The organism is Nannocystis bainbridge (genome assembly GCF_028368995.1).
Classification (GTDB): domain Bacteria; phylum Myxococcota_A; class Polyangia; order Nannocystales; family Nannocystaceae; genus Nannocystis; species Nannocystis bainbridge.
The window spans coordinates 2875000-2931658 of record NZ_JAQNDL010000001.1 but is presented as its reverse complement, the minus strand read 5'-3'; the positions used below and the strand labels follow the sequence as shown (position 1 = coordinate 2931658).

At 71.0% G+C, this 56659-nt stretch carries 51 protein-coding genes (1 of these 51 cut by a window edge); 26 read left to right on the top strand and 25 right to left on the bottom strand.

What is annotated here, in order from left to right:
• Positions 1–595 precede the first annotated feature (595 nt).
• A complete protein-coding gene (locus POL25_RS11435) occupies positions 596–2125 on the top strand; it encodes a cytochrome-c peroxidase (protein ID WP_272085997.1) in 1530 nt (509 codons plus the stop codon).
• Between the two features lie 184 nt (positions 2126–2309).
• Here the strand turns inward: POL25_RS11435 and POL25_RS11430 are convergent, their stop codons facing one another.
• Both POL25_RS11430 and POL25_RS11425 read right to left on the bottom strand, forming a co-directional pair.
• On the bottom strand, positions 2310–3176 hold the full coding sequence (locus POL25_RS11430) for a hypothetical protein (protein ID WP_272085996.1): 867 nt from the start codon (positions 3174–3176) through the stop codon (positions 2310–2312).
• A gap of 246 nt (positions 3177–3422) precedes the next feature.
• Positions 3423–4103 carry a hypothetical protein gene (locus POL25_RS11425; protein ID WP_272085995.1) on the bottom strand — a complete coding sequence of 227 codons (681 nt, stop codon included), beginning with the start codon at positions 4101–4103 and terminating at the stop codon, positions 3423–3425.
• Positions 4104–4676: 573 nt separating this feature from the next.
• Here POL25_RS11425 and POL25_RS11420 point away from each other — a divergent pair.
• The 7 genes from POL25_RS11420 (at position 4677) to POL25_RS11390 (ending at position 12616) form a co-directional block, all read left to right on the top strand.
• Positions 4677–5309, top strand: a complete 633-nt coding sequence (locus POL25_RS11420) for an RNA polymerase sigma factor (RefSeq protein ID WP_272085994.1) — start codon at positions 4677–4679, stop codon at positions 5307–5309.
• Positions 5309–6304: a hypothetical protein gene (locus POL25_RS11415; protein ID WP_272085993.1), complete on the top strand. Its 996-nt coding sequence runs from the start codon at positions 5309–5311 to the stop codon at positions 6302–6304. The genes POL25_RS11420 and POL25_RS11415 overlap by 1 nt, the downstream gene beginning before the upstream one ends.
• A 77-nt stretch (positions 6305–6381) precedes the next feature.
• The gene (locus POL25_RS11410; RefSeq protein ID WP_272085992.1) at positions 6382–6897 is read left to right on the top strand and encodes a hypothetical protein; all 516 of its coding nucleotides are present in this window, start codon (positions 6382–6384) and stop codon (positions 6895–6897) included.
• Positions 6898–6914: 17 nt separating this feature from the next.
• Positions 6915–8558, top strand: a complete 1644-nt coding sequence (locus POL25_RS11405; RefSeq protein WP_272085991.1) for a hypothetical protein — start codon at positions 6915–6917, stop codon at positions 8556–8558.
• Positions 8555–9322: a hypothetical protein gene (locus POL25_RS11400; RefSeq protein ID WP_272085990.1), complete on the top strand. Its 768-nt coding sequence runs from the start codon at positions 8555–8557 to the stop codon at positions 9320–9322. Before POL25_RS11405 ends, POL25_RS11400 begins: the two co-directional genes overlap by 4 nt.
• 538 nt (positions 9323–9860) lie before the next feature.
• On the top strand, positions 9861–10847 hold the full coding sequence (locus POL25_RS11395; protein ID WP_272085989.1) for a cyclic GMP-AMP synthase DncV-like nucleotidyltransferase: 987 nt from the start codon (positions 9861–9863) through the stop codon (positions 10845–10847).
• Positions 10844–12616, top strand: coding sequence for a ThiF family adenylyltransferase (locus POL25_RS11390; RefSeq protein ID WP_272085988.1), 1773 nt, complete (start codon positions 10844–10846; stop codon positions 12614–12616). The genes POL25_RS11395 and POL25_RS11390 overlap by 4 nt, the downstream gene beginning before the upstream one ends.
• Here POL25_RS11390 and POL25_RS11385 read toward each other — a convergent pair.
• The 7 genes from POL25_RS11385 to POL25_RS11355 form a co-directional block, all read right to left on the bottom strand.
• The gene (locus POL25_RS11385) at positions 12585–13685 is read right to left on the bottom strand and encodes an SAVED domain-containing protein (protein ID WP_272085987.1); all 1101 of its coding nucleotides are present in this window, start codon (positions 13683–13685) and stop codon (positions 12585–12587) included. The two genes, POL25_RS11390 and POL25_RS11385, sit on opposite strands and share 32 nt — an antisense overlap.
• Positions 13686–13947: 262 nt before the next feature.
• Entirely contained in the window at positions 13948–14358 is a 411-nt protein-coding gene (locus tag POL25_RS11380; protein WP_272085986.1) for an SBBP repeat-containing protein, read from the bottom strand.
• A 186-nt stretch (positions 14359–14544) separates the two neighbouring features.
• Positions 14545–15159, bottom strand: coding sequence for a hypothetical protein (locus tag POL25_RS11375; protein WP_272085985.1), 615 nt, complete (start codon positions 15157–15159; stop codon positions 14545–14547).
• 80 nt (positions 15160–15239) lie between these two features.
• On the bottom strand, positions 15240–16637 hold the full coding sequence (locus tag POL25_RS11370) for a COG3014 family protein (protein WP_272085984.1): 1398 nt from the start codon (positions 16635–16637) through the stop codon (positions 15240–15242).
• Between the two features lie 6 nt (positions 16638–16643).
• Positions 16644–17267 (bottom strand): LpoB-related protein, encoded by a 624-nt coding sequence (locus tag POL25_RS11365; protein WP_272085983.1) that lies wholly within the window; start codon positions 17265–17267, stop codon positions 16644–16646.
• An 87-nt stretch (positions 17268–17354) separates the two neighbouring features.
• Entirely contained in the window at positions 17355–17666 is a 312-nt protein-coding gene (locus tag POL25_RS11360; protein WP_272085982.1) for a DUF493 family protein, read from the bottom strand.
• A gap of 37 nt (positions 17667–17703) precedes the next feature.
• The gene (locus POL25_RS11355) at positions 17704–18954 is read right to left on the bottom strand and encodes an RNA polymerase sigma factor (protein WP_272085981.1); all 1251 of its coding nucleotides are present in this window, start codon (positions 18952–18954) and stop codon (positions 17704–17706) included.
• 221 nt (positions 18955–19175) lie between these two features.
• Here POL25_RS11355 and POL25_RS11350 point away from each other — a divergent pair, with 221 nt between their 5' ends.
• Positions 19176–19616, top strand: a complete 441-nt coding sequence (locus POL25_RS11350; protein ID WP_272085980.1) for an RNA-binding S4 domain-containing protein — start codon at positions 19176–19178, stop codon at positions 19614–19616.
• 692 nt (positions 19617–20308) lie between these two features.
• Here the strand turns inward: POL25_RS11350 and POL25_RS11345 are convergent.
• Positions 20309–20815 carry a hypothetical protein gene (locus tag POL25_RS11345; RefSeq protein WP_272085979.1) on the bottom strand — a complete coding sequence of 169 codons (507 nt, stop codon included), beginning with the start codon at positions 20813–20815 and terminating at the stop codon, positions 20309–20311.
• Positions 20816–21004: 189 nt separating this feature from the next.
• On the opposite strand from POL25_RS11345, the gene POL25_RS11340 reads away from it, so the two are divergent.
• The 5 genes from POL25_RS11340 to POL25_RS11320 all read left to right on the top strand — a co-directional run bounded on the left by POL25_RS11340 (position 21005) and on the right by POL25_RS11320 (position 27009).
• A complete protein-coding gene (locus POL25_RS11340) occupies positions 21005–22369 on the top strand; it encodes an Ig domain-containing protein (protein WP_272085978.1) in 1365 nt (454 codons plus the stop codon).
• A gap of 3 nt (positions 22370–22372) precedes the next feature.
• Complete coding sequence (locus tag POL25_RS11335; RefSeq protein WP_272085977.1) at positions 22373–23863, top strand: serine/threonine-protein kinase; 1491 nt, start codon at positions 22373–22375, stop codon at positions 23861–23863.
• Positions 23864–24533: 670 nt separating this feature from the next.
• Complete coding sequence (locus tag POL25_RS11330) at positions 24534–25181, top strand: hypothetical protein (protein WP_272085976.1); 648 nt, start codon at positions 24534–24536, stop codon at positions 25179–25181.
• A gap of 56 nt (positions 25182–25237) precedes the next feature.
• The gene (locus POL25_RS11325; RefSeq protein ID WP_272085975.1) at positions 25238–26365 is read left to right on the top strand and encodes an RNA ligase RtcB family protein; all 1128 of its coding nucleotides are present in this window, start codon (positions 25238–25240) and stop codon (positions 26363–26365) included.
• Positions 26362–27009: a peptide chain release factor-like protein gene (locus POL25_RS11320; protein ID WP_272085974.1), complete on the top strand. Its 648-nt coding sequence runs from the start codon at positions 26362–26364 to the stop codon at positions 27007–27009. Before POL25_RS11325 ends, POL25_RS11320 begins: the two co-directional genes overlap by 4 nt.
• Before the next feature lie 12 nt (positions 27010–27021).
• On the opposite strand, the gene POL25_RS11315 is transcribed toward POL25_RS11320, so the two are convergent.
• On the bottom strand, positions 27022–27975 hold the full coding sequence (locus POL25_RS11315; RefSeq protein WP_272085973.1) for a hypothetical protein: 954 nt from the start codon (positions 27973–27975) through the stop codon (positions 27022–27024).
• A 206-nt stretch (positions 27976–28181) separates the two neighbouring features.
• Here POL25_RS11315 and POL25_RS11310 point away from each other — a divergent pair, with 206 nt between their 5' ends.
• Positions 28182–29111 carry a hypothetical protein gene (locus tag POL25_RS11310; RefSeq protein WP_272085972.1) on the top strand — a complete coding sequence of 310 codons (930 nt, stop codon included), beginning with the start codon at positions 28182–28184 and terminating at the stop codon, positions 29109–29111.
• The gene (locus POL25_RS11305; protein ID WP_272085971.1) at positions 29108–30817 is read left to right on the top strand and encodes an Hsp70 family protein; all 1710 of its coding nucleotides are present in this window, start codon (positions 29108–29110) and stop codon (positions 30815–30817) included. The genes POL25_RS11310 and POL25_RS11305 overlap by 4 nt, the downstream gene beginning before the upstream one ends.
• Positions 30818–30879: 62 nt before the next feature.
• Here POL25_RS11305 and POL25_RS11300 read toward each other — a convergent pair whose 3' ends face one another.
• From POL25_RS11300 to POL25_RS11280, 5 genes are all read right to left on the bottom strand, one after another.
• Complete coding sequence (locus tag POL25_RS11300) at positions 30880–31566, bottom strand: hypothetical protein (protein WP_272085970.1); 687 nt, start codon at positions 31564–31566, stop codon at positions 30880–30882.
• A 115-nt stretch (positions 31567–31681) separates the two neighbouring features.
• Complete coding sequence (locus tag POL25_RS11295; RefSeq protein ID WP_272085969.1) at positions 31682–33109, bottom strand: thioredoxin domain-containing protein; 1428 nt, start codon at positions 33107–33109, stop codon at positions 31682–31684.
• Positions 33110–33360: 251 nt separating this feature from the next.
• Complete coding sequence (locus POL25_RS11290) at positions 33361–35199, bottom strand: DUF2079 domain-containing protein (protein WP_272085968.1); 1839 nt, start codon at positions 35197–35199, stop codon at positions 33361–33363.
• A 119-nt stretch (positions 35200–35318) separates the two neighbouring features.
• Entirely contained in the window at positions 35319–35930 is a 612-nt protein-coding gene (locus tag POL25_RS11285) for a hypothetical protein (RefSeq protein WP_272085967.1), read from the bottom strand.
• A gap of 5 nt (positions 35931–35935) precedes the next feature.
• Positions 35936–36736, bottom strand: a complete 801-nt coding sequence (locus POL25_RS11280) for a DUF4349 domain-containing protein (RefSeq protein ID WP_272085966.1) — start codon at positions 36734–36736, stop codon at positions 35936–35938.
• A 195-nt stretch (positions 36737–36931) separates the two neighbouring features.
• Between POL25_RS11280 and POL25_RS11275 the strand changes: the two genes are divergently transcribed.
• Positions 36932–37444, top strand: coding sequence for a hypothetical protein (locus POL25_RS11275; protein ID WP_272085965.1), 513 nt, complete (start codon positions 36932–36934; stop codon positions 37442–37444).
• Complete coding sequence (locus POL25_RS11270; RefSeq protein WP_272085964.1) at positions 37444–37644, top strand: hypothetical protein; 201 nt, start codon at positions 37444–37446, stop codon at positions 37642–37644. The genes POL25_RS11275 and POL25_RS11270 overlap by 1 nt, the downstream gene beginning before the upstream one ends.
• Before the next feature lie 70 nt (positions 37645–37714).
• Here POL25_RS11270 and POL25_RS11265 read toward each other — a convergent pair whose 3' ends face one another.
• The gene (locus POL25_RS11265) at positions 37715–38455 is read right to left on the bottom strand and encodes a fatty acid desaturase family protein (RefSeq protein WP_272085963.1); all 741 of its coding nucleotides are present in this window, start codon (positions 38453–38455) and stop codon (positions 37715–37717) included.
• A 172-nt stretch (positions 38456–38627) separates the two neighbouring features.
• Positions 38628–39980, bottom strand: a complete 1353-nt coding sequence (locus POL25_RS11260; protein ID WP_272085962.1) for an NAD(P)/FAD-dependent oxidoreductase — start codon at positions 39978–39980, stop codon at positions 38628–38630.
• A 151-nt stretch (positions 39981–40131) separates the two neighbouring features.
• Here POL25_RS11260 and POL25_RS11255 point away from each other — a divergent pair, with 151 nt between their 5' ends.
• Positions 40132–40797, top strand: coding sequence for a glutathione S-transferase family protein (locus tag POL25_RS11255; protein ID WP_272085961.1), 666 nt, complete (start codon positions 40132–40134; stop codon positions 40795–40797).
• The gene (locus tag POL25_RS11250) at positions 40794–41114 is read left to right on the top strand and encodes a hypothetical protein (protein WP_272085960.1); all 321 of its coding nucleotides are present in this window, start codon (positions 40794–40796) and stop codon (positions 41112–41114) included. Before POL25_RS11255 ends, POL25_RS11250 begins: the two co-directional genes overlap by 4 nt.
• A gap of 37 nt (positions 41115–41151) precedes the next feature.
• Here the strand turns inward: POL25_RS11250 and POL25_RS11245 are convergent, their stop codons facing one another.
• The gene (locus POL25_RS11245; RefSeq protein WP_272085959.1) at positions 41152–42297 is read right to left on the bottom strand and encodes a TolB family protein; all 1146 of its coding nucleotides are present in this window, start codon (positions 42295–42297) and stop codon (positions 41152–41154) included.
• A gap of 136 nt (positions 42298–42433) precedes the next feature.
• Between POL25_RS11245 and POL25_RS11240 the strand changes: the two genes are divergently transcribed.
• The 3 genes from POL25_RS11240 (at position 42434) to POL25_RS11230 (ending at position 45674) form a co-directional block, all read left to right on the top strand.
• Positions 42434–43525 carry a hypothetical protein gene (locus tag POL25_RS11240; protein WP_272085958.1) on the top strand — a complete coding sequence of 364 codons (1092 nt, stop codon included), beginning with the start codon at positions 42434–42436 and terminating at the stop codon, positions 43523–43525.
• Positions 43526–43560: 35 nt separating this feature from the next.
• On the top strand, positions 43561–44283 hold the full coding sequence (locus POL25_RS11235; RefSeq protein ID WP_272085957.1) for an enoyl-CoA hydratase/isomerase family protein: 723 nt from the start codon (positions 43561–43563) through the stop codon (positions 44281–44283).
• A gap of 242 nt (positions 44284–44525) precedes the next feature.
• On the top strand, positions 44526–45674 hold the full coding sequence (locus POL25_RS11230; RefSeq protein WP_272085956.1) for an amidohydrolase family protein: 1149 nt from the start codon (positions 44526–44528) through the stop codon (positions 45672–45674).
• Between the two features lie 114 nt (positions 45675–45788).
• Here the strand turns inward: POL25_RS11230 and POL25_RS11225 are convergent, their stop codons facing one another.
• The 4 genes from POL25_RS11225 to POL25_RS11210 all read right to left on the bottom strand — a co-directional run bounded on the left by POL25_RS11225 (position 45789) and on the right by POL25_RS11210 (position 50531).
• Positions 45789–47738 (bottom strand): NAD(P)H-binding protein, encoded by a 1950-nt coding sequence (locus POL25_RS11225; RefSeq protein WP_272085955.1) that lies wholly within the window; start codon positions 47736–47738, stop codon positions 45789–45791.
• 154 nt (positions 47739–47892) lie between these two features.
• Positions 47893–48525, bottom strand: a complete 633-nt coding sequence (locus tag POL25_RS11220; RefSeq protein ID WP_272085954.1) for a YqaA family protein — start codon at positions 48523–48525, stop codon at positions 47893–47895.
• Positions 48526–48716: 191 nt separating this feature from the next.
• Positions 48717–49394, bottom strand: coding sequence for a molybdenum cofactor guanylyltransferase (gene mobA / locus POL25_RS11215; protein WP_272085953.1), 678 nt, complete (start codon positions 49392–49394; stop codon positions 48717–48719).
• Between the two features lie 249 nt (positions 49395–49643).
• On the bottom strand, positions 49644–50531 hold the full coding sequence (locus tag POL25_RS11210; protein ID WP_272085952.1) for a DUF6910 family protein: 888 nt from the start codon (positions 50529–50531) through the stop codon (positions 49644–49646).
• Between the two features lie 285 nt (positions 50532–50816).
• On the opposite strand from POL25_RS11210, the gene POL25_RS11205 reads away from it, so the two are divergent.
• From POL25_RS11205 to POL25_RS11195, 3 genes are all read left to right on the top strand, one after another.
• Positions 50817–51803, top strand: a complete 987-nt coding sequence (locus POL25_RS11205) for a coiled-coil domain-containing protein (protein ID WP_272085951.1) — start codon at positions 50817–50819, stop codon at positions 51801–51803.
• 10 nt (positions 51804–51813) lie between these two features.
• Positions 51814–52884 carry a coiled-coil domain-containing protein gene (locus POL25_RS11200; protein ID WP_272085950.1) on the top strand — a complete coding sequence of 357 codons (1071 nt, stop codon included), beginning with the start codon at positions 51814–51816 and terminating at the stop codon, positions 52882–52884.
• 184 nt (positions 52885–53068) lie between these two features.
• The gene (locus tag POL25_RS11195; protein WP_272085949.1) at positions 53069–53896 is read left to right on the top strand and encodes a hypothetical protein; all 828 of its coding nucleotides are present in this window, start codon (positions 53069–53071) and stop codon (positions 53894–53896) included.
• Between the two features lie 65 nt (positions 53897–53961).
• On the opposite strand, the gene POL25_RS11190 is transcribed toward POL25_RS11195, so the two are convergent.
• Positions 53962–55629 carry a golvesin C-terminal-like domain-containing protein gene (locus POL25_RS11190; RefSeq protein WP_272085948.1) on the bottom strand — a complete coding sequence of 556 codons (1668 nt, stop codon included), beginning with the start codon at positions 55627–55629 and terminating at the stop codon, positions 53962–53964.
• 506 nt (positions 55630–56135) lie between these two features.
• Positions 56136–56659 carry the end of a DUF3616 domain-containing protein gene (locus POL25_RS11185; protein WP_272085947.1) on the bottom strand. The gene runs 1174 nt beyond the window's last position, so 524 of the gene's 1698 nt are visible here — the last part of the coding sequence; its start codon lies off the right edge, out of view — the gene reads right to left on this strand; its stop codon occupies positions 56136–56138.

Below are 56659 nucleotides of genomic sequence, written 5' to 3'. Positions count from 1 at the left end.
CGGTCACGCCACCGAGAGCGCCCTGAACCGGTGGAGCTCTGGCCGCGGCCCGAAGTGAGGCTGGACGCACCACGGCGCGAGCGTGGGCGCTGCGCGCCAGCGTGCGAGTGCCCGCGCGGCGCCGCCCCGGACCATCCACGGCCCCGAGCGAGCGCAGCCCGCTGCTCCAGGGCTCGCACGTGCGCTGCCGGCAATCGTGCCTGGCCGCTCGGCGTGGTTGTCGCGATATACCCAATCCGCAATTGAGAGTCGGACGCTACGAGCGGATGGTGCTCGCGTCGTGTCCATGCGGCTCCGGATCTTGTGACGCACGCATGACCGCACGAACGCCGATTCGGCGATCGGAGCCCTGGCAGAGCGCGTTGCCCATGCGATCGTGACAGGACGCGACCGCGTCGGCGCACAGTTTTGCGACGGCCGCGATCGGTCGGGCAATGGGGCGGAGCGAACGAGGTCCTGCGGCGATTCTTGCCGCCGGGGGGTGGCTGTACGGGTGATAGCCAGCACCTCCACGGCTTGCCAGGCAGGTGGATTCCCCACATCGTCGGGGTAGCCGGTAGATCGGGCCAGAGTTGTACGGAGGGTAGTTCCGAGTATGTCCATTCATATGCACGGGATCGTGATCGGCTCGCTATTGGCGAGCCCGCTCGCAGGTTTTTTACAGTGTGACAGCGTCCAGCCGGAGGACGAGCCGGAGCTCGTCACCGAAACCGGCGTCAGCGCCGAGTTCGCGGCCGACGAAACGCCGGAGGTGCCGCTCGAGCTGCTGTTCGACGGCGAGGTCCCGACCGCTCGCTCCTTGAACTTGCGGGAGCTGAGCCTGAAGCAGCTCGGCAAGTTCGTCTTCTTCGACAAGATCTCGGTGCCGGCGAAGAAGCAAGGCTGCATCAGCTGCCATGACCCGGCCGCCGGCTGGACCTTCCCCGACACCAAGATCAACAAGGCGCAAGTGGCGGCCCCGGGCGCGGCCAAGGGCGCGGTGGGCACCATCAGGCCGCCCAGCAACGCCTACGCGCGCAACATCCCGCTGCAGCCCGGGTGTGGTCCGCTCGCCTTGCCCTGCGGCGGCCTCTTCTGGGACGGCCGCGCCGAGGGCAACGTGGGGCCGCTGTTCGGCGGGGCGACGACCCATATCGGCGCCGAGGTGTTCAAGAACAGCGCCCCCCTCGAGGACCTGTTCGCGGACTTCCTGGGTCCGGTGGCCGATCAGGCGCTGCAGCCGTTCCCGAACCCGCTCGAGCAGAACATCAGCCAGAAGGCGGTGTGCACCCACGTCTCGAAGTCGGTGTACGCATTGCTGTACCGGGTGGCCTGGGGCGAGAAGATCGACTGCACCAACGCCGGCTTCGCGCTCAGCTTCAAGCGGATCGCGGTGGCGCTCGCGGCCTGGCAAGCCTCGGACGAGGTCAACCAGTTCAGCTCGAAGCGGGACAAGGCCCTCGCGGCCGAGGTCAAGCTGGAAGGCGTGAATGTGGCGTTCCCGCTCAAGGGCCTGACGGCCCAGGAGAACCTCGGGCACGAGCTGTTCTACGGCAGGGCCGGCTGCGCGGTCTGTCACAGCAACGAGCCGTTGGCCGTCTTCCCCGATCCCAACCGGGCCGGCCTCGATCCGGACGAGCTCTACACCGACGCCGTCTTCCACAACATCGGCGTGCCGCGCAATGCCAAGATCCCGGGCCCGGACGGCAGCCCGGGCCTCGGCGCTCGCCCCCTGGTGATCGTCGACCCGGACGACGATCCGACCGTGAGGCTCGGGCAGCACAAGACCCCGACCCTGCGCAACGTCGACAAGCGCCCGTCCAAGAGCTTCGTCAAGGCCTACACCCACAACGGATGGTTCAAGAGCCTCGAGAGCCTCGTCCACTTCTACAACACCGCGGACGTCGACGGTACCACCGCGGCCGCCTTCGGGGTCACGCGGTGCGACCCGGCCAAGACGGACTGGACCGAAGCGGAGGCGCTGGCGGCGAAATGCTGGCCCGAGCCGGAGGAGCAGGGCACGCTCGCCATCGGCTTCGTGATCGGCGACCTCGGCCTGACGCTCACGGAGGAGGCCGCGATCGTCGCGTACCTCAAGACGCTGACGGACACCAAGACGGTCAAGCCGCCGCCGCTGCTCCAGTGATGTTGTCGGTAGCGAGCGAGAGCACGAGTCACGGCCGGGCCGCGCCTGGCACCGTGCTCTCGGTTCGCGGGGAGCCGTCGCTCGCGGGGCTGCGCCTCCGCGACGGCCAGCCGATGGCGCGGCGACTCAGCTCCCCGCTTGCGGGGAGCGGCTGCTCGCGGGGCTGCGCACCCGCGACGGGGCGTCAGGGGCAGTCGCGATCGATGAGGATCGTCCCGCGCCTGAAATGAGCCGCCCTTCGCAGCGCGGCCAGGCCAGCGCAAGTGATCTGGCTGTTCTGGCGCAGGTCGAGCGTAGCGAGGCGATCGAGCGCGGTCGCGGCGATCAGCCGCGGGAGATGGTCGTCCCGGAGCTGACATTGCCGGAGCGAGAGCTGCTCCAGCCGATGCGCGACCGCAGGATGAGCGTCGACGCCGTCCATGAAGCGATCGAAGTCGAGCGGCTGAACGTGGAGGCTGGCGAACACCGGCGCGTGCTCGAGCAGCGCCCACAGACGCTCCGACGAACAGCTCTCGGCCGAAGCGCCAGCGATCTGGAGGAACTGCAGCGTGGCGAGGCCAGGCCAGCGCTCGAGCGCTTCCCACGGTGCATCGCCCGCGACCGCGCCGTTGAGGACGAGCGCGCCGAGCTGCGCGGCACCCGGTCCACGCGCCAGCTCTTCGAACGAGATCGGCGTGCCGCTGACGTGGAGCATCGAGAGCTCGCGTGCGTGCGGGCTGCGCAGAATCGCCGACAGCGGCGGCGCGCTGTCGTCGTCGTCGTATCGCCGCACCCGCAGCGAACGAACCAATCCGAGCGTGTCACGCACGCTCCTGGCTGCCTCGTCGTAGACGAGGCTCTCGCCGGCCAATGCGTGCGCTTCGCGAAAGAGATGGGACCACCGATGCAGCTCGCGCCGGGCCTCCGCGAACGCCTCGTCCCGGTCGGGCCCGGCCCGCCATTCGTTGAAGAGCCGAAGGATCTGATGAAAGCAGCCCTGCCGCTCCACGATGTTGCGAGAGCCTTCGCAGGCGAGGTGGGCGCGGAGCCGTGACAGCCGATCGGAGGGCATGAGAGCGCTCGGTGGAAGGGTCTGGCTCGGCGTGAACGGGACAGAGGAGGGGCGAGGAACGGAGCGTTTGCGCGTGATGCGGGCGGCGGGCGCGGCACCTCGTGCGCTCGAGTCTACCCCAGTGTTGCTCGTCTTAGTGTCCTCCCGGTCGGGCGCCCGGCATCGCCCTCGCAGCAGTGACACTGATGGGCGTCGAGCGCGCCATCGAAGTCGAGCCCCCCGGATCGCCGGTGCCGAGGATTCGCCTCACCCGAACGGGCAGCACTGCTCCTGCTTGAGGATCACGTCGCCGTCGATGCAGACGTTGTCGGCCGCGCACTGGCCGACCTCCATGTCACCCACGAGGCACCTGCAGACATCGGCGTCGCACACGAACGACTGCGTCGGAGCGTCGGGGCACTCGAGGTTCACCGAGCAACCTGGATCCTCCCAATCGATGCTCCCGAGGCAGTCCGGGTCGACGGGCGTCTCGCCGAAGCAGATGTCCGTGGCCACCGCCAGGTCGTGGCAAGGGGTGTCCTCGAGAGAGCCGTGAGAATCCTGGCAGCTCAGGCCGTTCACGCAGAGGATCGTGCTCGCCAACGTATCGATGCAATCGCCGGTCAGGTCTTCAAAGTTCGCGGCGCACTCGGCGACGCACTCCGATAATTCGAGATCCACCCCGCACTCGATCTCGTGCTCGCAGCTCGCCTGGCACAGGCCAGCGATGTCGGGATCGGCCGCGCCCGTGGTCTCGGTCTCGCTCGGCTCGCCGCCGGTAGGGTCCTCCGTCGTCGCGCCGCTCGTCGGCTGCTCACCGCCGGTCGAGGTCGTGGTGTCCGAGTCGGAGGCGCTGGCGGAGTCGCTCTCCGTCCCGCCTTTTTCGTCGCAGGCGCCGAGGGAGAACAGCAGGAAGGAAAGGGTCAGTTTGTAAGTCTTGGAACGCATAAAAAAGCCTTCTATGGCGAAGCGAGGCAGCCCGTCGGCCATCGTCGCGTCGCTCGGTCGTGGAGTCGCCGGCGCGGACCAAGAAATTGCGGGGCGACGCTCTATCTCGGACCGTTCGCTGCATTGCATCGCGCGGCTCACGCTGCGGCGAACATGCGTCGGGATGGGCGCTCATCGCCACCCGACCGAGCGCGCGCTCGCGCCGAAGCGATCGAGGCCCGCGAGGGCTTCCGAGAGCGGGGTGCACCCAAGGGCAGCGACCTGGCCGACGTTGAAGCCTGGCTGGCCGTGACCCGCCCTGACGTTCCGCCGGGCGTGGTGGTCCTCGACTTGCGCGACCGGGCGGTGAGACGTGGATGGTCAGCGCCTCGGCCCAGTCGGTGTTGCTGACATTGCGACGCGACGACTTGCAATCCATCGTCCCGGTTTCGTCGCTCCAGCTTCCCCGCGACGCGGGCAGAACTTGACGGCCGGCGCAGGCGCCGGCCCCGCAGGCGCGGGGAGCACGCGAAGATGCCGCTGGCAACTTCTCGATGTAATGACCGGGCCGTCTCGCGTTACGGAGGGGACGCGATGGCCGCGAGCTCCCTGTCCCCTGCGTCGCGTGTCCCGGAAGCCGCGCGTGCGCCGGCCGGCGAGGGCGTCGGCGAACTCGTCGAGCTCGTCCGCGGCGGCGACATGCGCGCGTGGTCGGATCTGTATCACCGCCACTACGAGCGGATCTTCAAGCGGCTGTGCTTCTACCTCGGCGAGGCGTCGGTGGCCGAGGATCTCACGCAGGAGACCTTCGCCCGTGCGGTGGTAGTGCTGCCGAGCTTCGACGGGCGCGCGGCGTTCTCGACGTGGCTCTTCGGCATCGCGCTGAATGTGGCGCGCAACTTCATCCGCGAGCGCCAGACGCAGAGACGCGCCGAGCGGCGTTTGGCGGACATCGAGGCGCTGCGCGTCGGACCCGACGTGGCGCTCGTGCACCTGCAGCAGGCGCGCAAGCAGGCGCTGTACGCCGCGCTCACCGAGCTGAGCGAGCCGATGCGCGAAGCGTTCGTGCTGCGCGAGCTCGAGGAGCTGTCGATGGTCGAGGCGGCCGCGCGCGCCGGAGTGACGGCGAACACCATGGCCGTGCGGGTGTTCCGCGCGCGAGAGAAGGTCCGCGAGGCGTTGACCCGCGGCGGATGGTTGACGGCGAAGACGGAGGAGGCAGGCTGATGCACCTGGAAGATCCGCTCGACGAGCTTGTCGGCGACGCGCGTGAAGCGGTGCGCGCGGAGGCGGACCGCGGCGGCCGCAAGCGCGACTTCGCGGCGATGATCGCCCGGGCGCACGCGATCGACCCGACGAACCTGTCCCGTGAGGCAGTCGCCGAGGCGGCGAGATTCGCCCCGGTGGTCGCGCTGCCGCGGCCACGGCGGGCCCCTGCGCTCGCCAACGACGACGTCCGGACCGCGGCGCCCGCGACGACGCCGCGGCGACGGTTCGGCTGGCTGATGGCGGCCGCGGCGGGCCTGCTGCTCGTGGGCGCGTTCGCGGGCGCGGCGACGCAGGCCCGCAGGACCGAGGGCTCGGCGACGGCGATCGCTGCGCCGCTGGTCGCGCCCTCGCCGACCTCGACCAGCCCGACCGCCGGGCCGGCGCCTGGTTCATCGAGACATGTCTCGAAGGACATGCCCGTCAAGACGGACGGCGAGGTTGCGGCGCCGGTGCCCGCCGAAGCGCCCGCGGCGGCGACGCTCGCGGACGATGAACGCCCGGTCGAGGCCGGAGAGCCAACTCGACGCCGCGAAGCGACGCCGCGTCGGTGCGTCGAGCCACGGCCGACCGAGACCACGACGGACGAGGCCGCGTGGGTCGCCCTCGATCGAGCGGCGCGCGAGGCGTGGCGGCGCGGCGACACGGAGGAGGCGCGCGCGTTGCTGTCGGCGCTCGTCCGCAGCGACGCAACGGCGGCGACGATCGAGCTGGCCTACGGCGACCTGTTCGTGCTGGCGCGCCAGGCCGACGATCTGCGGGCGCTGACGCGGCTGTGGCAGCGCTACCTCGACCGCTTCCCGCGCGGGCTCTACGCCGAGGACGCGCGGGTCGGTCTGTGCCGTCGCGCGCCGAAGGGCGAGGCGAGCGCGTGCTGGGACCTGTACCTCGGGACATGGCCCGAAGGCGCACACGCGGGCGAAGCTCGCGGCCCTCGCGGAGGCGAAGAACTTTGAAGGCGCCTGTAATGCCGACGCCGGCGTCCGGTACTCAAGGACGAGCCGCCGAGAACGCGGCCAGGAGTAGGACAGCAATGTTGAATTCGTTCTTTCGCGCCCTCGCGGCGCTGGTAGTAGCGCACGGTCTTGTCGCTTGCGATGTGATCAACATCCACATCTCCGACGGCGATGACGACGACGATTCGGTGAGCGAGAGCGACTCCGAAGGCGGCTCGGGGACCAGCGGACAGCCGGATGTCTCGAGCACGACCTCGGGCAGCGGGTGGGAGGGCACCACCACCCTCGTCAGCACCGGCGAGGAGTCCGGCACCACCACCCTCGTCACCACCGTCGACGAGTCCGGCACCACCCTCATCGGCGAGGAGAGCGGCGGCCAGGGTACGACGACCTCCGGCACCAGCGGCGAGGAGTCCGGCACCACCCTCATCGGCGAGGAGAGCGGCGGCCAGGGTATGACGACCACGAGCACCACCGGCATCGACGAGGAGACCGACGGCGAGGGTCCGTCGACCACCACCGGCATCGTCGAAGAGACCTACGGCGAGACCTCCTCCGGCGCGGAGACCGGCGGGACCTCCTGGGGCGGCTGACCGGAAGGACAGGCACGGTGCGCGTGCGCCTCGCTGTACATGCCTCGATCGTGTGCCTCGCGGGCTTGCTCGCGGGGACGCACGCGCGCGCGTCGACGAGGAGAGAGGTCGCCGAGGAGCTCGTCGTGCGTGCGGGCGCCGGGCTCGACACCGGCGCACTGCACGAGGCGATCGCACTGCGCATCTCGGGGGTGCGGCTGATCGTCGACACCGAGGGCGAGCTGTCCTGCGGGCCAGGTTGCACGCTCGCCCGCATCGAGCGCGCGGCCGAAGAGGGCCTGCGGATCTCGGTGCGGCTCGGCGACGGGCGGGTGTTCATGCGGACCCTGTCGGCGACCGCCGCGGAGCCCGAGCGCGCCGCGGCGACCTCGCTTTCGCACCTGCTGGCGGCGATCGCCGACGGCACCGCCGAACCGGAGCCGCCCCCCGAACCGAAGCTCGTGGCGGCGGAATCGCCGGCCCCGACGAGCACGCCGCAGGTGTGCCCGCCTCCTCCTCCGCCGGTCGTCGCGCGTCCCGTGGCGGAGCGAAGCGAGCCGGCATCGCCGCGGTTCGAGCTCGGGCCGACCGTCGGGCTCGTGACGGCCTTCGGGGTCGGTCGACCGGCCGCGCTCGCGGGGTCGGTCGGCAACGGTGGCTTCGTCGGCGTCGAGATGCGCCACCGCAACGGCTTGCTCGTCGGCTTCGAGGCTCGCGGGCTCGGGGCGCGCGCGGATGGGCTGCGACTCGGGCGCGTGCGCCTGTCCGTCGCGCTCGGTCACAGCCTCCGGCGCGGGCGCTTCGAGCTGCGCACGCGCGCGGCGTTCCTCGTCGAGCCGTGGTGGGTCGGCGCGCGGACCGAGGCGGCGCGCCTGCAGAGCGGCTCGCCGCTGCTGGGCGCCGCGCTGTCGCTGACGCCGGGGCTGTCGCTTGCGCTCGCGCCCGACCTGCGCGTCGACATCGGACTGCGCGTGGAGGCGGCGATGAGCGTGCACGCGAGCGACGGCGCCGTCGTGCAACTGATCGCTCCTTCAGGCGCGCCGGTGTTCCGGCTCGGCGGCTTCGAGCTGGCAGCGGCCGCCGAGATCGGCGTGCGCTGGGGCCAGGCCGCGCCGTCGCCGCTGAGCCGCGCCGTCGCGTGGTCGGAGCCGGCACGGACCAGGGTCTTCGTGAAGCTCGCTACCGTGTTATTTTCGCTCGTGTCGATCGGCTTCACGATCCTCTGCACGCAGTCCCCCGAGCGTTTCCTGCGCAAGCGGACCCAGTGGCTCAAGTGGGAGGCCCGGCGCCGGTCGGGCACCTTCGGTGGCATGTCGCTGTGGTGGGCCGAGCTCGATGCCGACGATCCACTGCCCGAACCCGAGTGGGCGGAGCGGGTCATCGCGGTGATCCACGCCAATGGCCGGCTGAGCGACGACACATATGATGAATTCGATAGTTGGACGGAGGCGCTCGCCGACGCGACCCACGGAGCGGTGTACAGCCACCCGACCGGCAGCTTCACTCACATCTGGGCCGACGCCGACCCGAAACGCACCGCCACACGCACGCGCGAGCTGCTCGATGTCGGCGACTTCGCCGGGCTTGCCGCGTGGATCCGCGAGCTGGTGGCGGCGCAGCGGCGGGCGGTCAACGCCGCGGGGTCGCAACTGCACTGGATCGGCAGGTTGCGATTCCGGTGATCGAGCGGCGAGTCGCCGCAGGGGACGCCGCCCCGGCGCCGGCGATCGTCGCCCTGCATGACGTCCTGGGCGACCGACCCGACCCCGGACAGATCGACGTGCTGGTGCTCGCCGCCGCCGCGCTGCCGGAGCTCGCGGACGCCAGGGCGGTGCAGGTGAAGGCCGCCGCGCTACAGGCTCGGCGGCTGCGGGCCGAGGCCGAGGCAGCCCCAATGCCCGCCGATCTCCCCGCGCTCCAGCGACTCCTCGATGACGCGCTGCGTGGAGATCCGGCCGCCCTCGCACGGCTCGACCGCTTCACCGGTTACGAGCTCGACGACACGGACAGTCGGCAGCAGCTCGTGATCGAGCTGGCGAAGTCCGGCCGCGAGCTGCCGGTCCTGCTGAGCTGCCGGCTGATCGAGCACATCAACTACGTGCCTGAGCTGCAGAGCCCGGCGAAGCGCGAGTCGTTCGCCGCCCACGGTTCACTGGCGCGTCAGATCGCCGAGCGTCTCGTCGAACACGAGCGTCGCACGCCAGACGACCGCCGCGCGCGGACCCGACAGATCGCCGAACGCACGGCCGAGTACGACGCGCTCTACGGCCGCGACCGTGACCGCCCACGCATGCCGGACGACCTCGTCGCGCTGATCCGCCAGGGCCATCTGGCCGAGGCGCTTGCCGCCTACCGCGAGCGCTTCCCGACGCTCACAGCTCAGGCCGCGCAGGCAATCGACGATGCTCGTGCCTACTTCGCGCCGAACACTGCGCCGCTGGCATGAAACGGTGTGAGACGCGGAGCCCGTGGTCGACTCGCCATTGGCGATCTTCAGCGTCGTCGAACCGGCCCATTCGTTGAGCGGGATGGCCGGCTCTTTACCGGCACAGCCGGGACACAAGCCCTTTTCCTTGTAGAACTTCAGCGGGATAGTGAGGTTGGCACCGGCATCCTGTCGACCCTCTGCTCGGCGCTCGGTTGAGATCTCGAGCAGGTCGCTGAAAAACGCGCCGAAGCCTCGTCAAGCCACCCGGTCGTCTTCGATAAGTGCCGCACGTGGCCGAATTTGACCATGTTCTGTCCGAAGAGACATGCCGATCTCGGCCGCCCAGGACTTTTTCAGCAACCTGCTAGTGCAACAAGATGCTCGAGCGAGGGGGCGACGGGCTCGTCGGCCGGCCGGAGGGTCGTGAGCCGAATTTCGCGGCGACAGGACTACGGTCGAGCCGCCAGCTCGACCCATCTTGGCCCGCGACGACGCGGGCTTCCCGCGGTGATCGATCGGCGGCGCGACTGACACACAACTGTTCCCACTACGGCATATGACCAACATCAATCCATACCTGGCGACCTTCGACGAGACGATCAAGCTCGACTGGGACCGTACCGGCGTCCTCCGCGAGCGACGTAATGTCATCCTCGAGCACCTCCGCGCGCGGCTCGACGGCCCGAGCTTTGACCCCTGCAATCAGGGCAGCTACGACCTGCGCACGGGCGTCCACCCGCTGAGCGGCGACTACGACATCGACGTCGCCCTACGTTTCAACACCACGATCGACGAATGGCCCGACCCCGTCGCCCTCAAGCAGCGAGTGCTCGCGGGTCTCGAAGACCTCGGCAGCTCGGTTCGGCTCCGCCGCCCGTGCGTCACCGTGTTTTACCGGCGCGGAGACGAACCACTGTATCACGTCGACCTCGCGGTCTACGCCCGCGACGCACACGAGCGCCTCCACATCGCGTGCGGCAAGCCCGGCGATCGGCCAGACATGAGGATCTGGCAGCCCTCGGATCCGCAGGCGCTCGGCGCCTTCATCGACGGGCGCTTCAAAGATCAAGACAGGGTGCAATTCCGTCGGGTGGTACGTGTCCTGAAGCGCTGGAAGGACGAGCGCTTCTCCAGCGAAGGAGAGGCGGCGCCCAGGGGCATCGCGCTCACGGCCGCAGCGCTGAAGTGGTTTCGCGTCGAGCGTCGCCAGGATCCCGTCGACATGCGGTTTCACTACGACGATGCGGCGGCGCTCCTGGCAATGGTGAAGGCCATGCATGAGTATCCCGAGCGGCGGCTGAAAGCGAAGCTCCCGGTCGCTCCCGGCAATGACCCGTTCGAACGCATGACCGAGCGCCAGATGGAAATCTTCCGTGAGGAGCTCGAGCGCCTCGAGCGAGCGCTGACGACCGCGCTGGGGAGCCCAGATCGCGACGGGGCGTGCGACGTCCTGCGCCGCGTGTTCGGCGACGACTTCCCCGGTCCGGAAGGCAAACCCACGCGCAAGCGTTCGGCGATCGTCGCCTCTGGGTCGGCGGCATGACGCGACCCATCCTGACCGAATTGCTCGCCGAGCTGTGCGCCGCGGGCATCCTCGAGGACGCGGCGCCCGCTGGGCCCGAGCTCCTCGCTCAGAGCTGGGCGAATGGGCTCGCGGGCGCGTTCACGGGCCGAGCCCGCGTCGAGGGCCGCGAGCTCCGCGTGCGGATCGGCATCCCGCGGCGCTTTCCCAACGTCCTGCCGCGGATCTATGTCCTCGACCTCGACTCGCGGCTGCCTCACGTCCACAAGCACGGGTATGTCTGCTACTCGGAGCACGACGGCGTGCTGCTCGATCGCAGGGACGCCGTCGCGGTCGTCGCCGACGCGCTGCGCATGGCGCTGGAGCTCGTCGCCAGCGGGCTACGCGGCGACAACTCGGCCGCGTTCATCGAGGAGCTGGCGCTGTACTGGCCCGGCCAAGCGCTCGCGCTGTCGATGGTGTCGCCAGGCGAGGAGATCCGGTGGGTTTGCGGCGTCCGCATGTCCCAGTGGTGGCACCTGTTCGACAATCGCGCACAGGCGAACCGCGTGTTGCCCGGGTTGCCCGCCGAGCAGGTGCTCTACGTCCCGCTCCACGAGGTGACGCGGCCGATCGACTCGACTCCGTCGGAGTGGGGAACCACGGAGATCACCCGTTTCATCAAGCAGAACCTGACCGACGCGCAGCGCAAGTCGCTGCACATGCAACTGCGCGGCAAGCCCCGCACGAGCAGCTTCGTCGTCGTCCGCGTCCCGTTGCCGCGCGGCGGGCAGTGCCTGATCGGCGTGGAGTACCTCGGTATCGAGGGCGAGCATCCGCTGACGAGGCGTCCGGGCACCGCAGGAGCGCAGGCGATCACCGTCTTCCGACAAGACCTCGACTACCTGGTCGCCCGCGGCGGTGGGCTCGCGGCGGTACGGCGCTCCAGGGCGCTGCTGATCGGCTGCGGCGCCGTCGGCGGTCACGTCGCCGGCGAGCTCGCGCGCGCCGGCGTCCAAGCGCTCACCCTCGTGGACCCCGACGAGCTCCGTCCCGAGAACGCCTACCGCCACGTGCTCGGTCAACCGCTAGCGAGCGACGTCCTGCGGGCGTTCCTCAAGTCGCCCGCGAAGGTCCACCTGCTGAATTTCGAGCTGAAAACGCACTATCCCGCGCTCACGGTCGAGCCGGTCGCCGCGGCCATCGAACAGGCGATCGAGGCCGGCACGATCCGTCTCGCAGACTTCGACATCGTCGTCGCCGCCACCGGCGATCCCAACGTCGACCGCTGGCTCAACGAGATCGCGCTCGACGCCGCCGAGGCGCCGCCGATCGTCTACACCTGGCTCGAGCCGCTCGGGCTCGGTGGCCACGCGGCGCTGATCGCCGGGCACGGACCGAAGCAGCCGCGTCCGGCGGGCTGCCTCGATTGCCTGTTCACCCCCGCACAAGAGGAGCGCGCCCCGGCCCTGTGCAATCGCGCCGCGTTCGCGGCCCCTGGCCAGGCGGTGACGCGCGAGCTGGCCGCGTGCGGCAACGCTTTCACTCCGTTCGGCTCGCTCGACGCCACGCGCACCGCCGAGCTGGCGGTGCGCCTCGCCTTGCAAGCGATGACCGGCGAGCACAGGGGCGCCTTGCTGCGCTCGTGGAAGGGCGACCCCGCCGCGTTCCGCACGGCCGGCTACCGGACCTCGCCGCGCTTCGAGGAGCCCGTCGAGCGGCTCGAGCACGCCGGTGAAGTCTTCTCGCAGCCGCACTGTCCCGTGTGCGCCCCGCCGTTCATGTCTCGTAGAGCGGCAGCGCCTGGCTGAACCCCTCCCGCGCCGAATAGTCATGGAGGTGGACCTGTCGGGCGACGCGGTGGGGCAGCGCTCGCCCGAGCGCGAGCAGGACCGGCGCCGGCGCAGCCGCGAACACGTGAATCGGCCGATCGCGCGTATGACCCGAGAAGATCCGGTAGAACAACGTTCGCGCGTGTTCGGCGAATTCTCTCAGTTGCGCCTCGGTGCGGATCGCGTCAGGCCGCGGACGCTCGAGCGATACCTCGAACAGCGCCCGCCCGGGTCTCGGTAGCACGGCGTCGACCTCTTTGCGGGAGATGCGAGCGCTGATCGAGAGGAGCAGCGCGACGCTCGTGACCTTCGTGGTCGGGCCGCGCCGTTCGACCCGGAGCGCCGTCTCCGATTCAGGGGACGACTGCCAGTGCCAGCCCTCGGGCTCGCGCAGCCGCCCGTAGATTCGGACCGGAATCGCATCTCCGAGGCGATCTCCGAGTGCGATCAACCACGGAGTCGGCCCGAGCGCAAATACCGATACGCTGCCCTCGGTCGAAGGGCGCACCTTGGCATCGATGAACTGCCCCACGCGTTCATGCAGCGACCGGAGGCCGGCGCGCCAGGCGGTGAGGTCCCGTGCGTCGAGCGGGGGCCAGTCGAGCCACTCTGGTTCGTCGATCGGCTGGATCGGGCGGAGAGCGTCCCGGATCTCTTTGAGCGAGATCAGCGTCGGCTGTTGCGGGAACTGACCGCGAAACACCAGGACGTGCGTCCGCCCGGCCTCACCTGGCGAGGAATTTTCACCCGAGATCCGCTGGCGTATCGCCCGGATCTCGTCTCCACGCAGCGGCCTCCGGGCGATCAAGCGCTCGAAGAAGCCTGGTTCGCTCAACCTGCCGTGCGACAGCAAGAGTGTCACGCTCGCATGCACCAGCGCGCTCATCGAGGCACTCGGACCGGGTAGCTCTGTGACGAGGCTGGAGGCCTGCGGCTCGTAGCTCAGGTGCTGTCGCAACTCGCCGGTGTTGTCGCCGAAGAGCGAGCAGAGGATCGACTCGAATTCTTGTCTGAGCGGGCCATCGAGCTCCGTGACGGTCGCAGCCATGTCGTGTGTCCTTTGGTCTCTTGCCCGAACTTATCCGAACTCGGCCCGATGTGCGGCGATGTTAGTCGTCAGCCAAGCAGCTCGCGGATGCTCCCGACGACCCACGACCGCGTCCCCGATGCCGTCGAGGGGCGCCGGTTGGCAGGTCCGAGTCGAGGCCCCGCGATCCTCTACAGTTCATCCGCGACCTCCAGGTGACGGAGCAGCTCGCGGCGCTGGCTGCCGACGCCGGCGTGATCGAGTTCGATGTCGGCGCAGCACCTCACTGCCCGCACAGCATGGCCTCGACCCATTCGTTGCTGCCGAGGTTCGGCGTTCCGAACGAGCCGTCGGTTTGCCCGGCGATCACTGGCGTGCCGAACGAGGTCACCGCGATGTCGCTCGAGTAGTCGGATTTGCTCGTGCCGCGTTGACGGCTCCACAGCTTGGTCCCGCCCTTCGAGAACAGGGTGACGAAGTAATCATTCATCCCGGCGTTGTTGCCGCCCAGGTTGCCCGACGTGTACCCGACCACATAGATGTTGTTCGACGCGTCGGTGGCGACGCCCTTGGGTTCGTCGCCCCCGCCCGTGCCGAACATGCGGCTCCACACCTTCTCATCGCTCGAGGACAGCTTGATGACGAGCACGTCGCCACCGCCCAGGTAAGTGTCGGCTGGGCCGGTGCCGTCCACGAGGGTTCGGTCCCGGGGCGCTTCGCGCGGAACCGAGGCCTGTCACAGAAAGTCCTGGGACAGGCTCGGGGACGATTGCTGATTATCCGGGACCGCTCCCGACGAGCGCCTTGGCCTCTAACCCTGCGCGCAAAAAGGAATTCGAGGGCTGCGCTGAACTTGGCGCGGGCCTGGCCGATGCGGGCGTCAGTACCAGGCGAAGCGCAAGCCGACGTACGGCGTGTGACGCAGGCCGTCGCCCGGGACCGCGCGGAGGTCGTAGAGCAGGGCCACGCCGAGGGCTGCGCTGGCGTTGAGCCAGAACTCGTAGCCGAGGCCGACCACGCCGCCGGCGCCCATGCGGACGCGGCGGCCGTCGCCCTGCGGCACGCCGCCGATGCCGAGGCCGGTGCGGACGAAGAAGCCGCGGATGATGAAGATGTTGGCCTCGACGTCGCCGCCGAAGAACACCTTGGGGCCGAAGCGGCTCGACATGTAAGTGCCGAGGTGGAGGTTGACGCCGAGCGTGAGGCGCTTGCCGACGCCGCCGCCGAGGGCCAGCTCGATGCGGCCGCCGGGGATGAAGGCGGTCGCCTCGTTGAAGGTGCGGGCGAACAGCGGGCTGTCGAAGTACGTCGCGCCGAAGCCGATGCCGGGCCCGATGAAGAAGCCGCGGCGGTCCTGCGGGCCCTCGATCTCGATGCCGCGGCGGCCGAGCACGCTGGCCTCGGCGACCGGCGCGACGGCGCACAATCCGAGGTACACGCCGACGACCGAGAGGAAGGAGTGCAGGGCGCGGAGACGAAGGCGACGACGGATCATGGGAACACCTCGAAGGGCGAGCGGGCTGCGTATGGAGAGAGACGGAGCGCGAGGCGGATGACGAGCAGCGTAAGCGAGGGTCAGCGCAGGGTGGTGACGTCGAGCACAACGTAGCCGCCGGCGGCCACGTCGAGCGAATAGTTGCGGGTCTCGCTGCCGCCGCGGCCGGAGGCGATCACGCTGACGGCGTGCGGGCCGGGCAGGACGGGGACGCGCGCGACCAGGACGAGGCCGGGCAGGAGCGTCCAGGAGCGGGTGTCAGGGCGATCGGCCGCCAGCAGGGCGCCTTCGGCCGCGAGCGCGGCGAACAGGCCGATGATCGCGCCGCCCTTCTCCGCGCTGTTGCCGGCCGCGCGCGCGCCCTCGGCCACCGCGGCGCGCACGATCAGGCGCGAGATCGCGGCGCCGATGATCTTCGGCTTCATCTCCTCGTACTCGGTGATGACCTCGGTCTGGATGTCGCTGGCGATCTCGAGCCCGACCGCCTGGCCGTCGACGCGCAGCTCGGCGGTCTCGAACGCGCTGCCCGACGGCACCAGCTCGGGGTAGACGACCATCTTCAGCGCGCTGCGCTCGAGCACGCGGCTGTCGCCGGTGACGTAGGCGTGGGCCAGGCCGATGGCGGCGCCGATCGGCATGTGGCGCGCCTCCTTGAGCGGGGCCCGGCCGACGCTGACGACCACCACGACCTCGGCCGGCGCCTGGGCTGCCTCATAGGACATGCCCCCGAGGACAGCATCGATGTGGGGCGAGCGGTAGCCGGCCAGCGCCGACAGCCGCTGGACCGGGCCGACCAGGCTGGCGAACGGGCGCGCCTGCAGGGCCTCGTCGTAGTAGCGCAGCGCCGACTCGTGCTCGCCGAGGCGCTCGAACACGAAGCCGGCCAGCCAGCTGCCGAACGCGCCGTGGGGCAGCGCCGGGGCCTCGCCGCCCGCGCCGTCGCCCCGCGGGCGGCCGCGCTGGTCGTAGCTGGTGAGGTACTCGTGCATCACGGTGAAGCGCTTGGCCTCGACGCGCGCGCCCGAGAGGTCGCCCTGCAACAGGTAGTTGAGGAGGTTGTAGGCGTTGAGGACCAGCTTCTCCGACGGCGGCGCCTTGTACTTGGTGGAGCTGTCGGAGAACACGTACTTGCCGAGCTGGCCGGCGCCGTCGCGGGCGATGTCGAGGAGCTCGAGCTGCTTCTCGGCGACCGAGAGGTCGCGGGCGCTGAGCTTGTAGGCGCCGCTGGCGTGGAGGATCATGCCGCGCTCGAGCAGGGCCAGCGCGGTGTCCTTCTTCCATTTGGTCGGCATGTCCTTGCTGCTGCGGGTGCCGAGCAGCTTGTTGACCTGCTTCTCTGCGCCGGGCAGGTCGCCCCGCTGGGCCGCGCCGCGGGCCTCGCGGGTGCGGTCCGAGTAGGTCGCACAACCTGTCCCGAGGGCCAGGCCGAGCGAGAGCGCGGCCAGGCCGGCTCGCAGGCGCGCGGACGGGGCGGGCATGGCACCCTAGCGGACGATCGCCTTGCTGCGCTCGGCCTTGTACTGGAAGCGCACCAGGCTGGTCTCGACCTCGATCACCTGGATGAACAGGGTGTACTGGACCCGGCGCTCCTTGTTGAAGAACTCGTCGACGCTGCCGACCTTGCCGGTGAAGAAGTACTTGGCGCCGATCTGGCGCGAGATCTGGGCGGCGAAGTTCGGGTCGTAGACCGAGCGGTTCTGCTGCACCGCGGCTTCGCTGGCCATCTCGGCCTGGCGCTCGCGGCTGACCACCTGGACCACGCCGCTGTTGACGAGCTCGGTCTCGAGGTCGCCGAGCAGCGTGTTGAGCTGGTCGTCGATGTGCTCCGAGGTCTCGTTCTTGAACGGCCAGATCGCCACCACCACCGGGGCCGGGAAGCTCGAGACCTGGGCCCAGAACGGCGAGGCGTGCAGCTTCTCGAGCGCGACCTGCAGCAGATCCTGCAAGTCCTTGCGGTCGAGCGTGGTGCTCATCGCGCCCTGGTCGAGGTTGGGGTTCTCGGTGCCGGGGCCGCCGCGCACGGCCTTGGGCTTGCAGCCGAGGTTGGCGCCGAGGCCGGAGGTGAGCGCGAGGCCTAGGGCGATGAGCTGGAGTGGACGTGCAAGCATGGCAACTGGTCGGTGGGGTGACGGGAGCCGCGGGTTTGGACCCGCGGCGCCGCGAGGACATTCAGGGGCGCGAGCGAGACTCTGGCCTCAAAAGATTAAGAGGACGGCGGGGAGGCTGTACAGTCGGGCGTACACCTCCTCGACCTCCTCGACGCTCTCGGCGGCGAGAATGAACGTGAGACAGAGGCGGTCGCCCGAGCGCGTCATTCGTTCGCTCACGGCCAGCCGCGCGGGGCCGACCACGCCATGCGCGCTGTCGACCGCGGCGGTCCGGAAGGCGTCGTCGGCTGGGCCGAAGGCCTTGATCGTATACTCGCCGGGGAAGCTGTGCGCGGCGAGGATCGCCTCGCGCGCGGGGGCCCGGCGCGTCTCGTCGGGCCGGTGGGTAGATCCGGACATGGGGCCGTGGTTAGCACGCCACGGCGCCCCCGGCACCTCATTGATTCAGAACGGCGAGGATCAGCTCCGGCCCGCCCGCGTCGGCCACGCCCAGCGTGGTGCCCGAAGGCCACGGCACCAGGTCGCCCGGGCGCGCCGCGCCGGACTCCTCGTGACTGAGGCCGCCCTGGAGCACCAGCACGCGCGCCTCGCTGTGCGGATAGCGAGACGGGATGACCGCGCCCGGTGCGACGCGCACGATCAGCCGCCGCGGCCACGCCGGACGCTGGATCAGCGTGATGTCGCTGGTGGAGACCGCATCTGGCTCTTCGGACATGCTCTCGGGGACACGTACCTCGGCGCCGGTCTCGAGCGGCAAGATCCGCAGGCCGGCGTCGTCGCGCCAGCCGCGGGGCGCGTCGACGCGGGCGAGGATCTCGCGGGCGTCGTGGTGCGGCAGGCGCAGCAGCGCGGCGAGGTCCTCGGTGAACGGGCTGAGTCGCTCGGGGCCGGCGATCGCGGCGACCAGGCGCGCGCGCGTCTGCGGCAACAGGGCGGCGGGGAAGGTGTAGAGCGCGAGGCCGTGGACGTTGTCGCGCTGGGCCGCAACCTCGACGGCCTGCAGCTCGCCGATGGCCTCGCCGCGCTCGAAGCGGACGCGGTCCTCGGGCGCGAGCTCGTCGAGCAAGTAAGCGGCGGCGAGGTGGTCGTGCGGGCGCGGGACATCGGTGGTGGGAGGGGTGCCGGCGAGCGCCGCCGACAGCCGCCGCAGGCCGTCGGCGACCTGGGCGCGCACGACCTCGGGCGAGGTGCGGGCACGATCGGCGATCTCGCCGGCGCCGAGGCCCTCGAAGTAGGCCAGCTGGAGGGCGCTGCGCGGCTCGTCGTCGAGGTCGAGCATCGCCGTCTGCACGGCCTGGCGCAGGGGCCCCACGTCGGGCGCCTCGGTCTTGTCGTCGAGGGTGGTGATCTGGGTGTCGTGGACGGCCGCCATGCGAGCGGCGCGGTGCTCGGGCAGGGCGTGCAGGGCCGCGCCGCGGGCTCCGATGGTCCACCACACGCGGACGCTGTAGTGACGCGGGTCGAACTGCTTGGCGCCGCGCCAGCCGTCGAGGAGGACGCCGTAGACCGCGCTCTCGGCGGCGACCCGGTCGCCGAGGATCCGCAAGGTCGCGCCCAGCAGGGCCGGGGCGTAGCTCTCGCACAGCTCGATGAAGGCGACGGCGTCGCCGCGAGCGGCGGCGGCCATTCGCTGCGCGGCCCCGACGTCTCCGGGCACCGCGAAGTTGATCGGGGGGGCGCCTTGCATGCGTTCATGAGGGTTTCGCGGCCGGGTTCGCTTGTCAAGCGCGCGGCCGGGTAGATGTCTCTTGGGGCATGTTCGTGGCGGCCACGGCGGTGCGCTCGAGGCGGCCGAAGAGGCGGCCGCCCACGCCTCGAGCGACGATCGCGCAAGGCCGGGCGAGCGCGCGCGAGGCGTCGCCAGCGCTGGCGAACGGGGGAGGCCCGGGGCATGCTGAAGGCCCCTGGATGGACGACGCGGACGACAATGACGAGGGCGAGGCCGAGGCCGGTGCGACGCCGCCAGGCCCCGCGGGAGATCCGGCGCTGCAGTCGGTGCGGCTCGACAAGTGGTTGTGGGCGGCGCGCTGCTTCAAGACCCGCGGGCTGGCGAGCGAGGCGTGCGCCGCAGGCCACGTGAAGGTGGCCGGCGTCACGGCAAAGGCGGCCCGGTCGCTGCGCCGCGGCGAGGAGGTCACGATCAAGACCAGCGACGGGCTGCGGATCCTGGAGGTGCTCGGCCTCAGCGAACGCCGGGGCCCGGCCGCGGTGGCCCGCACGCTCTACAACGATCGATCACCGCCGCGCCCGCCCTCGACGGAGGTGCCCGGGATGGTGGTGCGCGATCGCGGCCTCGGCCGGCCGACGAAACAAGAACGCCGCGACATCCGCCGCCTCCGCGGCTACTGATTGACCACGCAGCGACTTCGGCGCCGACAGGGTGTGAGGAGAAGACGTGACGGTACGCCGTTGCGTGTGCGACGCGAGGGCAGGACGCGGGAGTGCGCGAGGCTCGGCGGAGATCCGTGGTCGCGCGTCGGTCGTGGTTCGAAGTCGCAGACGTGCTCGTGAGGTCGTGACGACGCGTGCGCGTGTCGTCGTTGCGAGGCCGCGACGTGCTCGTGAGGTCGTGACGACGCGTATGTGTGTCGACGGCGCGAGGCCGCGATGTGCTCGTGGGGCGTGACGACGAGCGTGTGCGCGTCGAAGCGACGAGGTCGCAGACGTGAGGCGTGGCGACGAGCGTGGGGCGTGACGATGTCGCGAGGTCGCGGCTGCATGCGAAGCAGTCCCGGTCGCGGATGGCTCGTGCGGCCGAGCCGATGCGAGCGCGGGCATTTTTGTCGTCACGCGAGCGGGTCGATGGTTCGGGTCGCGGGCATGCTCGTGGGGTCGCGCGGATGCGAGTGCTTCAAGTCGAAGATCCGCGGACGCGAGGCATGCGGCGCAGGCGAGGTCGCGAGGAAACCGAGCTCGCAGGCGTTGATTCGCAGGCCGGTCGAGCAGGTCGCACGGATGCCGTGACCTCACTCGCGCCGCGCGGCAGAGGCCGCTCGTCCGTGCGACGTCCGCCGAGGTCGACGTCCCGCCTACGCCTACGCCTACGCGAGCGGCCAGAACCGCTGCGCTCGCACGACCGCGAGGTAGGGTTCGTCGCGCAGCGGGGACGTGGGACGGGCAGCGAGCCGGCGGCCGATCACGCATACGCGGGCGCCGGGGGCCACCAGGGATCGTTCGGTGCGGAGGCCGACGCCGTGGCGGGTCAGCAATTCGCGGTGGAAATTGTCGAGGTCGGTGCCTCGGTCGACGCAGACGAGGACGCGGTGCGGACCCTCGGCGACCAGGAAGTCGACGGCCTGCTGGCGCGCGACCTGAAGCGTCCGCGAGATGACGCTGAGCGCGCCGGCGACCCCGACGACGCTGTGCGGCGGGAAGGCGCGGTAGTCGATGGCGACCGCGGCCTCGCCGCTGACGGGATCGTGGATCGCCTCGAGCGGTTCGACGCTGCCGCTGAAGGTGACGAGCTCGTCACGCCCCGTGCCCAGGATGTCGGACAGTCGTTCGAGGCGACGCGGTCGCGGGGGCCAGAGGTGCTGCCACAAGCTCACGGGAGGACCGTAGCGTAGCGCGAGGCCGGCCGACCGACCGCGGCGGACCGGATTTCCCCGCGGCTCCCCGTCGCGGGTCCGGGCCGCGGTGGACGACGTACGGAAGAAATTCCCCGAGGGCGGCGGCGGCGAGGTGCTATGCTCGGCGGGCCCGATTGGCGGGCTTTTGAACTAAGAGGAGATCGGACGATGAGGCGGTTCGCCAGTGAAGGCCGCGAGCGGAGAGTGCGACTCTCCGGGCCCGGATGGACGTGGATGCTCGTGCTCGGCATGTCGGCGCTGTCGACGGCGTGCGGCGACGACGACGCTGCGGGAGGTGGGAGCTACGTCGGCTCCGCGACCCAGACCACCGAGCCGCCGGCGACCACCACCGACGCGGACCCGACATCGTCGTCGACCGACGCGCCGACGACGACCACGAACCCCGCCACCACCGACGCGCCGACGACCACGACGGCGACCACCGACGAGCCGCCGCCGGCGCTGGTCGTCGACTGCGGGGCGCTGCCGAAGGGCGCGCAGGGGGCCGAGTACGAGCACCAGCCGACCGCCTCGGGCGGCGTGCCGAAGTACACCTGGTCCGCCTCGGGCCTGCCCGACGGCCTCGCCATCAACGCCGCCAACGGCGAGATCTCCGGCGTGCCGACCATGACCGGCGAGTTCGTCGTCGAGCTCACCGTCACCGACCTCGAGGACCACGTGGCCGTGGCCAGCTGTCCGGCGCTGACGATCGGCGACCAGCTCACGGTCGACTACGACGCGCTCGCGGCCGACGGCCCGTGCGTGGCGGCGGACAGCGACAAGACGATCCTCGACTACATCACCGGCGGCGACGGCTCGCCGATCACCTGCGCCACGCCGGCCGGGACCGGCGACGGCAAGGTGCCCGCCGGCCTCGGAGTCGACGCGAAGAGCTGCGAGATCACCGGGACGATCGGCGAATCGCGGTACGGCAATTGGGCCTGGATCGTGGCCGCCGAGCAGTCGGGCGTGAAGGTGTTCGCGCCGTACTGCGCCAAGCAGACCCAGCAGGCGCCGAAGGCCTACGCGATCGTCGGCAACCACAGCGGCGAGACGAACAACGCGCTCGAGCCGATGCTGATCGGCTTCGACCCCGACCAGCCGCTGCGCTTCGACGGCGACGCCGACCCGCGCTTCGAGGTGAAGAAGGCCAGCTGCGGCGATTCGTGCTTCTTCGGCTTCCTCTACCGCGTGTCGATGTCGCCGTTCGGCACCGGCGACTGCAAGTCCGACAAGGACGGCTGCTTCGGGCTGTGCCCGCTGGTGGCCGACGGCAACGAGCCCGACGGCGACAAGGCGATTCAGTGCTCGCTCCTGCCCCTGATGGGCACGCCGAAGACCGGGTTTGCGCACGAAATGTGGGCGAAAGGCGACGTCGTCCCGGACGAGTTCAAGACGCGCCCGTTCGTGGTCCAGTGGAGCATCGACTACTGCCTCTCGAACCAGGCCCCTGATTGCCAGGGCAAGGACGCGATCCTCGGCAACGGCGACAACTCGAACTTCGAGTTCCCCGTGATCTTCCGGCCTCAGTGAGGCATGATGGGCCGCAAGGCCCGCGTGATGAAGCAGCCCGAGGATCCGTCGCCTGCGCCCGAGGCGACGCAGGCAAGCGCGTCGCCGTCGTCGGCCGAGCTGTCCGAATTGCGGGCCGACGCGATCACGCCCTCGGGCGCGACCACCGACCCCGGGATGCGCTCGCCTGGCCAGAGCATCCCCGGCATGCGCACGACGCTGGGCAACACGCTCGACCGCTCGGGCGTGCAGCCGCGGCTGCGCGTGCCGAGTGACGTGCGCGCGGCGGCGCTGAAGCCGGGCACCGAGATCGACGGCAAGTACCGGCTCGAGGCGATGCTCGGGCGCGGCGGCATGGGCATCGTCTGGCGCGCCGAGCACTCGCACATGCACGGCAGCGTGGCGATCAAGTTCCTGGCCGACCGCTTCCGTCGCAAGGCGCAGGTGATCGAGCGCTTCTGGCAAGAGGCCAAGCTGATGGGCGAGATGGGCCACCCGAACATCGTGCGGGTGCTCGACATCTCGCCGGCCTCGGCCGAGCTGCAGTACATCACGATGGAGCTGCTGACCCAGGGCAGCCTGCGCGACCATCTCAAGCGCAGCGGCGGCAAGCTGCCGACCGACGAGGCGGTCGAGCTGATGGACGGGGTGCTGTCGGCGCTGCTGGCCGCGCACAAGCGAGGCATCGTCCACCGCGACATCAAGCCCGACAACCTGATGCTCGCCAACATCCGCAACTTCGAGACCGACACCTTCGAGCTCGGTCTCAAGGTGCTCGACTTCGGCGCGTCGCTGCTGCTGGCCACCAGCACCGAGACGAGCACGCCCGACGGCCTGCTCGGCACGCCCTATTACATGTCGCCGGAGCAGGCCGCGAGCCTGCAGCTCGACCAGCGCACCGACCTCTACAGCACCGCGGTGGTGCTCTACGAGGCGATCTCCGGCAAGCTGCCGCACCAGGCCGACGACGTCCACTCGCTGGTCTACAGCATCGCCACCGACGCGGCGACGCCGATCGAGCACCACGTCCCCACCATCACCCGGCCGTTCCGCGAGTTCTTCGAGCGCGCGCTGGCGATGAACCCGGGCGCGCGCTTCCAGTCGGCCGAGGAGATGCGCGAGGCGCTGCGCAAGCTGTCGCGCCGGCTGGCCGGCAAGGTCCGCAACACCGCGCTCTACCTCGCGTCCGGCGACACCGGCCCGATGGCGACGGTCGAGCCGCCGCTGCACCGCTCCGACGCGCGCATGGTCCCGTTCCGCAAGACCCTCGAGGAGCGCCCGCCGACGCTCAAGCGCCTGATCCTCCGCGACCACCGGCCGGCCGCCCGGCCCGCCGTGATCGTGCTCGGCGCCGCGCTCGGGCTGATCCTCGGCTTCGCCGTGCAGGCGCTGCGCTTCGCCGGTGCGTCCCACACCCACGGCGTCGACACCCTGATCGCCTGCCTCGCATTCGCAGGCCTCGGCGCCGGCATCGGCTGGTTCTTTTTGTCGCAGCCGAAGCAGCCGTTCAAATAGTGCGACCGATCGCAATGGCGCTTGACGCCGCCGAGGTCGTACCGTATAGAGTGCCCATCGCCTCTCACCAGGCGGTTCGTGTCATGTCTCGCCACTGAGCCACATCCGCTCGAACGCAGGCCCGCTGGCCGCGTCCGTTCGCCTTCGCGCAGTCCGATCTCGGACGCCGAGGGACTTCACGCCGCAAGGCGGTGAGGTGTGCGTCTGCCGTCGTAGGCGACGCGACCCGCCGTCCGCGCCGTCCTCGTGACGACGCCCGCGCGTGCTGCCGGACGCCGCTCCTGGGGCCCAGAAGGCCGTTTCCGGCCGCTCTGGGCGCCTCGAGCCCACCAGCGAGGGCCCGCGCGGGGCGAGGTGAGGCTGCGACGTCTTCGCGCGTCGCGGCCTCGCCTCGCCCCCGCGGGCCGGCCTGACGCGGCGGCGGAGGCCTCCCATTGTTCATTCGCCATTGCGGCGAATGGGGGCAGCGTCGCCGCGCGTGCCCCGGGCATTGTCGTGTGTCGAGAATACCACCATGGGCAATTCGAACTGCTGTGATTTCTGTGAGATCGACCCCATCGCCCGCGAGGGCGGAGAGGCGAGGTGTTGAATGCGTTGGGACATGTATGAAGTGATTATCGAGCGGCCGCGCCGCGGCGGCGCTTGGGGCAAGGGAGGGGGACGGGCGGCGATGCGCCGCCGCGCCGAGCCGGAGACCGCCGCGTACGTCGAGCCGATCAAGGAGCGACATCGGCGCTCGAAGTACCTCAGCGAGAATCTGGCGCCGCTGCACCGGTTCCTGCTCAGCCGGGTCGGTCGCCGGTGGGACGCCGTCCACTCGGAGATCGCCGCGCACCTGCGGGTGACGAGCGCGGTGCAGAAGCACGTGCTCGACCACCTGCGCGACATGGTCTACACCAACGTGGTGAAGATCGGCGACAGCCTGTACGAGCACGGCTCGTGGGGCGTGCGGCCGATCGGCCACGGCTGGCGGCGGGCGGAGGTGTACGTGTGCCCCGACTCGGGCCTGCTGAAGAAGTTGCCGTTCGTGCCGGGGCCGGCGGCCCCGCCGCCCGAGATCGAGGTGGTGCTGATCGACCGCGAGGCGCAGTACCGCAAGATCGACGGGCAGTGGTACCGCATCACCCTGTCGCCGCTGCCGAGCGAGCCGGAACGCGAGGTCCACGACCTGCTGCTCGGCGATCTGCGCAAGCTCGGGACGATGTGGCAGCGCGGCTGGGAGCTGAACCAGCAGTACGGGTACTGGGACCGCTACGCGACGGCGAAGCGGCAGATCAGCAAGCGCGAGCTGCGGCGGCTGCCGCCGGGGGTGCGATGATGACGAAGCAGGATGACGAGAGCGCGGAGCGGCAGGCGCCACGCGGAGGTGCAGGGATGGATACGCAAGACAGGCCGGCGGTGCGGATCGTGGCGTCGCCGAAGACGTGGATCGAGGGCGAGGCGGTGCAACAGCTCGAGCGGACGGCGACGCTGCCGGGCATGATCGCGGCGGTCGGGATGCCCGACCTCCACCCGGGCAAGGGTTCGCCGATCGGGGCGGCGTTCGTCAGCGAGGGGCGGATCTATCCGCACCTGGTGGGCAACGACATCGGCTGCGGGATGGCGCTGTGGGGCACGGAGCTGCCGCAGCGCAAGCAGAAGCTCGAGCGCTGGGCCGATCGCCTGGGCGACCTCGACGGGCCGTGGGAGGGCGATCCGCGGGCGTTCCTGGCCGAAAGGACAGTCGCGGCGACGGACCACGACGGGTCGCTCGGGACCATCGGCGGCGGCAATCACTTCGCGGAGCTGCAGCAGGTCGATGCGATCGAAGACGCCGAGGCGTGGGCTTCGCTCGGGATCGCGGCGGGCTCGCTGGTGCTGCTGGTCCATAGTGGTTCGCGCGGGCTCGGCGAGTCGATCCTGCGCGCCCACGTCGACCGGTTCGCGGCGGCGGGGCTGGACAGCGCGAGCGCGGACGCGCAGGCGTACCTGCGGGCGCACGACGGCGCGGTGGCGTGGGCGGGGGCCAACCGGGCCCTGATCGCGCATCGCTTCGCCGACGCGCTGGGCACGGCGATCGCTCCGGTGCTCGACGTGTGCCACAACGCAGTGGTGCCGTGCCCGGACGGCGCGCCGCAGCGGTGGCTGCACCGCAAGGGCGCGGCGCCGTCGACGGCGGGGATCGTGGTGATCCCCGGCTCGCGCGGGGCGCTGAGCTACGTGGTGAAGCCGGACCCGAGCCGCGCAGAGGCCGGCTGGTCCCTGGCCCATGGGGCAGGTCGCAAGTGGCGCCGCGGCGACGTCAAGGAGCGGCTGCAGGACCGCTATCGCCCGGACGACCTGGTGCGCACGGCCCTCGGCGGGCGGGTGATCTGCGAGGACCGCGAGCTGCTCTACGAGGAGGCGCCGGAGGCGTACAAGAAGATCGACACGGTCGTCGGCGACCTGGTGGCGGCCGGCCTGTGCACCGTGGTGGCGACGCTGCGCCCGGTGCTGACCTACAAGACGAGGAGCCGACGATGAAGGCGTGGGTCCTGATCTCCGGCGGTCACGGGCCGCCGGAGCTGGCGTGGGTGGTCCACCGCCTCGGGCCGGTGTTCGTGGCGGCGGCGGCGGCGGCGGGCCTCGGCTGCGAGGAGCTGCAGCGCGCGGACGGGCCGGCGGCCGAGACGGCGTGGTCGCTGGTGTATGAACTCGAGGACATGTCCGATGGGACAGCCATCGCGACGCTGCTGTCGCAGTGGGAGGGCACGGCGCAGTGGATCGGGCGCAGCCCGCTGCGGCCGACGCACCGCCGGCGCAACTGGTTCGTCAAGCTGACGCGCCTGCCGGTCGAGGCGGAGGTCGAGGCGACGCTGCGCGAGGCGGACCTCGAGGAGTCGGCGGTCCGCAGCGGCGGCTCGGGCGGGCAGAACGTCAACAAGCGCAGCACGGCGGTCCGTCTGCGCCACAAACCGTCGGGCCTCGAGGTGGTGGCCCGCGAGGAGCGCTCGCAGGGGCAGAACCGCCGGATCGCCCGCGAGCGGCTGGCGGCCCTGCTGCTGGCCGGGGCGGCCGCCCGCCGCGGCGAGGCCGAACGAGCCCGCTGGGATGAGCACAACGCGATCGAGCGCGGCAACGCCAGGCAGGTGTTCCGCGGGCCGGAGTTCAGGCCGGTGCAGGGCTGAACCCGGGAGGCTTCAGCGGGGGACCGTGACAAACTCGTTACGGACCCCGCCAGCCTCCGCGTGCGCCAGGGCGAGACGCCCACGCGACCAAGCGAGGCTCGGGACCGAGGCGCCGCGGCGCTGCCACACCGGTGTGCTCTTTCCTGTCGTTTCGAAGCGGAGGACCTGGGAGCCGTCGCCGTCAGCGGCGGCGACCAGGAACGCGCGATCGCCAGCGCCGACGATCGTCAAAGCGCCGCCGTCTCCGGGCGCGAGCGTGCGGCTCCACGCGATCTTGCCGAGCGGGGTCACGAGGTGGACGCGGGAGATGCCGCGATCATCCCGTGTGCCGACGAGGCAGCTGTCGCGCAGGCAACCAAAGCTCAGTACACGCTCACGTGCGTCGATCTGGATTCGGGCGACCAGACTCGAGCATTCGCGCGGACCGCAGAAATTGATGTAGGTATGCTTGCCCTTCCACATCAGGGCGATGTTGTGCTCCGCCGAGGCGATGCCGCACCAGTCTGCCCGCAGAGGCTCGATGTCGGCCGCATGCGGAGCCTCGAAGGCGATGGCCTGTGCCATCGGGCCGTGAACGAACCACACTTTGCCGTCCTGCTCGATCCATCCGACCGCGAAGCGGCCGTCGCCGGTGGCCGCGCCGTCGCACAGGCGCTGGACTGACTTGCCCCACGTCGACGGATCCGTCAATCGACCGCGATCGTCGAACGCGGCCAGCCGAACCTTTTTGCCGTCTTTCCAGCCGAGAGCGGCGCCGAGGCGTGTGCCGACCAAGCGTGCGTCAGCATCGAGGTCGAGCGACAGTTCGCGTCGCTGCGTGCCGTCGGGGGCGAACTCGACGAAGCGCCGCGCGCCCGCGTCGCCGTGGAGCAGGCCGAAGCCCTCCGCCAGCACCGCGAGCTGGATCGAGGCAGTCGACGGCGCGGCGGACCGCTGCCCGCCGAGGCCGGCAAATACCACGAGCATGAAGACCGAGAATAGGGCCAGTCGAGGCTGGCGCCGTGCGTACAGGCCGAGGAGCCTACCGAATAGGCCGAGGAGCGAGCGAGGTTGCGACATGCAGGTCACGATAGCGGATAACGGCGAGGATCGGTCGAGCGCGTCGCCGCGAAACATTGTTCATAATGGCGAGCCGATTGACGACGACGCCGCGGGCGTGCCAGCGTGACGAAGTGACGACCGAAGATGCGTTGAAGATCCTGGGCCTGACGCAGGAAGAGCTCGAGCTGCTGCCGGTCGAAAAGCGGGCGGAGGTGGTGCGGCGGGCCTATCTGCGAGCGATCCGCCGGTCCTCGCCGGAGCGCGATGCCGTGGAATTTCAGCGGGTCCGCAGTGCATTCGAGGTGCTGTCCGCCGGGACGGAGGCGGCTACTCCGCGGTGGAATCCTCGCCCGCCGCGAGCGTCGGGTGCGACACGGTCGGGCCAGTCGCCCGGACCCCACCGCTCGCCCCACGACGAGGCGCTGCGGGGGTGGATCGGACGACATCATGCGTTGCTCGTCGAGGCCGAGGAGACCGAGGTCGCGCTGGGCCGTCCGGTGTCGCGGTTGCTCGCCGTGGCGCTCCGGCTCATCGACAGCGGGGCAAGCGAGGCAGGTGCTGGCCTGGTCGAGGTGCTCCTCGAACGTGCCTGCGATGAGCCGTTCGGCGAGGCCGCCGACATCCGAGTGTCGCCGGTGATCGACGCGCAGTTGATGCTGATGGTGCGCGGCGAGCTGCCGGCGGCGCGGAGGATCGGTGCTTGGAGCCTGCAGTGGCTCCCGATGCAACGCGCGCTCGAAATGCTCGCCGACGAGTCAGAACGGTGGATCTTCAGCTGCGAGTTGCTGTCGCTGCCGGACGAGTTCTCTGCGGTGCTGCGGGCCGAGCTTGCGGAGGCTCTGCTCGAGCGGCGCCCTGGAGGCCTGGCGCAGGTGTTCACCGCGCATCCTTTCCTCACCGATGTCAATTTGAGCCTGCTCCGCCGCTGGGCCCCGCTGCTTCACGAGCTGTCGTGGCGGATCCACGAAAAATGGCAGGATCGCTACCTCTACGCCACCGTGGCCGTCTGCGTCCTCATGATCGTGATCGGGCTGGTGCGATCGATCGTGGAGGCGGCATGATCGTCGGTATCGATCTCGGGACCACCTATTCGCTCGTCTGCGCGTTACAGGATGGTCGGCCGTGCGTGCTGGCCAACTCGCTCGGCGAGACGCTCACGCCCAGCGCCGTCAGCCTGCTCGATGACGGACGCTGGGTCGTCGGCGCGGCCGCACGGGCGCGGCTCGTCACGCACCCCGAAGCGACGGCGGCGGTGTTCAAGCGCGACATGGGTACGTCGCGCACATACTCGATCGGTGGGCGAGAGTTCACGCCGCAGGCGCTGTCCGCAATGGTGCTGCGTAGCCTCAAAGAGGACACGGAGGCGGCCTTGGGGCAGCCGGTGGAGCGGGCGGTGATCACGGTCCCGGCGTACTTTGGCGAGCTTCAGCGCTCGGCGACCCGCGAGGCGGGGCAGATCGCTGGATTCAAGGTCGAGCGCCTGGTACACGAGCCGACGGCTGCGGCGCTGGCGTACGGGCTCCATGCGGCCGACCGCGAGCAGCGCGTGGTGGTGCTCGACCTCGGCGGCGGGACCTTCGATGTCACGGTGCTCGAGATTATCGAGGGGGTGATGGAGGTCCAGGCGTCGGCCGGGGACGCGCGTCTCGGTGGCGAGGATTTCCTCGAAGTGTTGACGGAACTGGTGCGGGAGCGATTGGTGAGAGAGCGGGGGGTCGACCTCCGCACCGACCGCCGAGCGTGGTCCCTGATGCGCGAGCTGTGCGAGTCGGCCAAGCACCGGCTGTCGAGCATGGAGGTCGTCCAGGTCGCGCATCCCGAGCTGCGCGTGGGTCGAGAGCGGGTGGCCCTGAGCGAGGAGATCACGCTCGTGACCGCAGAGCAGGCGTGGCAGGGTCTGCTGGAGCGGCTGCGGCGGGTGATCGTTCGTGCCCTGCGAGACGCGCGGATCGATCCGTCCCAGGTCGACGAGGTGCTGCTGGTCGGCGGCGCGACGCGCATGCCGTGTGTGCGACGGCTGGCCGCGCGGATGTTCGGCCGCCTGCCGCTCTGCACGTTGCCCGCCGACGAGGCGGTGGCGATGGGGGCCGCAGTCCAGTCCGGGCTCGTCGCTGGCGACACCGCTCTCGGCGATTTGGTAGTCACCGACATCACCCCGTTCACGCTCGGCACCGCCGTGACGAGCCGATATAGCGGAGCGGAGGTGGCCGATGTGTTCTCGCCGATCATCGATCGCGGGACGGTGATCCCCTGCAGCCGGGTCCAGCGCTACAGCACTGTCCGCGATCGACAGACCGAGATCGCGTTCCTCGTATGCCAGGGTGAGCACCCGCAAGCCAGCAAGAACACGCTGCTCGGCCACGTCGAGGTGAAGGGGCTCCCGAAGCGATCCGCCGGCGAGGTGCTCATCGATGTCCGCTTCACTTACGATCTCAATGGGCTGCTCGAGGTCGACGCGGAGGTGGTCGGCACTACCAACAGCGTGTCGACGCTGTTCCACGGCAGCGCGGTCAAGCTCTCGACAGCGGAGATCGAGCGGGCACGCCAGGAGATGCAGCGGTTCAAGTTCCACCCGCGCGATGCGCTGCCCAATACGACGGCGCTGGCGCGGGCGATGGCGCTGTACGCGGAGCTGACCGGTCCGGCCCGGTCGGAGCTCGGCGAGGGGATCGCGGCTTTCCGTGCCGTGCTCGACGCGCAGGACCCGTCGCAGGTGCAGGCGGTGCGGGAGGCGCTCGTGGCATTGACACACCGCCTGGCGACCTAGTCGCGCGTTTGAGGCGGCTGTCTTTCAGGACATGTCGATATCGACATGTCCCAAAGTATCTTCTACGCGTGGCGGCGGCGGACGGACTCGGTCATCTCGATGACGACCTTCCACTGCTCGAGCGCGCGGGTCTTGCTGTCGCCGAGCTCGGCGAGGGCGCGCATGCGCAGGCGCAGGGTGGTGGCGGTGGCGTCGGCGAGCTCGGCGAGCTCGGCGGAGCGGGCGGCCCGGCGGAACGGGTTCCACTTGCCGATGACGAGCGCGAGCACGACGAGGCCGCCGAGGACGAGCCCGCCGGCGAGGCCGTACTCGCCCTGAACGGCGGCGTAGAGGCCGGCGCCGACGACGGCGGCGGCGAGGCCGGCGACCAGGATGGTGAACTGCCGCAGGCGCGAGCCCTGGGTCCGCAGGGCCTGGGCGCTGCGCAGGGCCAGCAGCTCGAGCTCGCCGAGCGGGTTGCTGGCGAACACGTCGGGCGCGGCGACGTCGCGCAGGAGGTCGGCGCTCCAGCTCCGGGCGTCGCGTGTGTTGGCGTCGATCGCGTTCGAGTGGGCGTGCTCGCGCGGGATCACCGTCGCGCTGTCCGAGCCGCGCGGGACGGTCGGGTGCGGCGCCGAATCGCGGGCGTCGAGCACGGTGTCGGCGATCGCGGCGTCGCGGATCGCAGCCTCGGCGCGCTGCCGGAGCTTGCTCAGGCTCGCGGCGATCGCGGGGCTGCTGCGGGCGGCTTCGACGAGGAAATCACTCATGCGCACGAGCCCGCGGGTCCCACGCCCCCGGCCTCCGGGCCCGAGAGTTACACAGTCGGCTGGGCTCGGGGCAGGAATTGTCGGCACGGGTGCGAGCGGGCGGGCCCGCGCGCGCTCACAGGTGCGCGTGCGTCCGCCGGCCGCCACCGACGAGGCCGCCGTAGGTCTTCGGGTCGGCGAGTCCGAGCCAGGGGTCGCGGGCGGGGGTCAAGAACAGGTCGTCGTAGACGCGGCGGACGAGGGTCGAGAGGTCGCGCGGCGCGTCGGCCCCGCGGGCCCACCATTCGTGGATCTCGCGGTGGATCTCCTGTTCGTTGCGCAGGGTGTCGAGCGCGAGCGTGCGGCGCAGGCCGTCGAGCGTCGCGGTGAGGTCGGCCGCGTCGCGCACGGCGTCGCCGCTGCGCCACTGCTGCGTGCGCAGCAGGCCGAGGCTCGCGCGCGAGAGGACGATCGCGGGCGCGGCGAGCTCGGCGATCCGATCGTAGCGCGAGGTGAGCGGGTCGACGGGCTCGCCGATGGCGCGCAGCAGCGGGGCCTCGACGTCCATCTTGCCGATCGCCAGCGGGGCGGCCTGTCCGGCGCGCGGGAGGTCGGGGCCGGGGCGAGCTCCGCGGGGCAGCGGGCGTCGCCCGGCGGAGCCCACCATGAGGGCGAACGACGCGTCGAGGTCGCGCGCCCGGGCCTCGTGATGAGCGGCGAGCGCGTCGCGCAGGGCCGGACCTGCGAGGATGGCGGTGCGACGCGCGAGGGCCTCGGCGCGCTGCAGGGCGGCCAGGAATTCGGCGGGCGCGTGGAGGCCGGGCACGACGTCGACCGGACGGCCGGCGGCGTCGAGCACGAAGTGGGCGCTGTTGCCGGTGATGGTGGTGACGACCTGGCGGCCGTCGCCGAGGTCGATGGTGATCTTCGGGGCGGGCCGTTCGCTGCTCCAGTGGAGCACGAAGCGGTCGCGCAGGAGGGCGCGCACTGCTGGGTCGGGGTAGAGCAGGGCGCGGAAGAAGCGGCTGTTGGCGCAGCTCAGCTCGTCGCGCAGGTCGCCGAGCAGGCGCAGCGAGAGGACGGGCTTGCCCTCGCGCCTGGACGTTCGCACAGCTTCGTCGAGGTCGGTGTGCCAGTAGAGGCGCGACGCCAGACAGTCGCGCTGGCCGCATAGTTGGTCGAGGGCGTCGAGCAGGCGAGCGCGAGCGGGATCGCGGAGGCCGGCCGGATCGCGGCGATCCATGGGAGCCTCGGCGGCCGCGAGGAGAGCGTCGAGGGCGGCGGTCAGGGCCGGCTCGTGGGCGCGCTCGAAGGCGCGGAGGCCCTCGGGCCCGCGGGCGCGCAGGCGGGCGCGGGCGGCCTGGGCGATGCCTTCGTCGTCAGCGACGGCCAGGCGCGCGAGCGCGGCGAGGCCACGCGCCTGACCGAGGGTGTGCTCGAGGACCGCCGCGTTCGTCGTTGCGAGCGGGCCAGGGGCTTGCGTGGTGGAATATCTGTCCTCGAGGACAGGTGGTGAGACGCTGGCGCCGGCGTCGGGCGCGGGTACGCCGAGAGCGAGGAACAAGGTGCACCAGATAGGTCCGCGAGTGGGCATCGCTGTCTCCGACGTCGGGTGTACCGGCGGACGGAAGCGGCGACGGTCAAGGCTGTGTAAAACGTGCGAGCGCGGCCGCGCGCCGGCGAGCGAGGCGCCACGGTCGGACAGCGAGTCTCAGGCGGGGGCGTCGGGGTGATGGATGCGAAAATAGGAATGAATGGACATGTTCAAAAGAACATGCTCTTTCGAGAATGTCCTATGGGACATGTCCATTTGGATTACTTGTCCGGGTTGCGCTGCAGCACCAGGATCTTGTGCTGCTCGTCGAAGGTGCGGAAGCGCTGCTCGGCGCGGAGGTTGCGGAGCAGGGGCATGTGCTTGGCGTTGATGTCCTCGCGGTGGAGGACGAGGTAGTCGACGTCGAGGCGGGCCGGGAACCACGCGAAGCAGCGGCGGCCGGCCAGGTGAGCGCCGACGTCGCCGGTGGCGGCGACACACGCGTCGGCGGGCAGGTCGCGGGCCAGGCCGGCGAGCCAGGCGTGGCGCTCGCGCTCGGCCTCGGTGAGCGCGGTCGGGACCGGGTGGAAGCCGGCGCGGAAGCTGCCGCCGGGCAGGCCGAACGACCAGCCGAACGCGAGCGCGGCGACGACGATGCCGGCGGCCAGCTCGTGCATTCGCGGACCGCCGAGCCATCGTTGCAGGTGGAGCGCGCCGACAGGAGCGGCGGCGAACACCGCGGGCAAGAAGAAGCTCGTGTAGTGGAAGTACGGATCGGCGACGTACTGGTTGCCGCTGAGCACGAAGATCGCGGCGGCCGGGAGCAGCAGCACGAGCAGGCGACCGGCGAGCGCGGGCAACAGCAGCAGCGGGACGCCGAGGCACAGCAGGTAGCCGAACTTGTCGGGCCGCAGCAGCTCGAGCGGGAGCCGCAGCGGGTTGGCGAGCAGGGCGAGCGCGAGGTCGCCATAACCTGTCGCTTCGGCCAGGTTGCCGCGCAAGCCGTCGGCGTGGGCGCCGACGCCGGTGCCGGGCGCGAACACGCGGGCGACGAGGATGAACCACATGAGCCCGAGCGCGAGCAGGACGAGGCCGCGGCGCGGGCGGCCGTCGAGCGCGACGAACAGGCCGAGCGCGGCGACCACGAGGCCCATCTCCTCGCGCGCGAGCAGGAGGGCGCCCACGGCCAGGGCGAGGCCGAGCCGGCGATCGCCGTCGTGGGCCCACAGTGCCCACAGCACCAGCGGCACGGCGAGCGTGAGGTCATGAAAATCCCACAGCGCGTTGGCGTGGACCAGCGGCGAGACGAGGAAGGCGAGGGTGACGGCGAACCCGAGCGCGAGGCTGCCGCTGCGCCGGCGCGAGAACAGATACAGGGGGATCGCGGCCGAGCACAGCCACACCACCTGCAGGGCGATCAGGGTCTCGGCGCGCGGGCTCAGGGCGTAGAACGGGACCAGCGCGAGCAACAGCGGGGCGAAGTGTTGCCCGTTGAAGGTGTCGCCGGGGAACAGGCTGGTGGCCAGCAGGTCGCCGTGGAGCGAGCGCCACAGCACGTTCTCGAAGATGCCCAGGTCGTGGATGTTGCTGACGAGGGCGTGATGACGGACGACGCCGAGGTGGACGAGCAGGGCGGCGACGGCGAGGCCGAGCGCGAACAAGAGGCCGGCGGTGAGGCGCGGACGCGCAGGCTGACGGGCGAGCACGTCGCGCCAGCCGGACGCGGTGGCGGCGGCGAGCAGGCCGAGGCCGAGGCTGACGGCGAGCGGGACGAAGCCACGCCGCTCGGCGAGGCCAGGCGCGGCGAGGAGGACGCAGGCGGGCGCGCCGGCGAGGAGGAGGAGGCGATGATTCCAGGTGACGGCGAGCTCGGCGAGCGGTCGCTGCAGCCGCCGCGCGGCGAAGAAGTAGACGACGGGCAGGACGACCAGGCCTGCGAGGCCGGCACGGAGCGCGGCGAGCCGCTGCGCGGGGTCGAGGTCGCCGGCGACGAGCGCGGCTGGATCGCCGCGCAGCAGGGCCCACGCGGTCCAGCCGGCCGCGAAGCCGAGCAGCGCCGCGAGCAGGGCCCACCGCCGGGCGTGGGCGAGACCGGCGGAGACGAGTTCGTCGGGCGGCACGCAGGCTATTGGTGGCCCGCCGCGGGGGAGGACGTCAAGGACGGACCTTCATGCGCGCGAGGCCGATGGCCGCGAGCGCATTGCGACCGCGAAAGCGAGGCGAGTGCGAGGCGGTGAAATCACGGGCCCTGCGGAGGGGCAGGCGGGCCGGCGGGCTGGGTCGTGGGCACGACGGGCTCGGGCAGGCCGGGCAGCGGGTCGGGCGGCGGGGAGCTCAGCTTCGGCGGCTGGGGGCTGCGGCAGATCTTCGAGGCCGGCTTGCAGCCGCGGATCTTGAGCTCGCCGGCGATCTCGGCGATGCGCGCGCGATGGGTCGCGGCGTGCTGGCGGTCGCCGGCCAGCTCGAGCGTGAACTTGTAATCGTCGGTGACGAACAGGACGACGGTGTAGAACTTGGGCTCGTCGCTGCCGGGGATCGCGTAGTCGAAGTCGAAGCGGGTGCCCTCGCGGCCGTTCTTGCTGCGGGCCGGCTGTTGGCCGGTGAGCACGTAGCCGCGCTTGCCGAGCTTGGTGACGAGGTCGGCGGCCCAGTAACCGAGCGAGCCGCCGCGCACGTTGGCGAACCGGTGGACGCGCAGGCCGACGTCGTCCTGGGCCTTCATGCGCGTCTCGTACGAGTTGCTGCTGACCTCGACGAAGCCGACCGGCGGCTCGATCGCGTACTTCTTGCAGCCGGACAGCAGCGCGGTCGCGGCGATGACGAGTGCGAAGAGACAGGTATTTTTGGACATGGCCTTCAGTTCCACTCGGTGGCCTCGACGCCGAGGGTGTCGACCCACGGGAAGGGATCGTTGCTCGACGGGACCGCGTTCTGGGGCCCGCGCTCGCTCATCCGCACGGTGAGGGTGGAGAAGTCGATCTGGTTCTCGAGCAGGCGCAGGCGGCCCAGCGCCGTCTCGAGCTCGAGGGTGATGGCGTCGAGCGAGCGGCGGACGTCGAGCGCCTCCTGGACGTTGCGCGCCTGCTTGAGCAGGAGCAGGACCTGGCTCTGGGTCTCGCGCAGCACGCGGATCCGCGTGGTGAGGTCGACGAACTCCTGGGTCACGTCCTGGGCCTGGAGGTTGCGCCCCTCGACGACGCCGAGCTTGCCGAGCTCCTCCATGACGCGGCGCAGCTGGACGGCGGGGATCCGCAGGACGAAGTAGCCCTGCGACATGGTCTGCACGTAGCCGCCGGACTCGAGCGTCAAGGCCTCGGCCCGCTGCATGGCCTCGTCGAGCTTGAAGCACGAGATCGCCATGTCGGCGGTGTAGACGATCTGCCGCGCGAACTGCTTCTGCGGCTCCTTCTCCTTGTCCTCGCCCTGACCGCCGCTGACGGTCGGGGTGCTCGCCGGCCTGGGCTCCGGGGGGCCGGCCACTGGACCCCGCGCCGGGGCCGGAGCGCTCAGCGAGGTCGTCGGGGCGATCGACTTCGTCATCGCCTCGTCTCTCTTGAAGTCGATGCTCCCGTCGGCTTCGGCGGGCATGGGGGCCATCTCGGGCGCGGCCACGTCGCCGTCGGCCATCGCGCCGCCGCCGCCCCACGAGGCATCCATCGGGGGCGAGGACGCGGTCTCCCGCCTGGGCGCCATGGAACAACCGAACGAAGAGAGGAGGAACGCGGCGGCCAGGAGGGGTCGGAGTCGATGCATCACGGGCTCACGAGGCGGCGAGGGTGCCGATGATAGCTTGCGAACGGCCGGCGTCCGCCGCGGCTTACAGGGGCCGGCGCGCTGTGGCATGCTGCCCGCGTGCGCTCGTGGCTCCGGTTCGTCCTCGTCGCGCTGAGCCTGGCCGGCCCGGCGCTCGCAGGTTGTGCGCGCGAGATCCCGGTGAGCGAGGCCTGGCCCGACGGTCTGCCGCGGCCGCAGGACGTCGCCGAGGCCGAGCGGCTCGAGCAGGCCGGCACGCGCTGGACCAATCGCCAGGCGCGGCAGCTCTATCTCGAGCGCGTGGCCACCATCGCCGGCGAGGTCGAGCGGTGGCAGGCGGAGCAGATCCCCGCCGAGGAGCAGGCCCGGCGCGCCTACCAGATCCGCCACGACGCCCGCATGACGGCCCGCGCGATGATGTCCGACCCGGCCGAGCTGGCGGCCCTGCAGGAGCGCGATCGCGCCAAGTACGGCGACCCCGACGGGCCGAGCTTCGAGTGGCTGCTGGAGCGCAACCTGGCCAAGGGCCTCACCGGCGACGCGGCCTACCTGGCGATCGTCGAGAGCGCCCAGAAGACCGACGCGGCCGTCAACCAGAGCCTGGGGTTCTGATGGACGGGCGGCTGCGGCGAGTCATCGACTGGTCGAAGGGACAGGACCCTTCGGCCATGTACGTGGCCGAGGTCGACGGCGAGCGCTGGACGATCCGGCTCGGCGATTTCCCCGACGAGCCGCTCTACGCGCTGGCGATCGACGGCGTCGAGCTGCTGCGCTTCGACGACTGGCCGCCGCTGTGGACCCGGCCGACGTAGGGTCGCCTGGCCTTCCGGCCAGGTCGTGCGACCTGGCGCGAGAGACATGTGACCTGTCCTCGCGGACAGGTCACTCCTGGACGCCGCCGACCTCGTCGGCCTTGCCGGCGATCGGCTCGAGCACGCGGCGGAGCGGCTCCTTGAGGCGCTCGAACAGGCGGGTGCGGGCGAGGATCGGGTTGAGCCAGCCGGAGGTGATGCAGTAGTAGCTGTTGAACGGCGGCGTATGGTGGCGCGCGTGGTGCTCGGGGCCGAGGATGAGGCCGGAGCGCTGCAGGCCGCGGATCCACGCCGGCGGGCGGGGGCTGTGGGCCCAGCTGTGGAACTGGTTGGTGAGGAAGATGCCGAACAGGAACAGGCCGATGTAGGCGGCGAAGAACAGCGAGGCGGCGTCGTGGATCGGGACGAAGTACCAGGTGCCGATCAGGATCGGCAGGCTGATCAGGCAGTTGGCGCCGTTGACCTCGAGGAAGTCGTGGCGGGTTATCGCCAGCGGGTCGATGTGGTGCTCGCGGAACGGGCGGATGAACACCGGGCCGAAGAAGGGCGTGCGCGTCGAGCCGATGTTGTCGGCGAGAAAATGCACGAAGCCCGAGACGAAGTCGGCGGTGACGTAGCCGAGCAGCAGCGCCACCGGCAGCAGCCAGACCGCCGGACCCGCGGGCGCGGCCTCGAGGTGCAGGTACACGTCGCGCGCCAGCAGGTACTCGAAGAAGAAGAACACCGACATGCTGGTCGCGTCGACGAGACGCATCCACAGCGAGCCGCTCATGTCGTAGTCGTGAGGGACTTCGTCGGGCGTGGCGGACATCGCGGGCGGTACGATGATCACGGCAGTCCGGCCGCTTTTGCAAAGGACTTCCGCGGCGTGGGGGTGCGCACGGGCGGACGCGCATGGCGAAACCGCGCGGGTCCCGAGGGTCCGCGCGGCGTCCAGAAGCTCGAATTCACCGGCGCTCGGATTCATGGCTGCGGTGACGCGCTCACGCGGGGGCCTGGGTGGCCGGCGGCGGGAGCGACTCGACCGGGGCCGGTTGTTCGGCCGGCTTGGTCGGCGTCTGCAAGGGGGCGCGCCAGTCCTTGTTGACGATCAGGCGGGCGCCGCGGCGGAACCGAATATACGACCAGGTCCACTCCCACATGACCTGGAGGCGGTTCTTGAAGCCGATCAGGTAGTAGACGTGGACCAGCAGCCAGGCCAGCCAGGCGACGAAGCCGGCGATCTCCATGCCGGCGAACTGGGCGATCGCACGGCGGCGACCGATCGTCGCCATCTGGCCCTTGTCGACGTAGCGGAACGGCTCGCGCGGCTTGCCCTTGAGCTCGAGCAGGATGTTGCGGGCGACGTGGCGGCCCTGCTGGATCGCCACCGGGGCCAGGCCGGGCAGCGGCGGCTTGCCGGGCTCCTCCTCGAGGTGGGCCTGGTCGCCGATGACGAACACTTCGCGGTGCCCGGGGATGCTGCAGTCCTTGTCGACGATGATGCGGCCCTGGCGGTCGAGCTCGACCCCGAGGCTGCGGTTGAGTTCGGACGGGGCCACGCCGGCGGCCCACAGCACGGTGGCGGACTGCACCGACTCGCCGCCGAGCACGACGCCCTCGGCGGTGACGTTGGTGACCATGGTGTTGGTCCACACGGTGACGCCGAGCTGCTCGAGGTCGCGGGTGGCCTTGTCGGACAGCTTCTCGGCGAAGGTCGGGAGGATCCGCGGACCGGCCTCGATGAGGATCACGCGGGCGCGCTCGGGGTCGATGCGGCGGAAATCGCGGGACAGGGTGAAGCGGCTGATCTCGCCGAGCGCCCCGGCGAGCTCGACACCTGTCGGGCCGGCCCCGATGACCACGAACGTCAGCAGGCGCCGCTGCTTGGCCGGGTCGGTCTCTTTTTCGGCCAGCTCGAACGCGGTGAGGACCCGGCGGCGGATCTCGGTCGCCTCCTCGAGCGACTTGAGGCCGGGCGCGTAGTCTTCCCACTCGCCGTGGCCGAAATAGCTGTGACGGGAGCCACACGCGAGCACCAGCCAGTCGTAGTCGAGGTCGCCGAGGCCGGTGGTCTTGAGCTTCTTGTTGGCGAAATCGATGCCGGCGGCGGACTCGAGGATGACGCGGCAGTTGCTCTGGCGGCTGAAGACGGTGCGGATCGGGACGGCGATCTCGGCCGGGCTGAGGCCGGCCATGGCGACCTGATACAGGAGCGGCTGGAACAGGTGGTGATTGCGCCGGTCGAGGAGGGTGATCTCGAGGTCGTCGGCGCCCGCGAGCCCGCGAGCGACGCGCAGGCCGCCGAACCCACCGCCGACGATGAGCACGCGCTTCTTGGCTTTCCCGGCGTTCATGGCCGAGAAGTGTACTCGAAGACCCGCGAGAGGCCGCTGCGGCCGGCTTTCACCGGTCGAGCGCGTGTGCGCTTGACGCGCGGCGGACGGATCTGTTAATCAAGACGCACGCATGTTCTCGTCCGAATCGTCTGAGGAGATCAGGCTTTACATGCCGGACCCCAGCACGATCCGCGCGGTCGAGTGCTCTCCGCCGTGTTGGATGGTCCGGCTCGCGCTCGAAGAGAAGGGGCTCGACCACGAGTGCAAGCTGCTGAACTTCGCGGCCGGTGAGCACAAGAGCCCGGAGATGCTGGCCAAGAACCCGCGCGGGACCGTGCCGGTGCTGATGGACGGCAACATCGTCGTCTACGAGACGCTGGCGATCCTCGACTACCTCGAATACGCCTACCCGCAGCCGGCGCTGCTGCCCAACACCAACGCGCTGCGGGCTCTGGCGCTGACGCGGCTGCACGAGGCCAACAACCTCAAGCAGGTCGGGATGGCGCTGTTCTCGTACCTGATGAACACCAAGGCGATCGACCTCGACCCGGCCGAGGTCGATCACCTGGCGTCGTTCCTCCACGACGAGCTGTTCTTCTGGGAGTACTACTACGGCATCGGCCACTGGGCGGCCGGCTCGGCGATCAGCCTGGCCGACCTCGCGGTGTTCGCCTACGTGTCCACGGCGGCGCACCTCGGCCTCGAGCTCGGCCTGCGCTACCCCAACCTCCACGCCTTCTGCGGGCGCATGCGTGAGCGGCCCAGCGTGACCGCCACCTGGCCGGCGGTGTGGAAGCAGACGCCCTACTCGTATCTGACGGAGCCCGAGTCTTGAGCGGCCCGTTGGTGGCGGACATGGCTCCGCCGCCGACGCTGGTGCTCGACGCGGCGTACCTCGGCTGGGCCGGTCTGCTGGTCCTGCCGGCCATCGTCACCGCGGCGGTGTTCGCCGGCCGGGCCCTGCGCCGCCGCGGACGCGGGCGCGGGCTGGCGATCGCCGCGGGGGTGGCGGTGTTCGTCGCGCTCGACCTGGTGGTCTACTTCGTCGCGCTCGAGGGGATGTTCGCGGCCAAGCGCGAGCGGCGACAGGCGGAGCTCGAGGCCCGGGCCCAGCAGGCTCCGGGGACAGGTCCTTCGGGACAGGCCCCTTAGGACAGGTCCCTCGGGGCATGTCCTTCGGGTCAGGCGGCTAGTCGACCCACTCGGCCAGGAACACGTCGGTGTCGCCGGGGTTCTTGGCGCCGCGGTTGGAGGCGAACACCAGGTGCTTGCCGTCGCGGGTGAACATCGGGAAGCCGTCGAAGGTGTCGCTGTGGGTGACCTGCTCCTGGCCCTGGCCGTCCTCGCCGATCAGGTAGAGGTCGAAGTCGCGGCCCCGGGGGTCGCCCTGGTTGGAGCTGAAGATGATGCGCTTGCCGTCGGGGTGGAAGAACGGGGCGAAGTTGGCCTTGCCGTTCTTGGTGATCTGGCGCTGGTCGCTGCCGTCGGCGTTCATGACGAAGATCTCGAGGCGGGTCGGGCGGACCAGGTGCTCCTTGATGATGTCGTCGTAGGCCTTGAGCTCGGCGTCACCCTCGGGGTGGTTGGCGCGGTAGACGAGGCGCTTGCCGTCGGGCGAGAAGAAGGCGCCGCCGTCGTAGCCAGGGGTGTTGGTGAGGCGCACCAGGCCGGTGCCGTCGACGTTGATCTTGTAGAGCTCGGGGTCGCCGTCGCGGGTCGAGGTGAACACGATCGCGTCGCCGGTCGGCGAGACGGTGGCCTCGGCGTCGTAGCCGGGGCCGGTGACGAGCGGCTGGATGTCGCTGCCGTCGACGGCGGCGGTGTAGATGTCGAACTCGGGGTACAGCTTCCACACGTAGCCGCGGCTGCGGTCGGGGTTGGGCAGGCAGTCGTCGGCGGCCGCGTGGGTCGAGGCGTAGAGGACCCGCTGATCGCCCGGGAGGAAGTAGGCGCAGGTCGTGCGACCCTTGCCGGAGCTGACGCGCCGGGTCGCCTTTTCGGCCAGGTCGAGGGTGTAGATCTGGTCGCAGCCGGCGCCGTCGCGGGTGCTCTGAAACACCAGCCGCTTCTCGTCACCGGCGAAGTAGGCTTCAGCGTTCTCGCCGCCGAAGGTCAGCTGCTGCAGCGACTTGAAGTGGCGCTCGCCGGTCAGCGGGACGTTCGGATCGACCTTCGTCGCCGGCTCGGCGGGGGGCTCGGCGGGCTTGTCGGCGGCGGGCTTGTCGGTCGCGGGCTCGGCGGCGGCGGGCTTGTCGGCGGGCTTGTCGGCGCTCTGACAGGCGACGAGGGCGAGGAGGGTCAGCGGGGCCGCGAGGCGGGCGAGGACGGGACGCATGGCCGGGAGGATAACAGGATGGTGGCGCGGTTTCGCCGGCTTGTGCGGGCGCCGTGGCGAGTGGTATCCGCCCGCCCTCGGAGCCCCCCACATGGACAGCATTCACGGACTGACGATCGAAGCCATGGCCGAGACCATGAGCAAACACAACGAGCTGCGCGCGCAACACGGCGAGCCCGCGTTCAAGCCGTACTTCCTGCGCTACCTCGGCACCAAGGGCGTCGACGAGGCCGCCTGGGCGCAGGCGTGGAACAGCTGGCACTCGCGCATGGACGCCGACAAGAGCGGCCAGCTGTGGGCCCGCTTCAACGCAGCCCAGACCGCGCTGACGATGCAGGCGCACTTCGGCGACGTCGCCGACATGAGCCAGGAGTCGCGCGGCGGGCTGACGCTCGACATGTACGCGCGCCTGTCGGCCGAGGCGACCCAGCCGGGCGTCGATTTCGCGGGCCTGCTGGCGCGCCACGGCGTCAGCGAGGCGGCGTGGAACGCCGGCCGCGACGCGTGGAACCAGGCGATGAGCCAGGACACGATGCACCGCATCACGAGCCAGTACGGGCAGCTGTACGCCAAGTACAACCCGGCCCACGTCGCGGCGATGAACGCCCAGGCCGGGCAGATGGTCGCCAACCGGGCCGCGGTCTCGGAGCAAGCGGAGGAGCCCGAGGTCGAGTACACGGTCGAGTCGGCGCTGGCCGAGCTGCAGTCGCCGGTGCCGCGCACGCGCTGGCACGCGGCGCACCTGCTGGCGCAGAAGATCCAGACCGAGCTCGAAGGCGATCGCGCGCGCCAGAGGCAGGCGCTCGCGGCCTGCCTGCCGCAGCTGCTCGACTGCCTCGACCGCCACGACAAGGAGACCGTGAGCTCGGCCGAGGCCGCGGCGCGCGACCTGGTCGAGCTGGGGCAGACCGGCGACGAGGCCAAGGGGGCGGTGACCCGCTGCCTCCTCCGCGGCCGCGAGCACCTGGCGACGGTGCAGGCCGCTTTTGCGCCGATCCAGAACAAGAACGTGCCGGAGCGGATCTACCTGCAGTCGGAGATCCAGGACTACACGTCCCTGGTCGAGACGCTCGAGGAGCTGCTGGCCGATTGGCCCGACGGCGCCGACAGCGATACGAGCGGCCCGGAGGCCCCGACCGGGCAGAGCGCGGACGACGACGCGGGGCTCGCCGCGAAGGCCGCGGGCGCCCGGAGCTGGTGGGACAAGATCCTCTCGCTGTTCCGCTGAGCCGCGCGCCGGTCCGACGCGGTAAAATCAGGGCGATGATCGATGTCGTCCTTTCGGGTCCGGGGAAGAACGCGCTGAGCTCGGCGCTGATGCAGTCGCTTCGCGGCCAGCTGGCGCGGGCCGAGGGCCAGCCGGTGCTGGTCCGCGGCGAGGGCGATGCGTTCTCCGCCGGCCTCAATTTCTTCGAGCTCGCGACCCTCGACGCGGCCGGGCTCGACGAATTCCTGGCGGTCCTCGAGGACCTGCTGCTCGAGCTCTACAACTACCCGGGCCCGACGGTCGCGCTGGTCGGCGGCCACGCGATCGCAGGCGGCTGCCTGGTGGCGATGTGCTGCGACCACCGTGTGTGCGCGGCCGACCCGCGGCTGAAGATCGGCCTCAACGAGGTCGCGCTGGGGCTGCATTTCCCGGGCGCCGCGCTGGCGCTGGCGCGCAAACGGGTCAATCCGCAGGCGCTCGACGAGGTGATCCTCGGCGCCCGCCTGTACGGGCCGGAGGAGGCGCTGCGCGTCGGCCTGGTCGACGAGGTGGCCGCCGCGGCCGAGGCGGTCGCCCGCCAGCGCCTAAGCGAGCTCGCCGGCCACCCCGCGACCGCCTACTCGGCGGCGAAGCGCGCCCTCCGCAGCGGGGTGCTCGACATGAGCCAGGCCCAGCGCCGCGCCGAACGCGAGGCGCTGCTGCCCCACTGGTCCGACCCGGCCCTGCGCGCCCGCATCGGCGCGTTCCTGGCCGCCAAGGCGCAGGCGAAGAAGGCGTAATGGACAGGTCCGAAGGGGCATGTTCGAAGAGGCATGCCCTTGAGGACACGTCTCTCGACGTCGCGTGACGGCGGGGTCGCCGGCGCAGGACGGCAGGCGATGACGGGGTCGTCGCTAGCCGGGAGGCGTGAGGCGCCGCGGAGAGGCGGCGCGCGGGCGGAAACGATGCCCGGGGAGGGTCCTCCGGGACGACCGGAAAGCCGACCGATCTGCTTCAGCCTGTGGCGCGTACGTTCGAGCGGATGGCGCGACGCGGGCTGACCTTCGGGACATGTCTCTTCGGACTCATCTCGCTGGCGTGCGCGCCGGGGCGGGCGCCCGAGGCGGCGCGGCCGGCCGGCGAGGTGGTGCAGCGCGAGGCGCAGGCGAGCGCCCAGGCCCCGATGGAGCCGCGCGGGGGGCACTTCGTGATCCGCGGGGCGGAGATCGTCGGCGTCGGCGTCGCGGACCTCGAGGTGAAGGACGGCCGGATCGCGGCGATCGGGGAGGTCGCCGCGGGGGTGCCGGCGCTGCAGCGCGCGGGGCGGTGGATCGTGCCGGCGGCGATCGACAGCCACGTGCACCTGAGCTACCTGCCCGGCGGACGGCGCCTGCTCGACGGCGGGGTCGCGGCGGTGGTCGACCTGGCGGCCCCGCTGACGGCGCTGCGCGAGCGCGAGGCCCCGCCCGAGCTGGTGGTGCTGGCGAGCGGGCCGATGATCACGGCGCGCGCCGGTTACCCGACCCGCGACTGGGGCGAGGATGGCTTCGGGCTCGAGGTCGAGGACGCGAGGGCGGCGGCGCAGGCGGTCGAGACGCTGGCGGCCGCCGGGGCGAAGGTGATCAAGGTGCCGGTGACGGACGGGCCGACGCTGCCGCCAGCGACGCTGCGGGCGATCGTGCAAGCAGCCCACGCCCGCGGGCTGAAGGTGGCCGCGCATGCGCTGTTCGATCGGCACGCGCGCGCGGCCGCGGACGCGGGAGCCGATCTGCTGGCGCACGCGCCGGTCGAGCCGCTGCAGGCGCGCACGGTCGAGGCGTGGGCCGGGCGCGCGGTGATCTCGACGCTCTCGGCGTTCGGCGGGGCGGCCGGCGAGAATCTGGCGCGGCTGCGCGCGGCCGGGGCGACGGTGCTGTACGGGACGGATCTCGGCAACACGCAGGTGCCAGCGATCTCGAGCGAGGAGATCGCGCTGCTGATGGCGGCCGGCCTGGACGGACCGGCGATCGTGGCGGCGATGACGACGACGCCGGCGCAGTTCTGGGGCCTCGATCGCGCGGAGATGCCCGGGCCGGGGGTGCTGGCGGTCGGCGGGGCGGCGAGCTTTTTAATCCTCGCGGCCGATCCGCGGGTATCGCCGGGGACGCTGGCGGAGCCAGAGGCGGTGTTCATCGCCGGTTCGCGGCGGTGAGCGTCAGGTCTTTTTTTAAAAAAGAATGCCCGATCGGACCGTCAAAAATGACTTGAGAGCAGTATGTCTATTAGGACATGTTTTTTAGGACATGTCCTCGGGGCATGGTTGGCGTCATGCCGGGGAGCCGAGGCGGAACAGGTCGGCGGCGCCGAGGCGGAGCGGGCCTGGGGTCGGGTCGAAGGCGGCGGTGATGCCGGCGCGGGCGACGATCGCGGCGTCGATCGGGCGGGCCGCGGCTGGCAGGATCGGCGCCAGCGGGCGAAGGATCCGCAGTGTCCAGCGTTCGCCGGCGCGCTGCTCCTGGCGATCGCCGTCGAGCGGGCCGGGCTGGAGGAAGCGGGCGCGCGGGAACTCGAGCGCCGCGGTGTCGCGCTCGAGCTCGCCCTTCATGCGCGAGTAGAAGATCGGCGACTTCGCCGAGGCGCCGGTGCTCGACACCAGGACGTAGACCTCGGCGCCGTTTTGCCGGGCCGCGCGCGCCGTCTCGTGCTGGTAGGTGTAGTCGACCCTGTACTGGGCCTCGCGCGAGCCGGCGACCTTGAGCGTGGTGCCGAGGGCGCTAAAGAGGTGGTCACCCGTGGCCAGGGCGCGCCAGTCGTCGGGGCGATCGAAATTGACGAGGTGCTCGGTGAGCTTGTCGTGCTGCACACCGGCCGAGCGGCGGGCCAGGACGGTGACGGCCGTGTAGCGCGGGTCGGCGAGCAGCTGGCGGAGGAGCTCGCGACCGACGAGGCCGGTGGCGCCGACGAGGAGGGCCGTGCGGGAGGTTGCGTTCATGGCTGCTCGCTGTGTAGCCCGGTTCGGGCCGCGCGGCTCGAGTTTCGCCGCGCAGGCGTGATCTGGGCGAGGTCGGTGTGCCGCGCCGTCACGACCTGCCGTTGGCTGGCTGCCATCACGGGAGCAGATCGCGGACGACGTGGCCGGGGGTGATGCGGAACCTCGAGAGCACGAGCTCGCCGCCCAGGGCCTGCACGTCGGTAGCGAGCTGCCTCGCCGCGTCGGCCGGCATGCCGGGCGAGACCTCGGCGGGCAGGCTTTCGAGGGCAGCGCGAGCCCCTGCACGCCGAGCGGGGTGCGGGTGGCGAGCAGCTTGATCAGGCGCATCCGCTCGGGGCCGACGCGCGTCAGCTGTACCGCGCACTGCTCGACCGGCGATGCCGCCCGGGCCTTCAGCGTCTCGGCGATGCCGTGGCGCAGCCGGACGCCATCGGCATCGTCCGGGAGCGTCAGGGCGGCGGCGCGCAGGGTCTCGTCGTCTTCGGACCGATCGGCGAAGAGGGTGTGCACGATGCCCGCGGACAGGCGATGCGGCAGGAGCAGCGCCAGCAACTCGGCGAGCGGCAGGCGGACCAGCGCCGGCAAGACGTCGTCGAAACGGGTCCAGCGGTTCTTGCGGACCTCGGCGTCGAGCCCGTCGTCCCAGGCCTCGCCGCTGCCGAACCGCAGGGCGACGGAACGGACCTCGTCGGCCGTCGCGAGCATGAGCTCCTGCCACTCGCCGTCGTCGTCGAGGAGCTGCAGGGCATGGGGGCCGGTGAGGCCGACGCTGCCAGCGTGGGCGAGCAGCATCGCCAGGACGTCGGCGCGCTCGTCCTCGTCGAGCCGCTCACCGAGGCGGCCGCGCACGAAGTCGAGGGCGCAGCGCAGGCGCGGTGGCAGGCCCGGGCGCACGGCCAGGAAGGGGGCGCGATCGTGGCGGAACAGCGCGAACACGAGGTCGTCGAAGTGCGGGTTCCAGCCGGAGGGCAGGCCGTGGTCGCGCTCGTCGGGCAGGCGGGTGAGCAGGTCGGCGGCGATCTGGGCGAGGTCGGGGGACGAGGACGGATCGAGCGCGGCAGTCTCGGCGAGCACGGACAGCAAGGGCTCGTGATCCTCGACGCGGGTCAGGCGGTGGCGAGCGATGTGCCACATCACCTGGTGCCAGTCGGCGTGGTATCGGAACACCGCCAGGGCGCGGTGGATCCGCGACCGCTCCCTGCGCGCGGCCTTCAGCTCGCGCAACACCTCGCGCAGCTCGTCGTCGGTCAGGCCCGGGCAGCTCACGAAGGCGGGGTCCGTCATGCTCACCTCGAGAGGTGCCCGGTGGCGCGGCGAGCGTCAAGATCGGGCCCGCCCCGAACCAATGACACTGGCCTCAGGGGCATGTCCGATCGAACATGTCCTCGAGGGCATGCGCGAACGGACATGTCCGTTCGCGCAGCCGACGGCCGAGGCGCTAGCGCAGCAGCTGGTAGAGCACGACGCCGAGGACCAGCAGGAGGCCGGTGACGATGGTGACGACGTCGAAGTACTTGTCGATCAGCTGCTTGGCGCGCGGGCCGGCCAGCTTGATGACGGCGGCGACGAGGAAGAAGCGGCCGCCGCGGCCGAGGATGCTGGCGAGGGCGAAGCCGACGATGTTGAGCTGGGCGACGCCGGCGGCCACGGTGAAGACCTTGTAGGGGATCGGCGTGAAGGCGGCGATGAAGACGGCGAGCTCGCCGTGCTCCTGGTACGAGCCGGTGACGAGCTCGAAGCTCTCGCGCGAGAACACCGGGCCGACGATGTACGGCTCGAAGGTCGACCACAGCGCGTAGCCGATCAGGTAGCCGAACAGGCCGCCGAGCACCGAGCCGAGGGTGCACCACAGCGCGAACCGGAACGCCCGCGTCGGCACCGACAGCGCCAGCGCGATCAGCAGCACGTCGGGCGGGATCGGGAACACGCTCGACTCGACGAACGCGATCGCCACCAGCGCCGGGACGGCGTACGGGGTGTCGGCCCAGCTCAGCACCCATTGATAGATGCGCCGGAGCGGGTTGCGCGAGGCGACGGGCGCGGGCGCGGGCACGGACACGGGGTCGTTCACCGGCGCGACGTTACCACGCGAACGGCGCGAGCGGCGGGCGCAGAGGCGTGGCGTGACTCACCCGCGCGCGAATGCGAGGAGGACCTGGCGCAAGGGACAGGAGGCCGAAGACCTCGCGACCGTGTTCGCGGGCCGATGGCACCGATCGGTCGCGGCCGTGTCGGTCGGCCGAAGGCGCCGACCGGCGCCGATCATGGTCCGTCGCTGCCGCGGTCCTGACGGTCGAGCGCGAGCGCCTCGTCGTACTCCTGCGGGGTGTTGCAGGTGCGGAGGACGCGGCGGTCGGGCAGCTCGGCGGCGTCGAGCCAGCGAGCGCCGAGGCGGTCGAACATGAAGAGCGGGCGGCTGCCGTGCTTGGCCAACACCTCGGCGGCGGCGGCGTGAGCGGCGGCGACGCGCACGGCGCTGGCGAGCGGGTGCGGGAAGTGACGGTCGGCGGGGTCGCCCGAGGCGGGGGCGTCGAACGGCAAGATGCCCCCGAGGCCAGGTTCGTCGACGAGCCGGCGCACCAGCAGGCGCACGTAATCGGCGCTGAGAAACGGGCTGTCGCACGCGCCGAGGTAGGCGAACTCGACGCGGTGGGCGAGCAGCACGCCGAGGCCGGCGAACAGCCCGACGAGCGGGCCGCCGTGGTCGAACTCGGGCGGGTCGTAGGCGAGCACGACGTCGGACGGGAGCGGCGGCAGCGGCTGACCGTTCTGGGCGACGACGACGATCGGTCGGTCGCACACCTCGCGCAGGACCTCGACGACGTGGCCCAGCAGCGGCTGCCCGCGCCACGGCAACAGGGCCTTGGGCGCGCCCATGCGCGAGGAGCGTCCGCCCGCGAGGACGACGGCGCCGCAAGAGGAGAGGAGGGCGTCGGACATGGCGGCCGGGGCGAGCCTGACAGGGGCAGCATGGCTTGGCAAGAGAGCGGCGAGCGACGCGGGTCGCTGCCGCGGCGGCGCCGCAGGCGAACGAAGAATCACAGGCGGCCGGCGCGAGAGAGAGGCTCACGCCGGTCGCGGCCGTGCGCGAGACGTCGCTCGCTCAGCGCGCGAGGCCGGTGCGCGGATCGAGGACGGCGACGCAGAGCGGCTCACGCCGGTCGCGGCCGTGCGCGAGACGTCGCTCGCTCAGCGCGCGAGGCCGGTGCGCGGATCGAGGACGGTGACGCAGAGCGGGGCGCGCACGGATCGGTCATCGGCATCGGCGACGAGGTGGACGCGGACGAGGTCGCCGTCCGGCTCGGCCCATACGCCCTCGAACTTGAGCCGGCCCGGCAGCGCGCGCCGCCAGCGGACGGTGTGCGGCGCGTCGAGGCGGATCAGCGCCGAGCCGAGGCAAGCGCCGTCGGCGTAGGTGTCGCGCGTGTCCTCGGCGGCGGCGGTGAGCAAGAGCCCGCCGTCGGGCAAGGCGGCGGCGTCGGTGACGCTGTAGGGCACGCCTTCGCGGTCGCCGAGGTCGAGGAAGGCGAGGTCGCGGATCAGGTCGGCCTGCCACGCGGCGCGCGCGGCCACGGCCGCGGCCACGCCGTCGCGGTCGAGGCGGATCAGGGCGCTGCGGTTGCCGGCCCCGTTGCCGCGCTGCAGCAGCACCAGGTGGTCGCCCCACAGCGCGGCGCCCTCGAGGTTGAGCTCGGGCACGAGGCCGGCGAGCGCGGCGTGCAGCGGGGCGAGCGAGAATTCGTGGCATGTCGCAGAGGACATGTCCTTCGCGACATGGACGAGGACGCCGGCGTGACGGTTCGGCCGCGAGCCGGAGCCGAGCGCGAGCAGGGCGCCGCCGTCCCACGGGCACAGGGCCTCGAAGTCGGGCTTGGCCCGCTTGCGCGCCTCCGGCTCGGTCGGCAGGGCGCCAGGACGCAGCGGGTAGCGGCGCGCGGGGCCGTCGTCCGGGTAGGCGTGCAGCTCGAGCTCGTCGTCGGCGACCACGAACGACCAACCATCACGGCGCACCAGGCCGCTGGCGGCCGACAGCTCGAGGTCTCGCGCGTGATGGAGGTGAATTGTCTCGGAGGACATGTTCATGAGGACATGTTTTGAGGGACAGATGATGAGCGCGCCGAAGGATGCCCAGCGTAGCCCGGACCCGGCCGGGGCGAGAAGCTCGGAGGTTCAGAGGCGGCGCCGTCCCGGGATAACGCTGTACTGGCGCAGAACCGCGCGAGCGTGGAGCGACGGCGCGCACGATGCATCGGCGACGCGACGGTTCACGACTCTGCGCCCCGCGTGATCTCCGCCAGGCGATGCGGCTCTGGTAGGTTCTCGCATCGCCGCCCTGCTGGGTGCGCAGCCTAGGAGTCGAAAGTGTCGAGTGTGATCGCCCCGAAGTCCCGAGACGAAGTATTGAAGAGCTTCTCGCCGCTGCTGCAGAAACACGCGCAGCAGGCCGCACAGCCGGCCACCAAGGCCGAGGCGGCCGAGCGGGCCAAGCTGCGCGAGGCGGTCGAGCGCGCCGCGCAGTACACCAGCGAGACCATCATCAAGGGGCTCGCGGAGCTGCAGGTCAGCTTCGGCGCCGCGGTCGAGGCGCTGGCCGATCGCTTGGCGTCGGAGGCGACCAAGCTCGACGAGCTGCGCAAGGCGATCGCGGCCGAGGCGGCGCGGGTCGAGGACCTGAAGCACGTGCGGATCGCGGCCGAGGCGCTCGAGATCCTGCATCAGGACGACGCCAAGCGGCTGCAGACGCTGGAGGACAAGTTCGCCGCCGAGGTCCGCGAGCTCGACGAGAAGATCGTCCGGCAGCTCGAAGCGTGGGCCAAGGAGGACGCGGAGAAGACGACGGCGCAGGCCGAGACGGACGCGGCCCGGGCCAAGGAGCGCACGGCGGACGAGGAGAAGTACGCCTACGAGATCGAGCGCCAGCGCCGGTTGGTGGCCGATCAGTTCGCGGAGCAGCGGCGCCTGCTCGAGCGGCAACTGGCAGAGTCGCAGGCGCAGCGCGACAAGAACTGGGAGGCGCGCGAGAAGCTGCTGGCGGCCGCGACGGCCGAGATCGAGGCGCTGCGCGGCAAGACGGCCGGCTACCTCAAGGAGATCGAGGACGCCGGCAAGTCGGTGCGCGAGAAGGTGATCGTCAGGATCAGCGCCGACGCCAAGGTCGACGCCGAGCTGTCGTCGCGCGAGAGCGCGGCCAACATCGAGGTGGGCGAGCTGAAGATCAAGGCGCTCGAGGACCGCATCGACAAGGGGCGGACCCAGCTCGCCGAACTCAACGCGCAGCTGACGGCCGCGCTGGCTCAGACCCAGGGCCTGGCGCAGAAGGCCATCGAGGGCACCTCGGCCAGGAAGTGAGGCGCGCGCCATGAAGACGTTCACCAGCAAGAGCACGAAGCAGGAGATCCTCGAGGGCTATGGCGAGCTGGCCCAGGAGCTGAAGGAGCTGAAGGAGCGCAGCGCGGCCGGCAAGCCGGGCCGCGCTCCGGCCCCCGAGGCCGCCCCGTCCGCACCGTCCGCCCCCGCCGCCGCCCAGGAGAGCACCGCCGTGAATTTCGACGACCTGACCCGCGACCTCGACAGCATCCGCACCCGCTTCGGCGACGCCTCGTCGACGCTGCAGCAACACCTCCTCCGCGAGTCGGGCCGCCTCGAGGGGCTGCGCGCGGACATCACCGGCTACACCGAGCACCTCAAGGCGCTGCACGCGATCGAGGTCGGCGACGACACCACGCGCGAGCTGGTCCGCCGCTACCTCGACACCCAGCGCAGCGCGGACGAGGCGTTCGCGGCCCGCAAGCGCAAGGTCGAGGAGGAGCTCGAGGCGCGCAAGACCGGCTGGCGCAAGCAGCAGGACGAGCGCACGCGCTCGGTCGCCGAGGCCGACGCGGCCGGCAAGCTGGCGCGCACGCGCGAGGCCGAGGAGTACGGCTACGCGACGACGCGCGGGCGCACGGCCGACGCCGACGCGCTGACGCAGGAGAAGAAGCGCCTGCAGGCCGAGCTCGACGGGCTGCAGGAGGTCAAGACGAACCAGTGGAACGAGCGCGAGCAGGCGATCGCGATCCGCGAGCAGGAGTACGCGGAGCTCAAGGCGAAGGCGGTGGCCTATCCGAAGGAGCTCGAGGCGGCCACCAACAAGGCCGAGGCCGAGGGCATGGCGATCGCGCGCCGGCAGTCGAAGATCGCCTCGGACCTGGCCCAGAAGGACTTCGAGGGCCGCAAGAAGGTCCAGGAGCTGAAGATCGGCGAGCTCGAGGCGGCCAGCAAGAAGCAGGACGAGCAGATCCTCGAGCTCTCGAAGCAGCTGGCGACCGCGCTCAAGCAGGCGCAAGACCTGGCGATCAAGGCGATCGACGGCGCCTCCAACTCGACGTCGTTCGCGGCGGTCAAGGAGATCGCGCTCGAGCAGGCGAAGACGTCGCAGAAGTTCAAATAGGCGGCTCGGCGACGGCGTCCTCGCGGCGCCGTCGCCGACCGACGCTTCGATCGTCGGGGATGGGAGCGGCGATTGTCGAGAGGGCATGGCCCGCGGGCGGCCGCGGGCATTTCGTCAGGGACGACGAGCGCCGCGCGTCGGAGGTCCTGGCAATTCCTCGGCACGGCGATTGCTAGGATCGCGCATGCTCTCCCGTCGCGCCCTGCTGCTCCTCGCCGGCCTCGCCGCTTGCCGGCGCGGGCAGATCCTCTCGCACTCGCAGTACGCGGAGGTCGAGCACGAGGCGCCCTACGTGCTGCGATTCACCCGGGGCCGGGGCGGATTGCTGTTCTTCGGCGCGGCGCACATTTATAGCCAGGACGATCGGCAGGTCGCGCAGATCGGGCACCTGTGGGCCGAGTTCGGGCCGACGCGGGCGTTCAACGAGGGCGGCGACCCGCCGGTGCTGGCCTCGATGACGGCAGCGGCGGGGGGATTCGGCGAGTCCGGAGTCGTGCGATTCCTGGCGGCGCGTGACGGGGTGCCGGCCGCGAGCATCGAGCCGTCGATGCCCGCGCAGGTGCAGGCGCTGCGGCGGGCCGGTTTCACCGACGAGCAGATCCTGGTGTTCTTCGCGCTGCGCCAGGTGCCGCAGCACCGCGCGCGCGCCGGCGCGGCGATGGACGAGGCGCGGCTCGCCGAGGTGCTTCAGCACTTTCATGAAACCACCGGCATCACGGACCCGGCGGACCCGGCGGCGCTGGCCGCGGCGGGCGAGCGGCTGTTGCCGCCGCTTCGCAGCTGGAACGAGGTGCCGAGCGAATGGTTCGACCCCGTGTTCGAGCGGACGCCGGCGTTCACCAACGCGGCGAGCCGGCACACCAGCGAGGCCCGCGACGCCTGGGTGGTCGAGCTGCTGTCGGACCGCGTGCGCGCCGGGGAGCGAGTGTTCGCAACCATGGGCGCGAGCCACGTGGTCATGCAGGAGCCGGCGCTGCGGGCCCGGCTCGGGCGACCCGTGAAGATGACCTGAGCGACATGTACGAAAGGCCAGGCGCCCGCGTGGGCACCTGGCCTTCGAGACATGGCTCGAGGATCTCAGCGGACGCGGATGGCGTCGGCGATCACGACGAAGCCCTCGGCGGCCCAGCGGGACACGACGACCTTGTTCCAGCCCTTCTTGAACTTGAACGCGCCGAGCTGGTTCCACTTCTTGCCGTTGACCTGCTGGTTGGCGTTGACGGTGCCGACCTTGGTGCCGGCGCTGTCGAACACCACGAACGGGGCCGCGGTCGAGCGGTTGGTGCCGGAGGTCCACCAGGCGTCGATCGTCTTGGTGGCGTCGGCGGCGAGGTAGAACGAGAACTCGGCGCCGTCGGAGATCGGCGCGGTGTTGGCGAACCAGTAGCCGCTGCCGTAGTAGCCGGGGGTGCTGGCCGTGGAGGTCCAGTTGGCCGACACGGTGATCTTGGCCTTGGCCGGGTCGTTGTTCGAGGCGTTGCTGTCGACGACGATCTCACCCGACGGGACCGGGTTGGGGTTCGGCGCCGGCGGCTGGGCGCCGCAGTACTCGTTGACCTTGCTGATGTAGGAAGTCCACGGCCAGTTCGCGCCCGGGTCGGTGCGGGTCGCCGGCTGCAGCTTGCCGTGCGCGACGATGTGGTACTTGTCGCGGATGACGCCGTGGGCCTTGCTGATGTCGCACGTCAGCTTGGCCGACTGGTTGATCAGGTTCGCGTTCCAGGTCTTCTGGCTGGCGAAGCCGGCGTGCTCGATGCCGACCGTGAAGTTGTTGCAGTTGTAGCCCTCGAGCGCGCACTCCTGCTTGCCGTTGAGGTCGCAGTCGTAAGTCGCGCCGATGTGCCAGGCCTTGTTCGACTCCCGGACGAGCTGGGAGATCTCCGAGCCGTCCTCCTTGACCACGTAGTGGGCGCTGACGCCCGACTGCGAGTTGGCCAGCCAGCCCCAACAGCCGGAGTAGTTGCCCTCGCAGGTGTGGATGATGACCATCTTCACCTTGCCGACGGTGCCCGAGGGGCGAGCGCTGTAGTTGGGCGAGGGGCGCCAGATCGAGCCGCTGTAGTCGGGGCCGGCCGCGAGCGTCGGGTCGCTCGGGCTGGCGAAATCGGGGGTGACGCTGGCCTCGGGGCTCAGCTGGGCCGCGGGCGCGCCGGCGAGGTCGAGCACGGTGATGCCGCCCTGGATCGCGCCGTAGACGTCGTGGTGGATGTAATTGATGAGCGCGTCCTCGACGGCGATGTCGCTCATCGAAGCGATCGCCGGGGCCCACGCGCCGAGGTCGTCGCGGTCGATCTCGAGGTCGTCGGCGTAGCTGCGCAGGACCGCGGCGGCGGCACGGATGTTGCTGCGGCGGTCGGTCTTGACCTCGTCGAGGCTGGCGTCGATGAGCCCGGCGCCGAGGCCGAGGTGCTCGCCACGCAGGGCCATGACGCCGAACGCGGGCTCCTGGCCCTCGAACTCGGCCTCGCCGACGATCATCTGCCACTGCGTCTCGGCGTAGCTGACGGCCTGGAGGATCGGCATCGGCACGCCGAACTCGTCGGCAGCGTCGCGGAACTCGTCGTCGAGCCCGCCGACCTGGGTGCCCGGATCGATCTCGGGGACCTCTTCGTCGCCGGCGGCCTCGTCCCCGGCGGTGGAGTCGGCGCCGACATCAGCGTCGCTGTCGGCGGGCTGGTCGTCGCCGTAACAGGCGGGCACGAGGAGGGCGAGGCTGGTCAGGATGCGGAGCGGGCGGATCGTCATGACAGAACCTTCGAATGCAGCGAGGGGATGCCGGCGCGCGAGGAGCGATACGTCCTCACGCGCAGAGCCGCGAGCGAAACACGTCGCAGCTCCGGGCGGCCGGAAATCGGCCATCACAGGGGCACCATCGTCCTTACGCCGGCTGCTCCGCGGGCGCAAGAGGTTCGCCGCACGCGTCCGCGCTGAAAGGGGCTGCAGGGGGGCCTGGCGGCCCGCCTGGGCGGAGATTCGCCGGCCGTCGCGAGGACCTCACGGGGCGCCGACGCGAAACCGGTGATCGAAACTCGCAGGGTCGTTACTCGGTGGACGCTCCGGCTCGGACGTGCGCTTCGCGCTGTCAGAGCCGCAATCATGACACGCAAGACGCCTCTCGGGCTGCGGGTCTGGACCTGTCTCGAGGGACATGTCGTAGGAGCGATGCCCCAGTCTGCAGACCCGCTCACGTCGTGGGGGCGAGCGCGTACATGGGCCGCGAGAGCTCGGGCGAGGGCGGGGACGGCCGCGAGCTACGGGACGTGGACGATGGCGTCGCTGAAGAATTGGCTCGAGAGCGGATTGTCCTTGCAGATCTTGCCGTCGATCGGGTGCTCGCCCTGGTCGAACACGATCTGCACGTCGTGGGAGCCGGGATAGACGACGACGCTCTCGGGCCCCGAGTTGGTCGGGAACGAGGTGATGTCGTGGACCAGCACCGGCGCCTGGGTGGCGACGCCGCTCCACTTGTAGAGGCGGTACGGCCCGGCGGTGCCGTCCTTCGGCCCCGCGAGGATCAGCATCGCCGCGTGCGCCGGAGACCATGTCATCCCGCGCACGCGCAGGCCGCCGAGGTCGAGCAGGACCGCCTCGCCGAACTGGGCGACGGCGCCGCTCAGCGCGGCGTCGGCGTCGAGCAGGGTGACGAGGATCGCGTCGGTGCCCTGCAGCGGGTTGCGGAAGCCGATCACCAGCTGCTTGGGGCGCTGCGGCGTCGGCAGCCAGGCGAGGCCCTCGATGTTGGCGCCGCCGAGCTTGGGCGCGAGGTCGGCGTCGG

Coding starts and splice junctions, on each gene's coding strand:
- POL25_RS11435 (WP_272085997.1), top strand. CDS start 596: ATGTCCATTCATATGCACGGGATCGTGATCGGCTCGCTATTGGCGAGC.
- POL25_RS11430 (WP_272085996.1), bottom strand. CDS start 3,176: ATGCCCTCCGATCGGCTGTCACGGCTCCGCGCCCACCTCGCCTGCGAA.
- POL25_RS11425 (WP_272085995.1), bottom strand. CDS start 4,103: ATGCGTTCCAAGACTTACAAACTGACCCTTTCCTTCCTGCTGTTCTCC.
- POL25_RS11420 (WP_272085994.1), top strand. CDS start 4,677: ATGGCCGCGAGCTCCCTGTCCCCTGCGTCGCGTGTCCCGGAAGCCGCG.
- POL25_RS11415 (WP_272085993.1), top strand. CDS start 5,309: ATGCACCTGGAAGATCCGCTCGACGAGCTTGTCGGCGACGCGCGTGAA.
- POL25_RS11410 (WP_272085992.1), top strand. CDS start 6,382: ATGTTGAATTCGTTCTTTCGCGCCCTCGCGGCGCTGGTAGTAGCGCAC.
- POL25_RS11395 (WP_272085989.1), top strand. CDS start 9,861: ATGACCAACATCAATCCATACCTGGCGACCTTCGACGAGACGATCAAG.
- POL25_RS11390 (WP_272085988.1), top strand. CDS start 10,844: ATGACGCGACCCATCCTGACCGAATTGCTCGCCGAGCTGTGCGCCGCG.
- POL25_RS11385 (WP_272085987.1), bottom strand. CDS start 13,685: ATGGCTGCGACCGTCACGGAGCTCGATGGCCCGCTCAGACAAGAATTC.
- POL25_RS11375 (WP_272085985.1), bottom strand. CDS start 15,159: ATGATCCGTCGTCGCCTTCGTCTCCGCGCCCTGCACTCCTTCCTCTCG.
- POL25_RS11370 (WP_272085984.1), bottom strand. CDS start 16,637: ATGCCCGCCCCGTCCGCGCGCCTGCGAGCCGGCCTGGCCGCGCTCTCG.
- POL25_RS11365 (WP_272085983.1), bottom strand. CDS start 17,267: ATGCTTGCACGTCCACTCCAGCTCATCGCCCTAGGCCTCGCGCTCACC.
- POL25_RS11360 (WP_272085982.1), bottom strand. CDS start 17,666: ATGTCCGGATCTACCCACCGGCCCGACGAGACGCGCCGGGCCCCCGCG.
- POL25_RS11355 (WP_272085981.1), bottom strand. CDS start 18,954: ATGCAAGGCGCCCCCCCGATCAACTTCGCGGTGCCCGGAGACGTCGGG.
- POL25_RS11350 (WP_272085980.1), top strand. CDS start 19,176: ATGGACGACGCGGACGACAATGACGAGGGCGAGGCCGAGGCCGGTGCG.
- POL25_RS11340 (WP_272085978.1), top strand. CDS start 21,005: ATGAGGCGGTTCGCCAGTGAAGGCCGCGAGCGGAGAGTGCGACTCTCC.
- POL25_RS11335 (WP_272085977.1), top strand. CDS start 22,373: ATGATGGGCCGCAAGGCCCGCGTGATGAAGCAGCCCGAGGATCCGTCG.
- POL25_RS11330 (WP_272085976.1), top strand. CDS start 24,534: ATGCGCCGCCGCGCCGAGCCGGAGACCGCCGCGTACGTCGAGCCGATC.
- POL25_RS11325 (WP_272085975.1), top strand. CDS start 25,238: ATGGATACGCAAGACAGGCCGGCGGTGCGGATCGTGGCGTCGCCGAAG.
- POL25_RS11320 (WP_272085974.1), top strand. CDS start 26,362: ATGAAGGCGTGGGTCCTGATCTCCGGCGGTCACGGGCCGCCGGAGCTG.
- POL25_RS11315 (WP_272085973.1), bottom strand. CDS start 27,975: ATGCTCGTGGTATTTGCCGGCCTCGGCGGGCAGCGGTCCGCCGCGCCG.
- POL25_RS11305 (WP_272085971.1), top strand. CDS start 29,108: ATGATCGTCGGTATCGATCTCGGGACCACCTATTCGCTCGTCTGCGCG.
- POL25_RS11300 (WP_272085970.1), bottom strand. CDS start 31,566: ATGAGTGATTTCCTCGTCGAAGCCGCCCGCAGCAGCCCCGCGATCGCC.
- POL25_RS11285 (WP_272085967.1), bottom strand. CDS start 35,930: ATGTCCAAAAATACCTGTCTCTTCGCACTCGTCATCGCCGCGACCGCG.
- POL25_RS11280 (WP_272085966.1), bottom strand. CDS start 36,736: ATGGATGCCTCGTGGGGCGGCGGCGGCGCGATGGCCGACGGCGACGTG.
- POL25_RS11270 (WP_272085964.1), top strand. CDS start 37,444: ATGGACGGGCGGCTGCGGCGAGTCATCGACTGGTCGAAGGGACAGGAC.
- POL25_RS11265 (WP_272085963.1), bottom strand. CDS start 38,455: ATGTCCGCCACGCCCGACGAAGTCCCTCACGACTACGACATGAGCGGC.
- POL25_RS11260 (WP_272085962.1), bottom strand. CDS start 39,980: ATGAACGCCGGGAAAGCCAAGAAGCGCGTGCTCATCGTCGGCGGTGGG.
- POL25_RS11255 (WP_272085961.1), top strand. CDS start 40,132: ATGCCGGACCCCAGCACGATCCGCGCGGTCGAGTGCTCTCCGCCGTGT.
- POL25_RS11245 (WP_272085959.1), bottom strand. CDS start 42,297: ATGCGTCCCGTCCTCGCCCGCCTCGCGGCCCCGCTGACCCTCCTCGCC.
- POL25_RS11240 (WP_272085958.1), top strand. CDS start 42,434: ATGAGCAAACACAACGAGCTGCGCGCGCAACACGGCGAGCCCGCGTTC.
- POL25_RS11235 (WP_272085957.1), top strand. CDS start 43,561: ATGATCGATGTCGTCCTTTCGGGTCCGGGGAAGAACGCGCTGAGCTCG.
- POL25_RS11230 (WP_272085956.1), top strand. CDS start 44,526: ATGGCGCGACGCGGGCTGACCTTCGGGACATGTCTCTTCGGACTCATC.
- POL25_RS11225 (WP_272085955.1), bottom strand. CDS start 47,738: ATGACGGACCCCGCCTTCGTGAGCTGCCCGGGCCTGACCGACGACGAG.
- mobA (WP_272085953.1), bottom strand. CDS start 49,394: ATGTCCGACGCCCTCCTCTCCTCTTGCGGCGCCGTCGTCCTCGCGGGC.
- POL25_RS11210 (WP_272085952.1), bottom strand. CDS start 50,531: ATGTCCTCCGAGACAATTCACCTCCATCACGCGCGAGACCTCGAGCTG.
- POL25_RS11200 (WP_272085950.1), top strand. CDS start 51,814: ATGAAGACGTTCACCAGCAAGAGCACGAAGCAGGAGATCCTCGAGGGC.
- POL25_RS11195 (WP_272085949.1), top strand. CDS start 53,069: ATGCTCTCCCGTCGCGCCCTGCTGCTCCTCGCCGGCCTCGCCGCTTGC.
- POL25_RS11190 (WP_272085948.1), bottom strand. CDS start 55,629: ATGACGATCCGCCCGCTCCGCATCCTGACCAGCCTCGCCCTCCTCGTG.